The sequence below is a fragment of the Azoarcus indigens genome, from assembly GCF_004361735.1.
Taxonomy (GTDB): Bacteria; Pseudomonadota; Gammaproteobacteria; order Burkholderiales; family Rhodocyclaceae; genus Azoarcus; species Azoarcus indigens.
The window spans coordinates 109066-164979 of sequence record NZ_SNVV01000012.1 but is presented as its reverse complement, the minus strand read 5'-3'; the positions used below and the strand labels follow the sequence as shown (position 1 = coordinate 164979).

Here is a 55914-nt window from a genome sequence, read left to right as displayed (position 1 = left end):
CGGCGGTGAGGAACTGGGTGGTCTGCGCGCACTTGCCGCCTATCACCGTCGTTATGTGGTGCAGGGTGGCCCGGCGCTGCTGGAAGCCCTGGCGCGCGACGCGGCGGATGCGGCGCTGCTGGGTGGCTGAGCCGGCGGCAAGGGTTTGGCATCACCGCTCCGGTCGGCAGCCGGGGTGAGGGCAGGGCGCAAGCGGCATTGCATCCCCTGCGCCCGCGAATAAAAGAAAGACGAGGATCGCCCCCGATCCCGACAGGAGAGACAAAGGATGTCGCCAGACAAAGTCACGCCCGAGCGCTTCCAGGCGCTGATCTCGCGAGTCACCGACGTCATCGCCGGCCTGCCGGTGGACAAGGAACTCGAGGCCCTGCTGAACCAGCGCTTTCCCGCCGATGGCGACGATTTCCGCGCCATCGCCGAGGCCTGTAAGGAGGCGGTCGCCGCCGGCTGGATGTGCGACCGCGAACATGGCGGCATCAAGTACGGCCGCGTCATCAAGCCGGGGCCGGCGCTGAAGGGCTTCAGCGTGGACGTGGTGGAGATGAACGACGTCGCCGGCCCGCACCACGTTCATCCGAACGGCGAAATCGACCTCATCATGCCGCTGGAAGGCGACGCCCGCTTCGACGGCCACGGCGCCGGCTGGTTCGTCTACGGTCCCGGCAGCGGCCACCGGCCGACGGTGTCCGGCGGCCGCGCCTACGTGCTCTACCTGCTGCCGGAAGGCGCCATCGAATTCACGCGTCAGTAAGACCCGCCCGCCGCGGCGGGCATCCGCAAAGCCGGCAACCATAGACCGGCTGCGGTCCGCAGTGGCGGTACCCAGTACCACGGAGGAGACACCATGCCTACCCTGAGCGAGGCGGACCACGCCACCAGTCCGCCCAAAATCAGCATCCCGCGCCTGTACAACGCCGCCGACGATCTCATCGGCCGCAACCTCGCCGCCGGCCGCGGCGGCAAGCTGGCCTACATCGACGACAAGGGCCGCTACACCTACGACGAGCTGGCCGCCCGCGCCAACCGCTTCGCCAACCTGCTGGGCACGCTGGGCGTGATGCGCGAGCAGCGGGTGCTGCTGTGCGTGCACGACACCATCGATTTCCCCGCCACCTTCCTCGGCGCCATCAAGGCCGGCGTGGTGCCCATCGCGGTCAACACCCTGCTCACCGCCGCCGACTACGAATACATGCTGGGCGACAGCCGCGCCCGCGTCGCGGTGGTGTCCGAGCCGCTGCTGCCGCTGTTTCAGCCGCTGCTGGAGAAGATCCCGACGCTGGAGCGCCTCCTCGTCGCCGGTGCCGACGGCGCCCAGGGCGAACGGGTGCAGGCGCTGGCACCGCTGCTGGCCGAGAGCGGCGAACACTTCGAGGCCGTCGCCACCACCCGCGACGACGCCTGTTTCTGGCTCTATTCCTCCGGTTCCACCGGCGCGCCCAAGGGCACGGTGCACGTGCATTCCAGCCTGATGGAAACCGCCGAGCTGTACGCCCGGCCCATCCTCGGCATCCGCGAGGACGACGTTGTCTTCTCCGCCGCCAAGCTGTTCTTCGCCTACGGCCTGGGCAACGGCCTTACCTTCCCGCTGGCGGTGGGCGCCACCACCGTGCTGATGGCCGAGCGGCCGACGCCGGCGGCGGTGTTCCAGCGCCTGCGCGAGCACAAGCCCACCATCTTCTACGGCGTGCCCACGCTGTACGCCTCCATGCTGGCAGCGGCAGACTGCCCGCAGCGCGAGGAAATGCGCCTGCGCGCCTGCACCTCCGCCGGCGAGGCGCTGCCGGAGGAGATCGCCAGGCGCTGGGCGCAGCGCTTCGGCGTGGACATCCTGGACGGCATCGGCTCCACCGAGATGCTGCACATCTTCATCTCCAACCGCCCGGGCGACGTCCGCTACGGCACCACCGGCAAGCCGGTGCCAGGCTACGAAGTGCGGCTGGTGGACGACGAAGGCAACATCATCGACGGCGCCAACCAGCCGGGCGAGCTGCAGATCTCCGGCAGCACCAGCGCGATGGCCTACTGGAACAACCGCGACAAGAGCCGCGCCACCTTCCAGGGCAGCTGGACGCGCAGCGGCGACAAGTATTCGCGCACCGCCGACGGCTACTACGTCTATGCCGGCCGCAGCGACGACATGCTGAAGGTGAGCGGCATCTACGTTTCGCCGATCGAGGTCGAATCCTGCCTGATCCAGCACGAGGCGGTGCTGGAGGCGGCGGTGGTCGGCCATGAGGACGACGACAAGCTGATCAAGCCCAAGGCCTATGTGGTGCTCAAGCCCGGCATCAGCGCCAGCCCGGTGCTGGCGGAGGCGATCAAGCAGCACGTCAAGGCCGGCCTCGCTCCCTACAAGTACCCGCGCTGGATGGAGTTCGTCGAAGAACTGCCCAAGACCGCCACCGGCAAGATCCAGCGTTTCAAATTGCGCGCCGCCGGCTCCCGCTGACGGCGAAGCAAACCCGGCGGCGGCATGATCCGCCGTACGACAACAATAGGAGGAGACCATGATGCAGGATCAACAACGACGTAATGTCATGCGGGTGGCGGTCGGTCTGGCGCTGGCCGCCCTGGCGCCCATCGGCGCGGTGCAGGCGGCGGAGAAGGTGAAGGTCGGGCTGATGCTGCCCTACACCGGCACCTACGCCTCGCTGGGCAATGCCATCACCAACGGCTTCAAGCAGTACGTGGCGGAGCAGGGCGGCACCCTGGCCGGCCGCGAGGTGGAGTATTTCGTGGTGGATGACGAGTCCGACCCGGCGAAGGCGACGGAGAACGCCAACAAGCTGACCAAGCGCGACCAGGTGGATGTGCTGGTCGGCACGGTGCACTCCGGCGTCGCCCTGGCCATGGCCAAGGTCGCCCGCGACACCAAGACGCTGATGATCATCCCCAACGCCGGGGCCGACGAACTCACCGGTCCGCTGTGCTCGCCCAACGTCTTCCGCAGCTCTTTCAGCAACTGGCAGCCGGGCTACGCCATGGGCAAGGTCGCCGCCGAGCGCGGCCACAAGACCGCGGTGACGCTGACCTGGAAGTACGCCGCGGGCGACGAGGCCACCAGCGGCTTCGCCAAGGGCTTCGAATCCGGCGGCGGCAAGGTGGTGAAGCAGCTCACGCTGCCCTTCCCCAACGTCGAGTTCCAGGCGCTGCTGACCGAGATCGCGTCGCTCAAGCCGGACGCGGTGTACGTGTTCTTCGCCGGCGGCGGCGCGGTCAAGTTCGTCAAGGACTATGAAGCGGCCGGGCTGAAGAACAGCATCCCGCTGTACTCCAGCGGCTTCCTCACCGACGGCACACTGGAGGCCATGGGCACTTCCGGCGAGGGCCTGGTCACCGCGCTGCACTACGCCGACGGCCTGGACAACGCCAAGGACAAGGCCTTCCGCAGTGGCTACGTGACCGCGTACAAGGCGCAGCCGGACGTCTATGCGGTGCAGGGCTACGACGCCGCCCAGCTGCTGAAGGCCGGCCTGGACGCGGTGAAGGGCAGCGACAAGCTGGACAAGGACGCCATGATCAAGGCCATGGGCGCCGCCACCATCGACAGTCCGCGCGGCAGCTTCACCCTGTCGCCCGCCCACAACCCGGTGCAGGACATCTACCTGCGCAAGGTCGAAGGCAAGGAGAACAAGGTGATCGGCATCGCCGCCAAGAAGCTCGCTGACCCGGCGCGCGGCTGCAAGATGATGTAAGGCGCGGGTATTCCCCGACCCGTCCAGTAAACCCAAGCACATCCGGGCGCTGCCGCAGGGCGGCGCCCGGAGGGGAAGGCTCATGGATCTCGTCACATTCCTGATTCAGATTCTGAACGCGCTGCAGTACGGCCTGCTGCTGTTCCTGGTGGCCAGCGGGCTGACGCTGGTGTTCGGCATCATGGGCATCATCAATCTCGCCCACGGCAGCTTCTACATGGTGGGGGCCTACATGGCCTTCGTCCTCACCGGCATGACCGGCAACCTGATGCTGACCATCGCCCTCGGCATCCCGCTGGCCTTCGCCTTCGGCGCGCTGCTGGAGTGGCTGCTGTTCGCCCACCTCTACAAGCGCGATCACCTGGAGCAGGTGCTGCTCACCTACGGCCTCATCCTCATCTTCGAGGAACTGCGCAGCCTGGCGGTGGGCGACGATGTGCACGGCGTGGCGGTGCCGGCGCTGTTCTCCGCCTCCATTCCGCTGTCGGACACGCTGAGCTACCCGGTGTACCGCATCGTCATCTCGGTGGTCTGTCTGCTGCTGGCCGGCGGCCTGTGGTGGCTGATGAAGCGCACCCGGCTGGGCATGATGATCCGCGCCGGCAGTCACGACCGCGACATGGTCCAGTCGCTCGGCATCGACATCAACCTGCTCTACCGCACGGTGTTCGCCCTCGGCGTGGCGCTGGCCGCACTGGCCGGCATGCTGGCGGCGCCCATCTCCTCGGTGTATCCGGGCATGGGCGGCAGCGTGCTGATCATTTCCTTCGTCATCGTCGTCATCGGCGGCATCGGGTCGGTGTGGGGCGCGCTGGTGGCGGCCCTGCTGATCGGCTTCGCCGACACCTTCGGCAAGGTGCTGCTGCCCGAATTCGCCGGGCTGGCGGTGTATCTGGTCATGGCGGCGGTGCTGCTGTGGCGGCCCGAAGGCATCTTCAAGAAGGGGTAAGGGCGCATGGACTCCCGTATCGCACTCGTTCTCAAGCTGGTTGCGCTGGCCGGCCTGCTCGCCTTCCCGGCCTTCGGTTCGCCGTTCTACGTCGAGATGCTGGCCAAGATCCTGGTGCTGGCGATCTTCGCCATGAGCCTGGACCTGCTGGTGGGCTTCACCGGATTGGTCAGCCTGGGCCATGCCGCCTTCTTCGGCGTCGCCGCCTACGCGGTGGCGCTGCTCACGCCCAAGTACGACCCGGCCAGCCTGTGGCTGGCGCTGCCGCTGTCGGTGCTGGGGGCGGCGGCGGCGGCCTTCGTCATCGGCCTGTTCGTGCTTCGCACCAAGGGCATCTACTTCATCATGGTGACGCTGGCCTTCGCCCAGATGGCTTATTACGTGTTCCACGACACCGCGCTGGGCGGCGGGTCGGACGGCATCTACCTCAACTTCAAGCCGGATGCGAGCATCGCCGGCTGGGCGCCGTTCAGCCTGGACGAACCGATGCACCTGTACTACTTCATCGTGTTCGCGATGGTGGCGGTGTTCGTGTTCCTCACCCTGGTGCTGCGCTCGCCCTTCGGCAAGGTGCTGGTGGGCATACGCAGCAACGAGCACCGCATGCAGTCGCTGGGCTACGCCACCTTCCGCTACAAGCTGGCGGCCTTCACCCTGGCCGGCGCGCTGGCCGGGGTGGCGGGCTTCCTCTATGCGGTGCTGTTCGGCTTCGTCACCCCGGAGTACCTGTCCTGGCACCAGTCCGGCAATGTGCTGATGATGGTGATCCTGGGCGGCATGGGGAACCTGGCCGGGGCGGTGATAGGCGCGTTCGCCTTCGTCGGCCTGCAGGAGTTCTTCGCCGGCATGACCAAGCACTGGCAGCTGCTGATGGGTGGCGTGATCGTGCTGGCGGTGCTGTTCCTGCCGGGCGGCATCGCCGCGCTGCCGCGCCGCCTCGCCGCGGCCCGCGAGGCCCGGCGCGCCGCGCTGCCGCCTGATGCGCCGCCGCCGGCGGCAAGAAAGGCGGCCGCGCCCGCCACGCCGCCGGCCCCGCCGATGATAGGCAAGATGAAGCAGGGGGTGAATCATGTCTGAGGCCATGCTCGTTGCTGACAAGCTCACCCGCCGCTTCGGCGGCCTGGCGGCCAACCAGGATGTCTGCCTGGAACTGCACCGTGGCGCGCTGCATGCGCTGCTGGGGCCCAACGGCGCGGGCAAGTCCACCTGCATCAACATGCTCTCCGGCGATCTGCCGCCTTCGTCCGGCCGCATCGTCTTCGGCGGCCGCGACATCAGCACGCTGACCGCCGCGCAGCGCTCGCGCATCGGCATCGGCCGCAGCTACCAGCGCACCAACATCTTTCCCGGCTTCACCGTGCTGGAGAACTGCCGGCTGGCGGCGCAGTCGCGCAACCCGCGGCCGTGGAAGATCTTCACCGACGCGCTGCGCCTGTCGGACACGGTGACGCGGGCGGAGGCAGCCATCGCCGAGGCCGGCCTGGCCGGGCGCGAGGGCCGCGTCGCCGGCACGCTCTCCCACGGCGAGCAGCGCCAGCTGGAGATCGCCATGGTGCTGGCCACCGACGCCCAGGTGCTGCTGCTGGACGAACCGCTGGCCGGCATGGGCTCGGAGGAGTCCGCCCAGATGGTGGAGCTGCTGAAAGGCCTCAAGGCCAGGCGCGCCATCCTGCTGGTGGAGCACGACATGGATGCGGTGTTCGCGGTGGCGGACACCATCACCGTGATGGTCAACGGCCTGGTGCTGGCCTCGGGCGCGCCGGAAGCGATCCGCGCCAACCCGGACGTGCAGCAGGCCTACCTGGGAGAGGGCGCCCATGTCTGAAACCGTCAGCCACAATGCCGCCAGTTCCAACGCGGCTTCCAACGCCGCGGAGACCCTGCTGGAAGCCCGCGGCCTGCACACCTACTACGGCTCCAGCCACATCCTGCACGGGGTGGATTTCCGCATCGGCAAGGGCGAAACCCTGGGCTTGATGGGGCGCAACGGCATGGGCAAGACCACGCTGATCCGCAGCATGCTCGGGCTGGTGAAGCCGCGCGGCGGCGAGGTGAGGGTGCGCGGCCACGCGATGACCGGCGGCCCCACCCACCGCATTGCCCGCCGCGGCGTCGCCTACGTGCCCGAAGGCCGCGGCATCTTCCCCAACCTGTCGGTGCGGGAGAACCTGCTGATGGCGGCCCGCCCCGGCGTGGATGGCCAGTGCAACTGGGACTACGACCGGGTGATGCACACCTTTCCGCGCCTGGCCGAGCGCATCGGCCACGGCGGCGGCCAGCTCTCAGGTGGCGAGCAACAGATGCTCACCATAGGCCGGGCGCTGATGACCAACCCGGACCTGCTGATCCTGGACGAAGCCACCGAGGGCCTGGCGCCGCTGATCGTGCGCGAGATCTGGCGGGTGATCCGCGAGATCCGCGACAGCGGCATCGCCACCGTGATCGTGGACAAGAACCACGCCGCGGTGACCTCGGTGACCGACCGTTCGATGATCCTGGTCAAGGGGCAGGTGGTGTTCGACGGCGCGAGCGAAGCGGTGCGGAATAATCCCGAGCTGATCCAGCGACATCTTGGAGTGTGAAGTGAAGAGCATCCGCATCAACGGCACCCCGATCGAGTACGTCCGCCTGCCCTCGGCCCACCCGCGCGAGGGGGCGCCCGCCATCGTCTTCCTGCACGAGGGCCTGGGCTCGGTGGCAATGTGGCGCGACTTCCCGCAGAAGGTGGCCGACGCCACCGGCTGCGAAGCGGTGGTCTATTCCCGCGCCGGCTACGGCGGCTCCGGCCCGGCGGCGCTGCCGCGGGCGGTGAGCTACATGCATGACGAAGGGCTGGCGGTGCTGCCGGCCTTTCTTTCCGCGCTGGAGCTGGAGCGGCCGCTGCTGTTCGGCCATTCAGACGGCGGCTCCATCGCCCTGATCTGCGCCGGCGGCACCGACACGCCGCTGGCCGGGGTGATCGCGATGGCGCCGCATGTGATGGTGGAGGACATCTCGGTGAGCAGCATCGCCCTGGCGAAGATCGCCTACACCAGCACCGATCTGCCGGCGCGGCTGGGCAAGTACCACGCCGACGTGGACGCTGCCTTCTGGGGCTGGAACGACATCTGGCTGCACCCGGATTTCCGCGCCTGGAACATCGAGGAATACCTGCCGCGCATCGAATGCCCGGTGCTGGCGCTGCAGGGCGAGGACGACGAGTACGGCACCATGGCGCAGATCGAACGCATCGCCGCCGGCGCCCGCGACGTCGAGCTGGTGAAGCTGGCCGACTGCCGCCACTCGCCGCACAAGGACCAGCCGGAGGCGGTGATCGCCGCCGTCTCCGCCTTCCTCGAACGCACGGTGGAGGCCTGAGCCATGGCGAGGATCTTCGAGCGCAACAAGCGTGTTCGCTTCGCCCACTGCGATCCGGCCGGCATCGTCTTCTATCCGCGCTACGTGGAGCTGTTCAACGAGGTGGTGGAAGACTGGTTCGCCGACGGCCTGGGGGTCGGCTTCCAGGACCTGCACGAGGTGCGCCGCCTCGGCATCCCCACGGTGAAGCTGGACGTGGAATACCTCACGCCCTCGCGCTACGGCGACGTGCTCACCTTCCGCCTGCAGGTGGCGCGCATCGGCAACGCCTCGGTGGAAGTGGAGATCGCCGCCGGCGTCGGCGACAAGGACAGGGTGCGCGCCCGCCTCAAGTTCGTGCTCGCCGACATGGACAAGTTGAAGGGCGTGCCGATCGACGAATTCTGGCGGCCGAAATTCGCCGCTTACCTGAAGCCGGGCGGGGAAGACCTGGCGGCGCGCTGAGCGCGGCCGCCGTTTTCCGCCGGCGCGCCCCGGCGCATCGCAAAAGGAAACGCAGCATGGATTACAGCCGCTACACCGGCCTGCAGGTGGTGAAGCACGACAAAGGCATCGCCGAGGTCATCATGGGCCGCGACGGCAAACTGCCGGCCGCCGACCACGCCGGCCACGGCGAACTGGCCGACATCTGGCGCGACATCGACCGCGATCCAGACATCTCGGTGGCCATTGTCCGCGGCCAGGCCAAGGGCTTCTCCGCCGGCGGCACGCTGGAGCTGGTGGCCGACATGGTGGACAGCTTCGAGCACCGCGCCCGGGTGTGGAAGGAGGCGCGGGAGATCGTGTACAACATGATCAACTGCTCCAAGATCATCGTCTCCGCCATCAACGGCCCGGCGGTCGGCGGCGGCCTGGCGGTGGCGCTGCTGGCGGACATTTCCATCGCGGCGAAGAACGCCCGCCTGATCGACGGCCACACCCGGCTGGGCGTGGCCGCCGGCGACCACGCCGCCATCATCTGGCCGCTGCTGTGCGGCATGGCCCGCGCCAAGCTGCACCTGCTGCTGTCGGACGAAGTCAGCGGCGAAGAGGCGGAGCGCATCGGCCTGGTGTCCATGGCGGTGGAGGCGGATGCGCTGATGGACAGCGCCTTCGACATCGCCGCAAAACTCGCCGCCGGGCCGCAGAGCGCGCTGCGCTGGACCAAGCACAGCCTGAACAACTGGCTGCGCCAGGCCGGCCCCCTCTTCGACAACTCGGTGGCGCTGGAAATGCTCGGCTTCACCGGCCCGGAAGTGCGTGAAGGGCTGGCGGCGGTGCGCGAGCGGCGCACGCCCGCCTTCCCGCCCGGCGCGCCGTTCTGAGGATGCAGCGGCCATGCGCGCGTTGATCTGCGACCGCAACGAGGGCATCGCCGGCCTGCGGCTGGGCGAGCTGCCCGATCCGCAGCCGGCCGCTGGCGAGCTGGTGCTGCGGGTGGCCGCCGCCGGCGTGAATTTCTACGACACCCTGATCGTGCAGGGTAAGTACCAGATCAAGCCGCCGCTGCCCTTCGCTCCCGGCGGCGAGGTGGCCGGCACGGTGGCGGCGGTGGGCGAGGGCGTGGCCGGCTTCCGGATCGGCGACCGCGTATGCGCCTTCACCTCCTACGGCGGCGACGCCGAGCTGTGCCGGGCCCGTGTCAGCCAGACCTGGCGGCTGCCGCAGGCTGTGGATTTCGATAGCGCCGCCGCCGGGCTGGTGGCCTACGGCACCGCCTGGTTCGCCTTACATGACCGCGGCCGCCTGGCCGCCGGCGAAACCGTGCTGGTGCTGGGCGCGGCCGGCGGCGTCGGCCTGGCGGCGGTGCAGATCGCCCATGCCGCCGGCGCCCGGGTGATCGCCGCCGCCAGTTCACCGGAGCGCCTGGCCTTGTGCCGCGAGGCCGGCGCCGACCTCGGCATCGAATACAGCCGGCAGGAACTGAAGGACGCAGTGAAGGAACTCACCGCCGGCCGCGGCGCGGATGTGGTGATCGACGTCGTCGGCGGCGCCTTCACCGAGAGCGCCTTGCGCGCCACCGCCTGGCGCGGCCGCCTGCTGGTGATCGGCTTCGCCGCCGGCGAGATTCCGCGCCTGCCGGCCAACCTGCTGCTGCTCAAGGGCTGCGAGGCCAGCGGCGTGTTCTGGGATGAATTGCTGCGGCGCGAGCCGGCGCGGGCGGCGGAGCAGGTCGGCCAGGTGCTGGCGGGCTTCGCCGACGGCAGCCTGCGGCCGCGGATCAGCGCCCGCTACCCCTTGTCGCGTGGCGCCGAAGCGCTGCAGATGCTGGCCGGGCGCAAGGCGCCGGGCAAGCTGTTGATCACGCCCGCAGAGGCGTGACCGGGGCGGAGCGGACCCGGTTTTTTCACCCGCTCGCCTGTTTTTCCAACCCCGAATCGAGACAAAAGGATAACGATCATGGCCAAATACCAATGTGGCGCCTGCTTCTTCCCCTACGACGAGGAGCAGGGACTGCCCGAAGACGGCATCCCGGCGGGTACGCCCTGGGAAGCCGTGCCTGAGGATTGGGTGTGCCCGGATTGCGGCAACCCCAAGAGCAGCTTCATCGGTCTGGACGACTGACCCGAAGCGCCCCACGTCACTGCGTGCGCTGCCCTGGAAGGGCGGTGTGCCGGCGGCGGTGCGGCGCGTACTAGTGGAGAAGAAATACAAATGGCAGCACTGAATCCCCAAACGAGCGTTCTGGTGATCGGTGCCGGTGCGATGGGCGCGGGTATCGCGCACGTTGCAGCGGCCGCCGGCCACCCGGTGTACCTCTACGACACCCGGGCGGAGGCGATAGAGCGCGGCATTGCCGGCATCGGCAAGGACCTCGCCTTCCTCGTTTCCAAGGGCAGGATGGAAGAGGCCGAACGCGCGGCGGTGCTGGGCCGGGTGAGCGCGGTGACCGACCTCGCCCAGGCGGCGGACGCCGGCCTTGCCATCGAGGCCATCGTCGAGAACCTCGAGGTGAAGCAGTCGCTGTTCAAGCAGCTGGAAGCCCTGCTGCCGACCGACGCCATCCTGGCGAGCAACACTTCCTCCCTGTCCATCACCGCCATGGCCGCCGCGCTGGCTCGGCCGGAACGGCTGGGCGGCCTGCACTTCTTCAACCCGGCGCCGCGCATGAAGCTGGTGGAGATCGTCTCCGGCCTCGCCACCGATCCCGCCATCGCCGAAACCCTGTACGCCACTGCCAAGGCCTGGGGCAAGGTGCCGGTGCATGCGAAGTCCACCCCGGGCTTCATCGTGAACCGCGTTGCCCGGCCGTTCTACGCCGAGGCGCTGCGGGTGCTGGCCGAGCGCGCCGCCGAGCCGGCGACGGTGGATGCCGCGCTGCGCGAGGGCTGCAATTTCCCGATGGGCCCCTTCGAGCTGATGGATCTGATCGGCCACGATGTGAACTTCGCAGTCACCAACTCGGTGTTCGACGCCTACTTCGGCGACCGCCGCTTCGCCCCCAGCCTGATCCAGCAGGAACTGGTGGCCGCCGGCCGCCTGGGGCGCAAGAGCGGCCACGGTTTCTATAACTACGCCGAAGGCGCCGCCAAGCCGCAGGCGCAGGAGGAGGAACTGCACACCGCCGACCTGCCGGTGACCGCGGTAGGCGACCTCGGCGCTGCCGCCGCCCTGATCGGCCGTCTGGAAAGCGCTGGCGTGGAAGTGCGCCGCGAATCCGGCGACGCCGGCGTGCAGGGCTGGCTGGAAATCGGCTCTGCCCGGTTGACGCTGTCCGACGGCCGCAGCGCCTCTCGCCGTGCCGCCGAGGAAGGCATCGCCAACCTGGTGCTGTTCGACCTCTGCCTGGACTACGCCACCACGCCGCGCCTGCTGCTGAGCCGCTCCGATGACTGCGGCCACGGTGCCTGGGGCGCGGTGGTGGGCACGCTGCAGCGCGCCGGCATCGTGGTGAGCCGCATCGACGACATCGCCGGCATGGTGGCGCTGCGCACGGTGGCCATGCTCGCCAACGAGGGTTCGGACGCGGTGCTGCAGGGCATAGGCAACGCCGCCGATATCGACACTGCGATGCGCTTCGGCACCAATTACCCGAGGGGCCCGCTCTCCTGGGCCGACCAGCTGGGCCTGGGCTTCGTCGCCAAGGTGCTGCTGAACCTGCGCGAGCACTACGGCGAAGAGCGCTACCGGGTGTCGCCGCTGCTGCAGCGCTTGGCGCTGCGCAGCCAGGGCCAGTTCCACGAGGGCTGAGCCGGGTTGAACCTTGCTCCGCTCTACGGTTGGCGGCGGGGCGGCGAGGTGAGATGAAACGGGCCGCAGCGCGTTCCCTTCTTCCGACGGGACGCGCGGTGCGGCCCGTTTCCAATGGCACTCTGGCTTGCGAGTGGCGGCTGTCGGGCTTGGGGGTTTGGAGCGCCAGGGCCTGGCCCGCAACGGGCCGCAGCCTCTATGAGCCGGCCCCGCAACGGGCCGATCCCGCAACGGGCCCAGCCTTTCGCGTATGCTGATGCCCTTGGCCGGCGTGCTGCCGGCGCTGGCCCAACTCTCAGCGAATCCCCATATGAAGCTCCAACCCGTCATCCTTTCCGGTGGCTCCGGCACCCGCCTGTGGCCCTTGTCCCGCGAACGCTATCCCAAGCAGCTGCTGGCCCTGTCCGGCGACGACACCATGCTGCAGGCCACCGCGCGGCGGCTGGAAGGCTTCGAGGGCCGTGCGCCGGTGGCCGCGGCGCCTATCGTCGTCTGCAACGAGGAGTACCGCTTCATCACTGCGGAGCAGTTGCAGCTGTGTGGCCATGCGACCGACCGGGTGGTGCTCGAGCCGGCCGGCCGTAACACCGCGCCGGCGCTGACGCTGGCTGCGCTGGTGGCCGAAGGCGCGGGCGAGGATGCGCTGCTGCTGGTGATGCCCGCGGACCATGTGATCCGCGACCGCGTGGCCTTCCACCAGGCCATCGATATCGGCCTGGCGGCTGCGCTGGAGGGCGCCATGGTTACCTTCGGCATCGTGCCCGACCGGCCGGAAACCGGTTACGGCTACATTCGCCCCGGCGCCGCGGCGGGCGAGGGGGTACTGGCGGTGGAGGCCTTCGTCGAGAAGCCGGATATGGATACCGCCGCCCGCTACATCGCCGAAGGTTATCTGTGGAACAGCGGCCTCTTCCTGCTGCGTGCTAGCGTCTGGCTGAAGGCCATCGCCCATTTCGCGCCGGAGATGGCGGCCGCCTGCCGCAGTGCCTATGAGGCGGCGAAGCAGGATAGCGACTTCGTGCGCGTCGGCCGCGAGGCCTTCGAGGTCTGCCCCTCGGACTCGATCGACTACGCGGTAATGGAGAAGCTCGCCGCCGCGCCGGAGCTGGGCATTCCGCCGCGGGTCGTGCCGCTGGAGGCCGGCTGGTCGGACGTCGGCGCCTGGGACGCGCTGTGGACCCTGGCCGAACGCGACGGCGACGGCAATGCGGTGCGCGGCGACGTGCTGCTGGAAGATACCCGTGACAGCCTGGTCCACGCTTCCGACCGCATGGTCACCTGCCTGGGCGTGGATGGCCTGGTGGTGGTGGAGACGCCGGACGCGGTGCTGGTCGCCCGCCGCGACCGCACCCAGGACGTGAAGAAGCTGGTGGCGCGCCTGAAGGCCGGCTCCCGGACGCAGGCGGACACGCATCGCAAGGTCCATCGCCCCTGGGGCTTCTACGATTCCATCGACGCCGGCGACCGCTTCCAGGTGAAGCGCATCGTGGTGAAGCCAGGCGCCCAGCTGAGTCTGCAGATGCATCATCATCGCGCCGAGCACTGGATCGTGGTGCGCGGCACTGCCCGCGTTACCCGTGGCGAGGAGAGTTTCCTGCTGGCGGAGAACCAGTCCACCTACATCCCGCTGGGCACCACCCACCGTCTGGAGAACCCGGGCAAGGTGCCGCTGGAGATGATAGAGGTGCAGTCCGGCTCCTATCTTGGGGAGGACGACATCGTGCGCTTCGAGGACACCTACGGGCGGGGCTGAGACCAGCGCGGGGAAAGAAATGAAAAAACGCCGCGAAGCGGCGTTTTTTCATTGGGCGGATAAAGCGCTTACCAGAGCTGCCACCACGGCCGGCTGTCCGCCGGGCCGCCGCTGTAATAGACGCTGTTGGGGAAGTTCTTGCGCAGCACGCGGTCGGCGTCATCGCGCAGGTCGTTCATGCCCAGCGCTTCGTAACTCTTCACCAGCAGATACAGCGCTTCCTCGTTGGCCGGCGCGTTCGGGTAAGAGGTGATTGCCGCCTGGGCGCGATTGATTGCAGCCACGTAGGCGCCGCGACGGTAGTAATAACGCGATACATGCACTTCATGCGCGGCCAGGGAGTTCACCAGGTAACGCATGCGCTGGCGGGCGTCCTCGGAATAGCGGCTCTCCGGGAAGCGGGTGACGAGGTCGCGGAAGGTGTCGAAGGCTTCGTGGGCACCCTTGGGGTCGCGCTCCGACAAATCCTGGTTGGACAGGCCGGCGAGCAGGCCGAGATCCTCGTTGAAATTCACCAGCCCTTTCAGGTAATAGACGTAATCCACATTGGGATGGTTGGGGTGCAGTTTGATGAAGCGGTCGGCGGCGGCGATGGAAAGCGCTGCCTCGCCCTGCTTGTAATAGGCGTAGGCGACTTCAATCTGCGCCTGCTGGGCGTAGCGGCCGTAGGGGTAGCGGGCTTCCAGCTTCTCGAACAGCTGGATGGCGCGGTCGTACCCGCCCTCGTTCATCGACGATTTCGCCTCGGAATAGAGCTTCTGGGCATTCCAGCCCGCAGTTTCGTCGTTGAGGTCCGGCACGCCGCTGCAGCCGCCAATGAGCAGGGCGCCGATAACCGCTAAACTTCCGAGGGTGAACCTAGCCATCGATAACACTCGCGTGAATGAACTTGAGGATTATAGCCCGGCGGACGAGGCGGGGTCTTGTCGTGAACTGAGCATTCCGGCGGACTTCGCCGGACTCAGGCTGGACCAGGCGCTGGCCCGACTCTTCCCCGAACATTCCCGCAGCCGCCTGCAATCCTGGCTCAAGGAAGGGCGCATCCGGGTGAACGGTGTTTCGCCGGACGCCAAGCACAAGATCTGGGGCGGCGAAGCACTGGAGATTGACGAGGCGCCACTGCCGGCGGCCACCGCTGCGCTGCCGGAGGACATTCCGCTGAGCGTTGTGTTCGAGGATGCACATATCCTGGTGATCGACAAGCCGGCCGGGCTGGTGGTCCATCCCGGCAGTGGTAACTGGAGCGGCACGCTGCTCAACGCCTTGCTCCACCACGCCCCTGAGGTTGCTGCCATACCCCGCGCCGGCATCGTCCACCGGCTGGACAAGGACACCAGCGGCCTGCTGGTGGTGGCCAAGACCCTGGCGGCGCAGACGGATCTCATCCGCCAGTTGCAGGCGCGCACGGTGAAGCGCCACTACCTGGCGCTGGTGCAGGGTGAGCCCGGCATCATGGGCACCGTGGATGCGCCCATAGGCCGCCACCCCAGCCAGCGCATCAAGATGGCGGTGGTGCAGAGCGGCCGGCCGGCGCTCACCCGCTATTCCCTGCGCGAGCGATTGGGCCGCGCGGCACTGGTCGAGTGCCGGCTGGAGACCGGCCGCACCCACCAGATCCGGGTGCACATGGCGCATATCGGCCATCCATTGATCGGCGATCCGGTCTATGGCCAGCGGCGCACCGGCGTCGCAGCGATGGACGCATTTCCGCGGCAGGCGCTGCACGCCTTCCGGCTGGGGCTGGTGCATCCGGCCAGCGGTGAGGAACTGGCCTGGAGCGCGCCGCTGGCGAGCGACTTCGCGGACTTGCTGCGGCTGTTGGGAAGCAAGGAGGTGGAATGTCCGATGTCCTGATTCCCGACTGGCCGGCGCCGGCAAATGTGCGCGCGCTGGTCACCACGCGCGCCGGCGGTGTCAGCCAGGTGCCCTACGGCAGCCTGAACCTGGGCGGTCATGTGGGCGATCTGGCGGAGGCCGTTGCCGAGAACCGCGGTCGCCTGCGGCGCCTGCTACCAGCCGAGCCGGTCTGGCTGGAGCAAGTGCATGGGGTGGCGGTGGCGGAGGCGGACTCCGCCAGCGGCCTGCCGCGGGCGGATGCCTCGGTGGCGCGCGGCGCGGGCGTGGTCTGTGCGGTGATGACGGCGGATTGCCTGCCGGTGTTGTTCTGCGATGACGAAGGCGAGGTGGTAGCCGCCGCCCATGCCGGATGGCGCGGACTGGCCGCGGGCGTGCTGGAGGCGACGGTTGCACGCATGGGCGTGGCGCCTTCGAACGTGCTCGCCTGGCTGGGGCCAGCGATCGGCCCCGCCGCCTTCGAGGTCGGCGGCGAGGTCAGGGTGGCATTTCTGGAGAGCGACCCGGCCGCGGCAGACGCCTTCGTTTCCTCGGCGCAGCCCGGGAAATGGCTGGCGGACCTATATGCCCTTGCCCGTCTGCGCCTCATCCGCGCGGGGGTGTCGCGGATCTACGGCGGGGGCGAATGCACTTATTCGGATAGCCTGCGCTTCTATTCCTATCGGCGTGACGGTGCGACCGGCCGCTTTGCCTCCCTGGTATGGCGGGAGCCATCGGTCACCGCTGCGCCTTAAGCGCTAGGCATTCGCCTGCCGCTATTGCTTGGCATTCGAATCGGCTCTATCGTGGAGGCTCTCGTCCGCCTGTCGCTGACGCAGTTTGCGCCGCCGGGCGGGCGTGCCGAATATCCACAGGAAAAGCGCAAGAGGCGCAGCGCCGTAGAAGATGAATGTGAGCACCCCGCCGACCACGGTGTCATCCGACACCGCTGCGAGCAGGGCGACGTACAGCCAGGCGATTGCGATCACGTACATGAACCGATTCTACCCGTCGAGGCGGCCCCGGAGCGTCCGGAGTCGATGTGTGCAGGCGGAGCTGTGCGCACTCGCGGGCGGCGTCTCAGGAGAGACTGATGTCCGAATCGAATGACAAGCAGGGAACTGCCGCCATGCAGGCCATGTTCGTCGCCGGCCAGGAAATGGCGCGTAATTTCTTCGACCTCGTGGCCAAGCAGCAGAGTGCGGTGCAGGGGGCCGGGCAGGTGCCGCCCTTGCCGATGCCGGAGGCGGAAACGTTGATGCGGCTGCAGAAGGAATTCGCCGAGAAACACACCGCCTTGTGGTCCACCATGCTGTCCCGCAAGGCCGGTGAGGAACAGGCGCAGGTTGCTGCTCCTGAGCCGGGCGACCGCCGTTTCAACGCGCCGGAGTGGTCCACCAGCCCGGTCTTCGACTACGTGCGGCAGGCCTATCTGCTCAACGCCGGCTTTCTGCGCAATGTGGCGGACGAGCTGCCCATCGCCGACGGCCGGGCCAAGTCCCGTATCCAGTACCTGACCCGCCAGTACATCGACGCCTTCGCGCCGACCAACTTCGCCGCCACCAACCCCGAGTTCATCCGCACCGCGATCGAGACCAAGGGCGAGAGCATCACCCGCGGCATCCAGAACCTGCTGTCCGACCTGGAGAAGGGCAGGATCTCGATGACCGATGAAGAGGCCTTCGAGATCGGCCGCAATATCGCCATCAGTCCAGGCTCGGTCATCTTCGAGAACGAGCTCATCCAGCTGATCCAGTACGCGCCCCTGACGCCCAAGGTTGCCCAGGTGCCGCTGTTGATCGTGCCGCCCTGCATCAACAAGTTCTACATCATGGATCTCCAGCCGGAGAACTCCCTGGTGCGCTTCATCGTCGAGCAGGGCTACACCGTGTTCCTGGTGTCATGGAAGAACCCTGGTCCGGAGGAAGCGCATTTCGGTTGGGACGATTACCTCGAGAAAGGCGTGCTGACGGCGCTGGATGTGGTGCGTGCCGTTACCAAGGTGAAAAAGCCGAATGCACTGGGCTTCTGCGTAGGCGGGACCTTGCTGGCCTCTGCCCTGGCGGTGGCGCGTGCCCGCGGCGAAGAGCCGGTGGCCAGCCTGACGCTGATGACCACGCTGCTGGATTTCGCCGATGCCGGCGAGATCGGTTGCCTGGTGGACGAGGCCAGTGTGGCGGCGCGTGAGGCAGCCATCGGCAAGGGCGGGCTGCTCAAGGGCCAGGAACTGGCGAATGTGTTTTCTTCGCTGCGTGCGAATGACCTGATCTGGCAATACGTGGTCGGCAACTACCTGAAGGGCCAGAAGCCGCAGGCCTTCGATCTGCTGTACTGGAACTCGGACGCCACCAATCTGCCCGGCCCTTTCCTTACCTGGTACCTGCGCAATATGTACCTGGAGAACAATCTGCGTGTGCCGGGCCGCTTGAAGATGCTGGGCCAGAAGGTGGATCTGGGGCGGGTGGATGCGCCGGCCTACCTGGTCGCCACCCGGGAGGATCACATCGTTCCTTGGAAGAGCGCCTACCTCGGCCGCAACCTGCTGGGCGGCGAGGTGACCTTCGTGCTTGGCGCGAGCGGCCATATCGCTGGGGCGATCAACCCCGCCTCCAAGAACAAGCGCAGTTACTGGACCAGTGACGCGGCCGTGGCGGATCCGGATGCCTGGCTGGAAGGTGCAGCCGAGCAGAGGGGCAGCTGGTGGCTGCACTGGATACAGTGGCTGAAACCCTATGGCGGCAAGCAGGTCGCGGCCCGGCAGAGGCTGGGCAGCCCGCGCTTCGAGCCCATAGAACCGGCGCCCGGGCGCTACGTCAGAACCAAGGCCTGAGCGCTGCGGCGCCCAGGTCAGCGCGGCAGCGGAGGGGAGGGCGCTGCCGGATGGTCGATACCCTCCCCGAACAGAAGACAACGGGAGAGGAGGAAGGAATATGTCCAGAGTCGCACTCGTTACCGGTGGCATGGGGGGGTTGGGCGAAGCGGTGTGCATCAAGCTCGCAGCCTTGGGCTACCGGGTGGTGACCACGCATTCGCCGGGCAACAGCAAGGCGGCCGAGTGGTTGCAGGGCATGAACAACATGGGCTATGGCTTCAAAGGCTATCCCTGCGATGTAGCCGACTTCGATTCGGCGCAGGCCTGCGTCGCGCAGGTGACTGAAGATGTCGGGCCGGTGGAAGTACTCGTCAACAACGCCGGCATCACGCGCGACATGACTTTCCGCAAGATGACCAAGGCGGATTGGGATGCGGTGATGCGCACCAATCTGGATTCGGTGTTCAACATGACCAAGCAGGTCATGGACGGCATGGTCGAGCGCAAGTGGGGGCGGGTGATCAACGTCTCTTCGGTGAATGGCCAAAAAGGTGCTTTCGGTCAGACCAACTATTCCGCCGCCAAGGCCGGCATGCATGGTTTCACCAAGGCGCTGGCGCTGGAAGTGGCACGTAGCGGGGTGACGGTGAACACCATCTCGCCGGGCTACATCGGCACCAAGATGGTGACGGCGATTCCGCAGGAGATCCTTGACTCGAAGATCCTGCCGCAGATCCCGGTGGGGCGTCTCGGCAAGCCGGAGGAAATCGCCGGCCTGGTGGCCTACTTGTCCTCCGAAGAGGCGGCATTCGTGACGGGCGCGAACATCTCCATCAACGGCGGCCAGCACATGTTCTAACGTCACCTTTGCTTCCGCCTGCGGCGGGAGATCAAGGCACAAAAACGGCGGCGCCTCGCACCTGCGGGCGCCGTTCCAATTTAGTGTATTGCGTCGCAACATCGCACCAATATTGTGACTATAATGCCAGCGCCAAGCGGCTGACGCGTTGCCGCATGCACGCAGGGATGTTGGCGGGAAAGCCATTCCGCATGCTCCCGGTTCCGAAAACCGTTGCAGAAGGATTCGACATGACTCAGAAAGTCGCACTCGTTACCGGCGCCATGGGCGGCCTGGGCACCGCGATTTGTCAGGCCCTGGCCAAGGATGGCATGAAGGTCGTTGCCAACTGTTTGCCCGGCTTCCCCGAGAAGGACGCCTGGCTGGAAAAGCAGAAGGCGCTCGGGTTCGACTTTGCTGCGGCCGAAGGTGACGTGTCCGACTACGAGTCCTGCAAGGCGATGGTCGAGAAGATCGAAGCCGATATCGGCCCGGTGGATGTGCTGGTCAACAACGCCGGCATCACTCGTGACAAATTCTTCCCGAAGATGGAGAAGGGTCAGTGGGATGCGGTGATCAACACCAACCTGAACAGTCTCTTCAATGTGACCCACCATATCTCGCCCAAGATGGCGGAGCGTGGCTGGGGGCGCATCATCAACATTTCCTCGGTCAATGGTGTGAAGGGCCAGGCAGGTCAGGCCAATTACTCAACCGCCAAGGCGGGCGTGCTGGGCTTCACCAAGGCGCTGGCGCAGGAACTTGCGACCAAGGGCGTCACGGTCAATGCCATCGCTCCCGGCTATATCGGCACTGACATGGTCATGGCCATCCGTGATGACATCCGCCAGTCCATCATTGATTCCGTGCCGATGAAGCGCCTCGGCAAGCCGGAAGAAATCGGGGGACTGTGCGCCTATCTTTCGTCTGATATGGCGGGCTACATCACCGGTAGCACGATCAACATCAACGGTGGCTTGCACATGTGTTGATCGTGGTCCGCCTGTCTGCGGATACGCGTAACCCCGTCTATTGGCGGGGTTTTTGTTTTCGCCGCGCGGTATAATTGACCCACATTCAAGAGCGGGACGACCGCCGCCGAGGAGATAAGCGATATGGCCGATCAAGCGCGCCTGATCAAGAAGTACCCGAACCGCCGCCTCTACGATACCCGCACCAGTTCCTACATCACCTTGGCTGACGTCAAGGAACTCGTACTCAACCACGAAGAGTTCCAGGTGGTGGATGCCAAGACCAACGAGGATCTCACCCGCAGCATCCTGCTGCAGATCATCCTGGAGGAGGAGGCCGGCGGCGCCCCGATGTTTACCAGCGATCTGCTGGCTCACATGATCCGGTTCTATGGGAACGCCATGCAGGGCATGATGGGCAAGTACCTCGAGAACAACATCAAGGCCTTCACCGACATGCAGGGCAAGCTGCAGGAGCAGGCCCGCAGCATTTACGGCGACAACAGCCCAGTGAGCCAGGATCTATGGGCTCAGTTCATGAATTTCCAGGGGCCGGCGCTGCAGAGCATGATGGGGACCTATGTGGAACAATCCAAGCGGATGTTCCAGCAGATGCAGGAACAGGTCGAGAACCAGACACGGAACATGTTCTCGGGCTTCCAATTCCCAACCTACAACAAGACTGCCGGCAAGGATGACAAGGAGGCGCCAGCCCCGGGCCCCGCTGGCAAGAGTGGCGCCGAAAAGTAAAGGCGCCCGGCGGCTCCCCGATGGTCTTGTAGGGGAGTCGCGCCATCCCCGACGAGCCGGAGCTGTATGAGTACCCTGAAAGTCCCCGACGCCCCCCGCGTCGGTTTTGTTTCCCTGGGCTGTCCGAAGGCGACAGTCGATTCAGAGCATATCCTGACCCGACTGCGCGCCGAAGGGTACGCCATCTCGGGTTCGTACGACGAAGCCGACATCGTCGTGGTCAACACCTGTGGATTCATCGATGCGGCCGTCGAGGAATCGCTGGATGCCATCGGCGAGGCACTGGCCGAAAACGGCAAGGTCATCGTCACCGGTTGTCTGGGTGCCAAGGACAATGTCGTTCTCGCGGCCCACCCGCAAGTACTTGCCGTGACTGGCCCGCACGCGACCGACGAGGTGATGCAGGCAGTCCATCAGCACCTGCCTAAGCCGCATGACCCCTTTACCGACCTGGTGCCGCCGCAGGGCATTCGGTTGACACCGCAGCATTACGCCTATCTCAAGATTTCCGAAGGCTGTAATCACCGTTGCACCTTCTGCATCATTCCGTCGATGCGAGGCGACCTCGTCAGCCGGCCCATCCATGAAGTGCTGCGCGAGGCCGAGGCGCTGGCGGACTCAGGCGTCAAGGAGATCCTGGTGATTTCCCAGGACACCTCGGCCTACGGCGTGGACATGAAGTACCGCACCGGTTTCTGGAACGGGAAGCCGGTCAAGACTCGTTTGCTGGATTTGGCGAAGGCGCTTGGTGAACTGGGTATCTGGATACGGATGCACTACGTCTATCCCTATCCCAGTGTTGATGACTTGATCCCATTGATGGCGGAAGGGCACATCCTTCCCTACCTCGATGTGCCCTTTCAGCATGCCAGCCCGCGCGTACTCAAGGCCATGAAACGGCCTGCTAATGCGGAGAACGTGCTGGAGCGGGTGCGCAAGTGGCGTAGCATCTGCCCAGATCTGACCATCCGCTCTACCTTCATCACCGGTTTCCCGGGCGAAACGGAGGAGGATTTCGAGATGCTGCTGAGCTTCCTGGAAGAAGCGCAGCTGGATCGAGTAGGCGCCTTCGCTTATTCACCGGTAGAGGGGGCGACGGCCAATGAACTGGCAGACCCTGTGCCGGATGAGATCCGCGAGGAGCGGCGGGCTCGTCTGATGGACTTCCAGGAGGATATCTCTACCCAGCGCCTTGAAGCCAAGATCGGTCGCGAGATGACGGTCCTTGTGGATGATGTCGATGAGGACGGTGCGCTGGCGCGCACTCCCGGCGATGCACCGGAAATCGACGGCCTGGTTGTAATTCCCGACGGCGAAGGCCTGGCTGCTGGCGACTTCGTCCGTGTCCGTATTACCGACTGTGACGTGCACGACCTGTACGCCGAGCGGATCCCCGACTGACATGGTGCCTGGCGGTGGCGTGCTGGAACTCGCGCTTGCCGCCCCGCCGGCTTCCTCCGACGGGCCGGTGATTGGTCTGGCGTTGGGAAGCGGTGCTGCCCGCGGCTGGGCCCATCTCGGCGTGCTGAAGGCCTTGGCGGTGGAGGGCATCTTCCCGCAAGTTGTCTGCGGTTGCTCCATTGGCGCTTTCGTCGGGGCGGCCGCGGCCTCGGGTGACTTGCAGAAGCTGACGGAGTGGGCTGAAGCGCTCAAGTGGCAGGATGTGGTTTCCCTGCTGGACGTCAGCCTGCGTGGTGGCTTGATCAAAGGCGCCAAGCTCATCCAGTTTTTCGAGCGGAACTTTGTCGACCGCGAATTCTCCGAACTGCAGACCCGCTTCGCTTGCGTGGCGACCGAGCTTGCGACCGGCCGGGAGGTATGGCTCCATCGCGGCAGCGTTGCACGAGCGGTGAGAGCCTCGATTGCACTACCTGGGCTCATGACTCCGGTAATGCATGAAGGGAGCCTGCTGGTAGATGGGGGGCTGGTCAATCCAGTTCCGGTGTCCCTGTGCCGGGCAATGGGAGCAGAGGTCGTAATCGCGGTTGATTTGGGCTCCGACATGGTTGGGCGTGCTTGGCGGCGTGCCGAAATGGAGCCGGTGCCTGAGGAAGAGACCGAGGCTGCATGGAGTGACCGTTTGCTGGCGCGGCTCGGCTTCAGCGCGAACGGTGTTCAAGCCAAGGCGATTGAGAACCTGCCCTCGCTGATCACGGTGCTGGGTGCGAGCATCAACATCATGCAGGTCCGCATTGCCCGCAGTCGGCTGGCCGGGGAGCCGGCAGATGTGCTGATCTCGCCGCGGGTAGGCCAATTGGGCCTGATGGATTACCACCGGGCGGCGGAGGCGATTGCCGAGGGCGAGGCGGCGGTGGCCCGTATCAAGCCTCTGCTGCGTTACGCTTTGGGGCACCCAGAACCGAGGCTGTGAATCGAGGCTCGGGTGTCCTGCTGGAGTGATGCCATGGATGCACTGCTGCAAAGTCTGGCTGACATCGTCGGCTGGGAACATGTGCTTACCCGACCGGACGAAATCGAGCCCTATGTCGTCGACTGGCGCGGACGCTACCGGGGGGCTGCCCGGGCTGTCGTGAGGCCGGGCGATGCTTCGGCGGTTGCGGCGGTCGTTCGAGCCTGCGCCCGTGCGGGCGTACCTATGGTCCCTCAAGGCGGCAATACCGGTTTGTGCGGCGGGGCGACCCCTTTGGACGATGGTCGTGCGGTGGTGATCAACCTGTCGCGACTGAACCGTATCCGCCAGATCGATACTGCCAATAACACCTTGTGCGCGGAGGCGGGTTGCACTCTCGCTGCGATACAGGCCGCTGCGGAGGAGGCTGGGCGTCTGTTTCCCCTCTCCCTCGCGTCGGAAGGTAGTTGCGAGATCGGTGGCAACCTGTCCACCAACGCAGGAGGCGTGCAAGTCCTGCGCTACGGCAACACCAGGGAGCTCACACTTGGGCTGGAAGTGGTAATGCCGGATGGTGAACTCTGGAATGGCTTGCGGGGCTTGCGCAAGGACAACACTGGCTACGACCTCAAGCAACTCTTCATTGGTGCTGAGGGTACCTTGGGCATCATTACTGCTGCCGTGCTCAAGCTTTTCCCTGCGGTAAGGCAACGCACGACTGCCTGGGTGTCGGTTCCCGATCCTGCTGCGGCCGTTTCACTGCTTTCAAGGCTGCGAGGGGCTTGTGGAGATAGGGTTACCGCCTTTGAAATCGTCGGCCGAAGTGCCTTGGAACTGGTGCTCCACCACATGCCCGGCGCCAGAGATCCGTTTCCCGGAGACGGTGCCTGGGCAGTACTTGTCGAGTTATCCGACACGGTCGCTGATGGAGGCCTCGCAGAGCTACTGGAAAATGAGTTGGGGCTTGCGGTGGAGGCGGGCTTGATCGAAGACGCGGTGGTCGCGCGCAGCCTTACCCAAATGAAGGCCCTGTGGGGGCTCAGGGAGAATATCTCGGAGGCTCAACGCATAGAGGGGATCAGCATCAAGCATGATGTCTCTGTGCCAGTAAGCGCAATCCCCCATTTTCTCGCAGAGGCGGACCGGCGGTTGAAAGAAGTGTGGCCTGATGTCCGGATCGTAGCTTTTGGTCATATCGGCGATGGAAATCTGCACTACAACTTGTCGAAGCCGAACACGTTAGACAACAACGGATTCATCGCCAAGACCGGCGAAGTGAATCGCATTGTTCACGATCTGGTTGTCGATCTGGGTGGCTCTATTTCGGCCGAGCATGGGCTGGGGCAACTGAAGCGAGAGGAAGTGCTGCGTTATAAAGCCCCTTTGGAGATGCATCTGATGCGCGCTGTGAAACGAGCCCTGGATCCCGCTGGGCTTATGAATCCTAGAAAAGTTCTTTAAAAAATACTGAGGCGAAATATGAAAGGAAGGGCTTTACACTCGGAAATACGCCCCCTATAATGCGCGCTCTTTCGGATCGGGGGTATAGCTCAGCTGGGAGAGCGCTTGCATGGCATGCAAGAGGTCAGCGGTTCGATCCCGCTTACCTCCACCAGCCGAAAGAAATAGGTCCCCATCGTCTAGAGGCCTAGGACACCGCCCTTTCACGGCGATAACCGGGGTTCGAATCCCCGTGGGGACGCCAGGATTATTAGTGCTCTGGCATGAGCGAGAGCCAAGCCGGCAAGATCGGCGTAGGTTGAAGTTGGAGTGGTAGTTCAGTTGGTTAGAATACCGGCCTGTCACGCCGGGGGTCGCGGGTTCGAGCCCCGTCCACTCCGCCAGTAATACCGCAGGGCATCTTGCCCTGCAAGCCTCAGGCAGTTTATGAGGCGCTTGCGGTAAGCTTTAACAGAGGCTATAATCGCCGGCTCGTTGTGGGGGTATAGCTCAGCTGGGAGAGCGCTTGCATGGCATGCAAGAGGTCAGCGGTTCGATCCCGCTTACCTCCACCAAAAGGTTTTAAAAGTTTGTCCCCATCGTCTAGAGGCCTAGGACACCGCCCTTTCACGGCGATAACCGGGGTTCGAATCCCCGTGGGGACGCAAATAAAAAGGCGCTTTGGCGTCAAGCCCGGAGTTTGATTGCGGGCAAGGTTAGTGCGGAGTGGTAGTTCAGTCGGTTAGAATACCGGCCTGTCACGCCGGGGGTCGCGGGTTCGAGTCCCGTCCACTCCGCCAATTTTTAAGAAAGGGAGCCTAAAGGCTCCCTTTTTTTCTGCGCTCTCTCCTTATTGCCAAGTTCTCTTTTCGCCTAGTGCCAAAAAGGGAAGAGGTGCTGGCGCCGAGGGGTGTCTTGATATAGATTTCCACCATACGCCATGGTATGGGTCTTATTCCTGTCTGGCTCCTTCGGCGTTGATAATTTGTGGAGACCTTATTGCAATGAGCATCAAGAAGATCGGTGTGGTTGGCGCAGGCACGATGGGGAACGGGATTGCGCAGGCGTTTGCTGTCTCGGGCATAGATGTCCTGATGACCGATATCAGTGAGGCCCAAGTTCAAAAGGGGCTTGCTACGGTCAGTGGCAGTCTCGACAGACTCATCAAGAAAGATAAGCTGAGTGAGGTGCAGAAGGCCGATGCTATGGCTCGGATCTCCATTGCGACCGATCTTGGTAGGATTGCCGAGTGTGACCTGGTAATCGAGGCTGCGACAGAAAATCTGGATCTTAAGCTGAAGATTTTCTCGCAGTTGGATGCGGTTGCTAAGCCAGGCGCAATCCTCGCCACGAATACCTCCTCGATTTCCGTTACCAAGATTGCTGCGGCGACGAAGCGCGCCGATAGCGTTATCGGTATGCACTTCTTCAACCCGGTGCCAATGATGGCGCTGGTGGAGCTCATTCGCGGACTGCAGACTTCCGACGCTACTTACGCGGCGGTTGAGACGGTCTCTAAGGCTATTGGCAAGACGCCAGTACAGGTGCGCAATAGTCCGGGCTTCGTGGTGAACCGCCTGCTGTGCCCGATGATCAATGAGGCAATTTTCACTTTGGGTGAGGGTTTGGCCACAGCTGCGGAAATCGACGAAGCGATGAAGTTGGGCTGCAATCATCCGATCGGGCCGCTTGCGCTTTGTGATTTGATTGGACTGGATGTTGAGTTGGCGGTAATGCAGGTGCTTTTTGAAGGCTTCAAGGATCCCAAGTACCGCCCGGCGCCGCTGCTCGTGGAGATGGTCGAGGCCGGTTATCTGGGGCGTAAGGCAGGAAAAGGCTTTTTCGATTACAGCTAAGTGCGGAGTTCGGTTTCGCCAAGTTCCGCCAAATAAAAACGCCACCCATGGGTGGCATTTTTATTTACGCTGCTATCAGCCTCTACGCATTGCGTCGAAGAACTCCGCGTTTCCTTTGGTTGCCTTGATCTTGTCGAGCAGGAATTCCATCGCGTCGATATCGTCCATACCGTATAGGAGCTTTCGGAGTATCCAGACTTTTTGCAGGATGTCCGGCTTCATCAGCAGTTCTTCGCGTCGTGTGCCGGAGCGATTCACGTTGATTGCGGGATAGACCCGCTTTTCCGCCATGCGTCTATCGAGATGGAGCTCCATGTTGCCGGTGCCCTTGAATTCCTCGTAGATGACGTCATCCATCCGGCTGCCGGTATCAATCAGCGCAGTGGCGATGATGGTCAGCGAGCCGCCTTCCTCGATATTCCGCGCCGCGCCGAAGAATCGTTTGGGCTTCTGCAGGGCATTGGCGTCTACGCCGCCGGTAAGCACCTTGCCGGAGGCCGGAACCACGGTGTTGTAGGCGCGGGCCAGCCGGGTGAGGGAGTCGAGCAGAATGACGACATCCTTCTTGTGCTCGGTCAGACGCTTGGCCTTCTCGATCACCATCTCGGCAACCTGGACGTGGCGTGATGCGGGCTCGTCGAAGGTGGAGGCAACGACCTCACCCTTCACCGAACGCTGCATCTCGGTTACTTCCTCTGGGCGCTCGTCGATCAGCAGCACGATCACCACCACATCGGGATGGTTGGCCGTGATGGAGTGCGCGATGTGCTGCAGCATCACCGTTTTGCCGCTCTTGGGTGGGGCAACAAGCAGGCCGCGCTGCCCTTTGCCGATAGGCGCGATCATGTCGATGATCCGGCTGGTGACGTTCTCTTCACCACGGATGTCGCGCTCCAGCTTCAGACATTCCTGAGGATGCAGCGGTGTGAGGTTCTCAAACAGGATCTTGTGCTTGCACTCTTCAGGAGGGCGGCCATTGATCTTGTCGAGTTTCACGAGGGCGAAATAGCGCTCCCCATCCTTGGGGGTGCGGATCTCGCCTTCAATCGTATCGCCGGTGTGCAGATTGAAGCGCCGGATCTGCGACGGCGAGACGTAAATGTCGTCGGTGCCGGCAAGATAGGAAGTGTCTGGGGAGCGCAGGAAGCCGAAGCCATCCGGCAGCACTTCCAGGGCACCGTCTCCATAAATCGGCTCGCCCTTCTTGGCCCGATTCTTCAGTAGGGCGAAAACCAACTCCTGCTTGCGCAAACGGTTCGCACCCTCGACTTCGTTGGCGATGGCCATTTCCAAGAGCTGGCTGACGTGCAGCGACTTCAGCTCGGAAAGGTGCATCGCCGCGGCGGCAGTCGATTCGGCGGACGTGGATGAGCCTTCCTCAAGCGCCATGTCCGCATCGAACAGGTCGTTTTCGGAAGCGTTGCCTTGGGGGGGATTACCGTCGCGGTGCTGCCGGGTGCCCCGGCGGCGAGTGCGCGATGCACCGCGAGAACGGGCCGGAGTCGATTCCGGCTTAGATGTTGCTGTCAATGAAGGCGGTCAGTTGAGATTTGGACAGGGCTCCCACCTTGGTTGCCTCGACGTTGCCACCCTTGAAAAGCATTAGGGTTGGAATGCCGCGGATACCATACTTGGAGGGGGTTTCTTGGTTTTCGTCGATGTTGAGCTTGGCGACCTTCAGCTTGCCGGCGTAATCCTTGGCAATGTCGTCCAGAATGGGGGCGATCATCTTGCAGGGACCGCACCATTCGGCCCAATAATCGACAAGGACGGGCGTTTGCGACTGCAGCACTTCGGATTCGAAGCTGCCATCAGTCACGTAATGGATATGCTCGCTCATGGTTCCTCACATCAGGGTGAAGGTTTTTCGTCTTTGATTCGGGGGGTGGGCCAGAGGTGGCCCGGCGGGGGCTGGATGAAGCTGCCCCGAGGGAAGTTTTTGGGACGTTATGCTATGGCGGCCCGCGCGTCAAGAAAATCTCTGGCGGATGCGTGGCGAAAATGCAAATCACTGGACTATATTGTCGGCAATCTCGCTTGTGCACAAGTTTCCGTGCGCGGTTCGTTTCTCCTGGAGTATGACTAGATGGCCTATGTAGTGACCGAATCCTGTATCCGTTGCAAGTACACCGACTGCGTGGATGTATGCCCGGTGGACTGTTTTCGCGAGGGGGAGAATTTCCTCGTGATTGACCCGGAGGAGTGCATTGACTGCACGCTTTGTGTCGCGGAGTGCCCGGTCGAAGCGATCTACGCGGAGGATGATGTTCCTCCCGGGCAGGAGGAGTACATCGCGCTGAATGCGGAGTTGGCGCGGCAGTGGAAGCCTATCGTCGAGCGCAAGGAGCCGCTGCCAGATGCGGAGGAGTGGGCCAAGATCAAAGGCAAGCTGGATCAACTGAAGCGCTGAGCGGGTAAGCCCTTACTTTGCGCCTCAAGTACCTTGCACTAACATGGCGCATCACCTCCAGACATATCGGTAAACAAGGGGATAGACATGCTCGTGAGCGAGATCCTCGCGATCAAGGGCAAGGTGCTCTACACGATTGCACCCAACAGAACGCTCACCGAAGCGGTCGCGATCATGACTGAGCAGGACGTTGGCTCGCTGGTCGTCTTCGATCATGGTCAGATGGTCGGCATGCTCACATTCCGCGAGGTGCTAAAAGCGGTCCATGACAACGGGTCCGCTTGGGGGGACGCGGAGATTGCCAGTGCAATGCTCAAGGCTCCGCTGAGCGCAGCTCCCAATATGGAGATGGATGAGTTGCGTCGTCTCATGGTCGATAAGCGTCAGCGCTATCTTCCGGTGATGGACGGTCACACCCTGCTTGGCGTAGTTAGCTTCCACGACGTGGCCAAGGCGGTTCTGGAAGAGCAGAGTTTCGAGAACCGGATGTTGAAGAACTACATACGCAACTGGCCCGAAGAGGAAAGCGAACGGGCCTGAGCAACGGGGGAGGAGACCCCACGCACGGCCTGCCGGGGCCGCTGCGGAGATGCAGTTGAACGCCCACGGCAGATGGGTGGCAGCTACGGTTGGAACCGGGCGGTGCAAATCGCCCCGACGCCTCGGGAGGGCGGAGCCAGGACAGCGCTAGCTGTCCTGGCAGGTTTCCAACCCATGGAGGAGGCACGATGGAAAAGATCTGGCTGCAAAGCTATCCGGCAGGCATTCCAGCAGAAATCGACCTCAACGAGTTCCGTTCCATCGGTGACTTGTTTGAGCGCAGCGTACGCAGCTTTGGCGGGCGTACCGCATACATCTGCATGGACAAGGGGATCAGCTATTCGGAGCTGGATTCCTTGTCAGCCCGGTTCGCTGCCTTCCTGCAGAGCGAGCTGAGACTGCCTAAAGGCACGCGGGTGGCGTTGATGATGCCCAACGTGCTGCAGTATCCGATTGCCATGTTCGGCGCATTGCGGGCGGGCTACACCGTCGTCAATGTCAATCCCCTTTACACGGCGAGAGAGCTGGAGCACCAGTTGCGGGACTCGGGGGCCGAGGTCATCGTGATCCTCGAGAACTTCGCTCATACTCTCCAGATCGTGCTCCCAAACTTGCCGCTGAAGCATGTGGTGGTCACCAGCCTGGGTGAGATGCTCGGGACGGTTAAGGGTGCGTTGGTGAACCTCGTCGTCCGCCGGGTAAAGAAACTGGTTCCCGCCTGGGAATTGGCGGGCGCGATTAGTTTCTCGAATGCATTGAAGCGCGGAAGCAGGCATGCCCTTCAGGCGGTTGAAATAGACCACGACGATATCGCCTACCTGCAATACACCGGCGGCACGACGGGCGTGGCCAAGGGGGCAATCCTCAGTCATGGCAACATCATCGCCAACCTGCAGCAGGCGCATGCCTGGATACGCCCTTTTCTACGAGATGGTGAGGAGGTGATCATCACCGCGCTGCCGCTCTATCACATCTTCTCGCTGACGGCTAATTGCCTCACCTTCTTCAAGATCGGTGCCAGCAATGTACTCATCACCAATCCGCGTGATATTCCTGGCTTCATCAAGGAGTTGGGCAAGTATCGGTTTACCGCGATTACGGGGGTGAATACTCTGTTCAATGCTCTGCTGAACAATCCCGAGTTTGCAAAACTGGATTTTTCTGCGCTGCAGATCTCCCTGGGAGGTGGTATGGCGGTACAGCAGGCGGTGGCGGAGAAATGGCGCAAGGCGACCGGCAAGCCCTTGGTCGAGGCATACGGACTGACAGAGACCTCGCCGGCGGTGACGATAAACCCGCTGGATCTGCCGGAGTTCAACCATGCGATCGGTTTGCCGGTGTCTTCCACGGAGATCAGCATCCGGGATGACGATGGCGTCGAGCAACCCGTAGGTTCGCGCGGAGAGTTGTGCGTGCGGGGGCCGCAGGTGACGCGCGGCTACTGGAACCGCCCGGAGGACACCAAGCGAGCCTTCACCCACGACGGCTATCTGCGCACCGGCGACATCGCCGTCATCGACGAGCGCGGATTTATCCGTCTCGTTGATCGCAAGAAAGACATGATTCTGGTCTCCGGCTTCAACGTGTATCCCAATGAGGTCGAGGATGTTATCGCCAGCCATCCCGGAGTGATGGAGGTGGCGGCGGTCGGAGTGCCGGACGAACGCAGCGGTGAGGCGGTGAAGGCTTTCGTCGTAAGGAAAGATCCTGGCCTGACCGAGGAGGCGCTGATCGCATACTGCCGGAAGAATCTGACTGGCTACAAGGTGCCGCACAAGGTGGAGTTTCGCGATGCATTGCCAAAGACCAATGTTGGCAAGATTCTCCGGCGGGCGCTCAGGGACGAGGAGCAGAGCGCGGTCGCACTAGAGTAAACCCTGACCCAGAAAGTGCTTGTGTGCCATGGGCGCTTCATGTTCTCATTCCGGACGCTAATCGCATTTTCCGCAATATGACCCGTTTCGCTTCCACCCTCGCTGTAGTCCTGTCCGTACGCGTAGTAGTAGGCGTAGGCGGTCGCGCGTCGTAGCAGGGTCAGGAAAAAAGCGGTTTCACCGAATCCAAACCCCCGCCGGCGCGCAAGGCCGGCGGGGGTTTCGTCTTTTAAGCCCCCCGGTCTGGTTAGTCGGACATGCTTGCCAGGAGAAAACAATGGAAAAAATGACCGGTGCGCAATTGATTGTGCGCCTCCTCGAGCGCCAGGGCGTGCGCACGATTGCCGGAATACCGGGAGGCGCGATCTTGCCTCTTTACGATGCGCTGTCCGGCAGCACCATCATCCGTCACGTTCTGGCTCGCCATGAGCAGGGTGCCGGTTTCATGGCGCAGGGGATGGCGCGGGTCTCCGGGCGTCCGGAGGTGTGCTTCGCGTCCAGCGGGCCGGGGGCGACCAATCTGGTGACGGCTATTGCCGACGCCCGGCTGGATTCCATCCCGCTCGTGGCCATCACCGGTCAGGTGCCGCTATCCATGATAGGAACGGACGCTTTCCAGGAAGTGGACATCTACGGTATGACGGTGCCGATCACCAAGCACAACTTCCTCGTCCGCTCCGCCCAGGAACTGCTGGAGGTGATTCCGGCAGCCTTCCGCATCGCGATGTCCGGCCGGCCCGGCCCGGTGCTGGTGGATGTGCCCAAGGACGTCCAGAGCCAGCTGATCGAGGTGGCCGAGCTGCCGCCGCCCGCTGAGCCGGAGGCGTTGCCGCCGCTGGACCAGGGACTGCTGGCGCAGGCGGCGCAGATGATCAACGAGGCCGAGCAACCGGTGCTCTATCTCGGCGGCGGCGTGGTGCATTCCGGTGCGGCGGCGCTGGCGGTGACGCTGGCCGAGCAGGCCAGCATGCCGACGACGATGACGCTGATGGCGCTGGGCACCATGCCGATGGACCATCCGCTGTCCATAGGCATGCTGGGCATGCATGGCGCGCGCTACACCAACTTCGTGCTCGAAGAGGCGGACCTGGTGGTCTGTGTCGGCGCCCGTTTCGATGACCGCGCGGTGGGCAAGGCGGCGCAGTTCTGTCCCAAGGCCAAGATCGTCCATATCGATGTGGACCGTTCCGAACTGCACAAGGTGAAGAACGCCCATGTCGCCATTCATGCGGACGTCACCGTCGCGCTGGAAGCGCTGCTGCCGCAGGTGAAGGTCACGCTGCGCAAGCGCTGGCTCTCCCACGTGGACAGCCTCAAGAGCCGCTTCCCGCTGCAGTTGCCCGGCCAGGATGATCCGCGCACCCATTACGGCCTGATCCACGCGGTGGCCGCTGCACTGGATGACGAGGCGGTGGTCACCACCGACGTTGGCCAGCACCAGATGTGGGTGGCGCAGGCCTACCCCTTCCGCCGTGCTCGCCAGTGGTTCACCTCCGGCGGCCTCGGCACCATGGGCTTCGGCATGCCGGCGGCGATGGGAGCGGCGATGGCCGAGCCGGACCGCACCGTGGTGTGCTTCTCCGGCGACGGCAGCCTGATGATGAACATCCAGGAACTGGCGACGCTGGCCGAAGAAGGCCTGAACGTGAAGATCGTGTTGATGAACAACAACTCGCTCGGCCTGGTGTACCAGCAGCAGAACCTGTTCTACGGCAAGCGGGTATTTGCCTCCAAGTACCGTGGCGCGCCGGATTTCGTGCGCATCGCGGAGGGCTTCGGAATCAAGGCGCTTGACCTCGACGGTGAGAGCGACCCGCGAGCAGCGTTGGCGCAGGCGCTCAACACGCCGGGGCCCTGCCTGATCCACGCCTCGATAGACCGCGAGCAGTTCGTCTATCCCATGGTGCCGCCGGGTGCCGCCAATACCGAAATGATCGGAGGCTGAGAACATGATCGAACAAGTTGCCGACCCGTTGCCGCAGCAGGGTTACGCCAAGGTGGTGCTGGAGTTGGAGGTGAACAACCACCCCGGCGTGATGAGCCACATCTGCAATCTTTTCGCCCGTCGAGCGTTCAACGTCGAGGGCATTCTGTGCATGCCGGTGGCCGACGGGCGCCGTAGCCGCATCTGGCTGCTGGTGTTCGAGGATCAGCGGCTGGAGCAGATGATGCGCCAGGTGGAAAAGCTGGAGGACGTGCTGGCGGTGCGCCCGCATGGTGCCGGCCACGAAGTGTTCGAGCGGCTGGAAGACTTCTTCCACTGACCGCCCTAGCCCGGCGCTCGAGGCGGGAAAGGCGGGTAGGGCGCTGTGCTAGACTCCGGCGCCTTGCCCGCCTGGTTTTCCCGCCGGGCGCCACCGTTTCCTGTGCTTTTCGACGAGCTTTCCTATGTCCGGCAATACCCTAGGCACCTTGTTCCGCGTCACCTCCTTCGGCGAGTCCCATGGCCCGGCCATCGGCTGCGTCGTGGATGGTTGCCCGCCGGGGTTGGCGTTGACTGCGGCGGACATCCAGGCCGAGCTGGACAGGCGCAAGCCGGGCACTTCGCGGCACGTCACCCAGCGCCGCGAGCCGGACGAGGTGGAGATCCTCTCCGGCGTGTTCGAAGGCGTGACCACCGGCACCCCGATCGCGCTGCTCATCCGTAACCAGGACCAGCGCTCCAAGGACTACGGCAACATCGCCGACACCTTCCGCCCCGGCCATGCCGACTACCCGTACTGGCAGAAGTACGGCGTACGCGATTACCGCGGCGGCGGCCGTTCCTCCGCGCGAGAGACCGCTGTGCGGGTGGCTGCCGGCGCCATCGCAAAGAAGTGGTTGGCGGAGCGCTACGGCGTGGTGGTGCGCGGCTACATGGCGCAGCTCGGCCCGCTGCCGATCCCCTTCCAGTCCTGGGACGAAGTCGGCAACAACCCCTTCTTTGCGCCGAACGCCGGCATGGTGGATGAGCTGGAACGGTACATGGATGAATTGCGCAAGTCCGGCGATTCGGTCGGTGCGCGCATCAACGTCGTCGCCAGCGGCGTGCCGGTCGGCTGGGGCGAGCCGGTTTTCGACCGTCTGGATGCGGACATCGCCTACGCGATGATGAGCATCAATGCGGTGAAGGGCGTTGAAATCGGCGCCGGCTTCGAGTCGGTGGCGCAGCTTGGTACCCAGCATGGTGATGAAATGACGCCCGAGGGCTTCCTGTCCAACAACGCTGGCGGCGTGCTGGGCGGCATTTCGTCCGGCCAGGACATCCTCGTCAGCATGGCGATCAAGCCCACCTCCAGCATCCGCCTGGATCGCCGCTCCATAGACCGCAGCGGCGCGGCCACCATCGTCAATACTCACGGTCGCCACGACCCCTGCGTCGGCATCCGCGCGACGCCGATTGCCGAGGCCATGCTGGCGCTGGTGCTGATCGACCATGCGCTGCGCCATCGCGCCCAGTGCGGCGACGTGCAGACTGCGACGCCTCGCATCCCCGGGCTGGCGCCGGGTGGCGTGCAGCCGGTGCCGGCGCCGCGCGGCAGTTGATCCGGGACGGAGTGCGGGCGGGGCCCTCGCGCCCCAGCTGAGCGATGCTTCCGTACTGGCGCCTGTCGGCTTATTACTTCTTCTATTTCGCCTTCATCGGCGCCTTTTCGCCGTACTTCACGCTTTACCTGAAGTCGCTGAGCTTCTCGGCCGCCGAGATCGGGCTATTGATGTCGCTGATGCAGGTGATGCGGGTGCTGGCGCCCAATATGCGGGGCTGGCTGGCCGAGCATCTGGGCGTGAGGGTGCAGATCGTGCGCCTGTCCGCGCTGATGAGCCTGATCGGCTTCTCCATCTTCTTCTTCACCGTCCGCTTCGATGGCATCTTCGCCGGCATGGCCTTGATGGCCTTCTTCTGGAGTGCGGCGTTGCCGCTGATCGAGGGCGTCACCTTCGCCCACCTTGGCGGGCACGGACACCAATATGGCCGCATCCGCGCCTGGGGCTCGGTGGGCTTCATCGCCGCAGTGATCGGCCTGGGCTGGCTGCTGGATTTCTTGCCCATCTCCGCAGTGCTGTGGGGGATTGCGGCAGTGCTCGTCGGCATCCTGCTGTCCGCGCTGCTGGTGCCTGAGGCTTACCGCCCGCCGCAGGGCAGGGCGGTCTTGGGGTTCGGCGATACCCTGCGACGCGCCGAGGTGCAGGCGCTGCTGGGGGCTTGTTTTCTTATGGCGGCGGCGCATGGGGCCTTTTACGTCTTCTTCTCCATCCTGCTGGTGGAGAATGGCTACGACAAGCGGGTAGTTGGGGCGCTGTGGGCGCTGGGCGTGGTGGCGGAAATCCTGGTGTTCCTGCGCATGCCGCGGCTGCTGAAGCGCTTCGCGCTGCGCGACATCCTGATTGTGGCGTTCGCCTGCGCCACCCTGCGTTTCGCGCTCACCGGCTGGGGCGTCGCCAGTCTGGCGCTGCTGGCCTTCGCGCAGCTGCTGCACGGCGTCACCTTCGGCGCCCACCATGCGGCCTCGATTGCCGCGGTGAACCGCTGGTTTCCCGGCCGCCTGCAGGCGCGCGGGCAGGCGCTGTACGGCAGCTTGTCCTTCGGCGCTGGCGGCATGTTGGGCGGGTTGATCAGCGGCTACACCTGGGACACCATCGGTTCCGCCTGGACTTTTACCCTGGGTTCGGCGTTCGCGGCGGCCGGCCTGGCCTGGCTCCTGATCGGCTGGCGAGCAGCCGCGAACGGAGAAGAAGCATCCCTGAACGAGGAGAGAACGGTATGAGAAGAATCGGCAAGGCCCTGGTGCCTGGTGCCCTGGCCCTGATCCTGGCGGTCGCCTGCCAGACGGTGCAGACCACCCATGGCGGTGCGGTGGGCATAGAGCGCAGCCAGATGATGATGGTTTCCTCGCAGGAGGTTGAGCAGGCCTCCAGCAAGCAATATCAGGAGGTGCTGGCCGAGGCCCGCAAGAAAAATGCGCTGAACCGGGATGCGGCCCAGGTGCAGCGGGTGCGCCGCATCGCCGACCGGCTGATCCCGCAGACCACGGTGTTCCGCCCGGATGCGGCCTCGTGGAAGTGGGAGGTCAATGTGCTGAGCTCGGACGAGCTTAACGCCTGGTGCATGGCTGGCGGCAAGATCGCCTTCTACTCCGGCCTGATCGACAAGCTGAAGCTGAGCGACGACGAGATCGCTGCGGTGATGGGCCACGAAATCGCCCACGCCCTGCGCGAGCATGCCCGCGAGCGCATCTCCAAGTCGGTGGCCACCGGGTTGGGCATTTCGGTTGCCGGCGCGTTGTTGGGGGTCGGCCAGGGTGGGCAGGACCTGATGGGGCAGGTGGCCAAGGTGACCTTCGAACTGCCCAACTCCCGCCTGCATGAGACCGAGGCGGACCGCATGGGCGTCGAGCTGGCGGCGCGTGCCGGCTACGATCCGCGCGCGGCGGTCACGCTGTGGAACAAGATGGCGTCGCAGTCCTCCGGCGCGCCGCCGCAGTGGCTCTCCACCCACCCGTCGCACGCCGACCGGCAGAAGGATCTGAGCGACTACGCGGCCCGGGTGATGCCGCTCTACGAACAGGCTCGGGCCAGCCGAAGCTGAGTGCCGGCGCGGGAATGGCGGGCGGGCGGCGTCTATCCGCTAGCTCGGTCCTGTGAAATAATCAACGACTTTTCTTTGCGCGGAATGCAGAGCATGGAAGCCCAAACGCTGTACGAGAAGCTGTGGTCGAGTCATGTGGTCCACCAGGAGGCGGACGGCACGGCGCTGATCTACATCGATCGTCACCTCGTGCACGAGGTTACCAGCCCGCAGGCCTTCGAGGGCCTGAAGCTGGCCGGCCGCAAGCCGTGGCGCGTGTCGTCCATCGTCGCCACCGCCGACCACAATACGCCGACCGACCACTGGGAGCAGGGCATCCAGGATCCGGTATCGCGCCAGCAGGTCGAGACCCTGGACAACAACATCCGTGAAGTGGGGGCGCTGGCCTATTTCCCGTTCAAGAACGAGCGCCAGGGCATCGTCCACGTGATCGGGCCGGAAAACGGCGCCACGCTGCCAGGCATGACCGTGGTCTGTGGCGACTCCCACACCTCCACCCATGGCGCTTTCGCCTGTCTGGCGCACGGCATCGGCACCTCCGAGGTGGAGCATGTGATGGCCACCCAGTGCCTGATCCAGAAGCGCTCCAAGACCATGCTGGTGCGAGTGGATGGCAAGCTGGGCAAGGGCGTGACCGCCAAGGACGTGGCGCTGGCCATCATCGGCCGCATCGGCACCGCTGGCGGTACCGGCTACGCCATCGAATTCGGCGGCGAAGTGATGCGCAGCCTATCCATGGAAGGCCGCATGACCGTCTGCAACATGGCAATCGAAGCCGGCGCGCGCATGGGTTTCGTCGCGGTGGACCAGGTCACCATCGATTACCTCAAGGGCCGACCCTTCTCGCCGCGCGGCGATGACTGGGAGCGGGCGGTGGCCTACTGGCGCACCCTGCATTCGGACGAAGGCGCGCGTTTTGACCAGGTCGTCGTCCTGCGCGGCGAGGACATCCAACCGCAGGTCACCTGGGGCACCTCGCCCGAAATGGTGGTGCCGGTGGGCGCCACCGTGCCGGACCCGGCCAAGGAAAGCGATCCGGTGCGCCGCGAGGGCATGGAGCGGGCGCTGCACTACATGGGTCTCACGCCCAACTTGCCGGTGACCAGCATCAAGATCGACAAGGTGTTCATCGGCTCCTGCACCAACTCCCGCATCGAGGATCTGCGTCAGGCGGCGGTGATCGCCCGCGGCCGGCGCAAGGCGGACAACGTGCGCCAGGTGCTGGTGGTGCCGGGTTCTGGTCTGGTGAAGCGCCAGGCGGAACAGGAAGGGCTGGACAAGATCTTTGTCGCCGCCGGTTTCGAATGGCGTGAGCCGGGCTGTTCGATGTGCCTGGCAATGAACGCCGACCGCTTGGAGCCAGGCGAGCGCTGCGCTTCCACCTCCAACCGCAACTTCGAAGGGCGCCAGGGCGCGGGTGGCCGCACCCACCTCGTCAGCCCGGCAATGGCGGCGGCGGCGGCCATCGCCGGTCATTTCGCCGACGTGCGCGACATCCTCTGAGGGAGACCGACATGCAGAAATTCATCACCCTCAACGGCCTGGTGGCGCCGCTTGACCGTAACAACGTCGATACCGACGCCATCATCCCGAAGCAGTTCCTGAAGTCCATCAAGCGTTCAGGCTTCGGCCCCAACGCCTTCGATGAGTGGCGCTACATGGACCGTGGCGAGCCAGGCATGGACAACAGCCAGCGCCCGCTGAATCCCAACTTTGTGCTGAACCAGCCGCGCTACCAGGGCGCCTCGGTGCTGCTCACCCGCGCCAACTTCGGCTGCGGCTCCAGCCGCGAGCACGCGCCCTGGGCGCTGCTGGACTACGGCTTCCGCGCCCTCATCGCGGAGTCTTTCGCCGACATCTTCTTCAACAACTGTTTCAAGAACGGCGTGGTGCCCATCGTGCTGCCCAAGGCAGAGGTCGATGCCCTGTTCGGGCTGGTCGAGCATTCGCCGGGTTACACCATCGAGATCGACCTGCCGACGCAGCTGGTGAAGCGTCCGGATGGCCACGCGGTCCATTTCGACATCGACCCTTTCCGCAAGGAATGCCTTATCAACGGCTGGGACGACATCGGTCTCACCCTGCGTCACGCGGACAAGATCAAGGCCTTTGAGGAGCGGCGCCGCGCCGAGCATCCCTATTACTTCGCCTGAGCCGCTGGGGCCGGGCCACGAGGAGAGACGACGGAATGAAGATTTGCGTGTTGCCGGGCGACGGCATCGGTCCCGAGATCACCGCGGAAGCGGTGCGGGTGTTGAAGGCGCTGGACCTGAAGCTGGAGCTGGAGGAAGCGCAGCTGGGCGGTGCGGCGGTGGACGCCACCGGCGTGCCCTACCCGGAAGCCACCCAGAAACTCGCCCGCGCGGCCGATGCGGTACTACTTGGCGCGGTCGGCGGTCCGAAGTGGGATACGCTGCCGCGTGAGCAGCGCCCGGAGCGCGGCCTGCTCGGCATCCGCAAGGACCTCAGCCTGTTCGCCAATCTGCGTCCGGCCATCCTCTACCCGGAGCTGGCCAACGCCTCCACGCTGAAAGCGGAAGTGGTGTCCGGGCTGGACATCCTGATCGTGCGCGAGCTGACCGGCGACATCTACTTCGGCCAGCCGCGCGGCATCGAAATGCGCGAGGTCGAGGGCAGACAGCAGCGGGTGGGCTGGAACACCATGATCTACGCCGAATACGAAATCCGCCGCATCCTCAAGGTGGCGTTCGAGGCGGCGATGAAGCGCGGCAGGAAGCTGTGCTCGGTGGACAAGATGAACGTGCTGGAAACCACCCAGTTGTGGCGCGACATCGCCGACGAGATGGGCAAGGACTATCCGGAGGTGGAGCTGTCGCACATGCTGGTGGACAACGCCGCGATGCAGTTGGTGCGTGCGCCCAAGCAGTTCGACGTGATGGTCACCGGCAATATGTTTGGCGACATCCTGTCGGACGAGGCCTCCATGCTTACCGGCTCCATCGGCATGCTGCCGTCGGCCTCGCTGGATGCGAACAACAAGGGCCTGTACGAGCCGTCCCATGGGTCGGCGCCGGACATCGCCGGCAAGGGCGTGGCCAACCCGCTGGCCACCATCCTGTCGGCGGCGATGATGCTGCGTTACACCTTCGATCAGGAAGAGGCTGCGGCGCGTATCGAGACGGCGGTGAAGAAGGTGCTGGCCCAGGGGCTGCGCACCGGCGACATCTACGAGCCGGGCACGACGAAGGTGGGCACGCGGGAAATGGGCGACGCGGTATTGGCGGCGCTGTAAGGGATTTTCAGTAACGGCGGAAAGGTCGGGGAAGCGAAATGATGCGAGTAGGTCTGGTCGGTTGGCGTGGCATGGTCGGTTCCGTGCTGATGCAGCGGATGGTGGAAGAGGGCGATTTCGCCTATATCGAGCCGGTTTATTTCTCCACTTCGGCGGTGGGCGGCAAGGCTCCGGTGTTCGGCGGCAAGGAGGCGGCACTGCCGCTGCAGGACGCCAGCAGCGTGGATGCCCTGAAGGCGTGCGACATCGTCATCACCTGCCAGGGCGGCGACTACACCAAGGAGGTCTATCCCAAGCTGCGCGCGACCGGCTGGAACGGCCACTGGATCGACGCCGCCAGCGCGCTGCGCATGGCGGACGATGCGGTCATCGTGCTCGACCCGGTCAACCGCAACGTCATCGACCAGGCGCTGGCCAAGGGTGGCCGCAACTGGATAGGCGGTAACTGCACCGTCTCGCTGATGCTGATGGGCCTGGGTGGCCTGTTCAAGCACGACCTCGTCGAGTGGGTGTCGGCGATGACCTACCAGGCAGCTTCCGGCGCCGGCGCGCAGAACATGCGCGAGCTGATTTCCCAGATGGGCGCGATCCATGCCTCGGTGGCCGATCTGTTGGCCGATCCGGCTTCCGCCATCCTCGACATCGACCGCAAGGTTGCCGAGACCATCCGCTCCGATTCCTTCCCGAAGAAGAACTTCCGCAACACCCCGCTGGCTGGCAGCCTGATCCCCTGGATCGACGTGCCGGTGGAGCATGGCCAGTCGAAGGAAGAGTGGAAGGGTGGCGCCGAGTGCAACAAGATCCTCGGCAAGCCGGCTTTCCGCAGCGAGGGCAGCATTCCCATCGACGGCCTGTGCGTGCGCATCGGCGCGATGCGCTGCCATTCCCAGGGCCTGACCATCAAGCTCAAGAAGGATGTGCCATTGGACGAAGTGAGCGAGATCATCGCCACCGCCAACGATTGGGTGAAGCTGGTGCCGAACGAGCGCGAGCTTTCCGAGCGCGAACTGACGCCGGCAGCGGTCACCGGTACGCTGACGGTGCCGGTCGGCCGTCTGCACAAGCTGGCGATGGGGCCAGAGTACCTCGGCGCCTTCACTGTCGGTGACCAGCTGCTGTGGGGCGCGGCCGAGCCGCTGCGCCGCATGCTGCGCATCCTGCTCGAACGTTGAGCGAAGCGCGGGGCGTCTATGCCCTGCGCCATAGGTTTGACCCGCATGTCCTGACACAGAACGGGCTGCGGGTCCAGCGCTCCGTTGAAAAAAGCCTTGTGCCTGAAAGAATTGCTGCACGAAGTTGAGCTTAATGCTAGATTGCTAGCCCAAGTCCATGATGCTATGTCTCTTGTCGGTTGAATGCCGCAGGGGGAACGGGTTTGAAGGCAATGATGAAAACGTCGCTCAAGGCTTCCCTGGTCGCAGTCGCGATCGCCTCGCTGTCATCCATCGGTCATGCGGCCGGGCTCGGGCAAATCAACGTCCTTAGCGGCCTTGGGCAGCCGTTGAGGGCCGAGATCCCGGTCAGCGGGACAGCGCAGGAGCTGCAATCGCTCTCCGCCCGCATCGCCTCGCCGGATGCCTTTCGTCAGGCCAATATTCCCTATGCAGGCGTGCTGAGCAGCCTGACTGTCACCGTCGATAATCGGGGCCAGCGCCCGGTTCTGCGCCTCAGCAGCGACCGGCCGGTCAATGATCCTTTTCTCGATCTGCTGATCGAGCTTGATTCCAGTTCCGGCCGCCTGGTCCGCGAGTACACCTTCTTGCTCGATCCTGTCGATCTGGGCAGTGCTGCGCGCAACGGAAGCACCTTTACACCAGCTGCGCGGCCTGCGCCGGCCGTAGCAAGCGCATCTGCGCCGCAGCCGATCAGCGCCGCACCCCGTTCGGCCGTGCTGGCCCAGCAACCCGCCGCCGCGGCTGCGACCAATGGCAGTAGTCAGTACACCGTACGGCGCGGTGACACCTTACGCCGCATCGCCGAGGCCAACCGCCCCGACGGTGTCACGCTGGATCAGATGCTGATTGCGCTGTATCGCGGCAACCCGCAGGCGTTTGATGGCGGCAATATCAATCGCCTGCGGGCCGGCGCCATCCTCAGTGTGCCGGGCGGAGATGCGGCCGCTGCGGTCGAGGCTGGTGAAGCCCGCCGCGAAGTGATAGCCCACTCCGCAGATTTCGAGGCATACCGCCGCCGTCTGGCGTCATCGGCCGTCAGCCGGCCTGCTGAAAGTGCTCCCGTCGAGCAGTCCTCCAGCGGACGTATCACGCCACGAGTGGAGGACGCCCGTCCTGCTGCAGAGAACGGCGACAAGGTGCAGGTGTCGCGCACCGAGCGCGCAGGGAACGCGAACGGCGGCGATGCCGCCAGCCGGGTGCAATCCCTGGAGGAAGAGCTGGTTTCGCGCGAGAAGGCGCTGGAAGAGGCGAATGCCCGCTTGGCCGAGCTGGAGCGCAATATCCGGGATCTGCAGAAGCTGGTCGAGCTCAAGAGCGAGAGCCTGGGGCAGCTTCAGCAGCAGATCCAGGGCGGTGCAGCCGAGCCCCCGGCGGCTCCCGCTGCCCCGCCCCCCGCGGCCCCCTTTGCAGAAGTGACACCTCCCCCGGCGGCCGAAGCAGCGCCTGCGGTTGAGGTGCCGGCCCAGCCTGCGCCGCCTCCTGCGTCGCAGGCCGCGCCGCGCCCGCCGGCGCCGCCCAAGCCGCCGGTACCCGCTCCGGCCCCTGAACCGGAAGAGGGCTTCATCCAGAATCTGCTGAAGGATCCGATGTTGCTCGCCGCGGGCGGGGGCATTTTGATTCTGCTCCTTGTTTACGCTGCTTATCGCATGCGTCAGAAGCACAAGGAGGGCGAGCAGGGTGATACCGAGGCGCTGATGAGCGAATTCCCGCCGGAGAGTAGCGGGGTATTCGGCGGCACTGGCGGACAGAGTGTGGATACCGGCAACAGCAGCGTCATCCATACCGATTTCAGCCAGTCCGGGCTGTCGTCGATCGATGCGGATGAAGGCGTGGATCCGGTCGCCGAGGCGGACGTCTATATGGCCTATGGCCGCGACGCCCAGGCCGAGGAAATCCTGCAGGATGCGCTCAAGGCAGATCCGGCGCGGGCTGCCATCTATCTCAAGTTGCTGGAGATCTATGCCCAGCGCAAGAGCCTGAAGCCCTTCGAGACGACTGCCACCGAGTTGTATGGTCGAACCAATGGCCAAGGGCTGGATTGGGAAAAAGCTGCCCAGATGGGGCGCAAACTGGATCCGGAGAACCCGCTCTACAACGGCGGTGGGGTCGATGCGGCGGCGAATGCACCGCAGACCGAACAGCCGCTCGGGCCCTCCGCCGCTGCGGCAGCTGCGGGCTTGGGAACCGTCGCGGGCGCCATGGCGGTTGCAGCGGCTCAGGAGAGAGCGGATGAGAAAGTGGACAGGCAGGTCGAGTCTCCTGAGACTTCGGAGGAGCCGACGGGTCCTTCACTTGCCAGCCTGGACTTCACGACTTCCTCGCCGGTGGATCCCAGTCCCTCTCAGTTGAAGGACACCTGGGCAATGCCCGGAGAGCTGGGGCAACTGGCGGAGTCGGAGAATGAGCCGCTTCCGGCACCTGAGCCCCTGTCGCCGGCGGAGGACATGTCGCTGGACTTCGATCTTGATCTGGGCGAACCGGAAGCTGGACCTGTGCCTCCGGCCTCGCTCTCCGAAACGGGCGGAATCGATGGGTCTTTCCAGACCCGCTCCTCCGACCTTGTCCTGGATCTTGACGTCAGTGGAGATGAGGCACCGACCGAGCCGCCTTCCCTGGGTTCCGGCGAAATGGTGGACTCCTCCCGCCACCAGGATTCCACCGTGACTGTGTTGGGCAACGAGATGGATCTGGCCAGTGCGGAGGAGCCGGGGTTGGCCTTCGATCTGCCTGAGCTGGATGTTCCCAAGCCGTCGGCCCCGGCCTTCGACATGAGCGCGACGGTGATCCAGAGCGACGAACCCAAGCAGGAGGACGATGCTGCGGCCGTGGTCGACCTGGAGAAGACCAGCTTCGACAGCAGCCTGCTCGACTTTGATCTGGACATCGATGCGCCGACCGCCACCTCGGTAACGGAACCACCGGCGCTGGATCTCACCAGCATCGACCTGGATCTCGAGCCCGCTGTGGAGGAAGGCACGACTGGAACTGCAACTGCCTTGCCTGAAGCGGGTGGCGAGGTTGATACCAAGCTTGAGCTTGCCCGGGCGTATGACGAGATGGGCGACAAGGAAGGTGCGCGCGAGTTGCTGGAAGAGGTGCTGAAGGAAGGTAGCGCCGCCCAGCAGTTGACGGCCCGTGAGTTGATGGAAAAGCTTGGCTGAATCTTCTTGGATACGCCGCCGCAGCGCTAAGGTGCCGCGGCGGCTTCGTCGTTTACTGCGATGCATTCCGGCTCCATCCTGCTGATCTGGCTTGCCGGCGTTACGTTGGTGCAACTGCTGTCGCCTGTGACGCTGACGCTGGCGTTGGGTGGGGCGCTTTTGTTCGCCCTCGCGTTGGCGCCACAACGTATGCGCAGGCTCGTGCGCCGGATTCGCCTTTTCTTGCTCGTCATCGGGGTGCTGTTCGCCTGGTTTACCCCGGGGGAAGCGCTCATCCCGGCCTGGCCCTCGCTAAGTCCCAGCAAGGAGGGGGTGGAGATGGCTTATCTGCATGGCGCCAGACTTTTGGTTGTAGTGTGTGCCGTTGCGCTCTTGCTGGAGCGTCTTCCTGCGGATCGGCTGGTAAGCGGCTTGTACGCGCTGTGCCGGCCTTTCGCGCGTGCAGGGCTTTCCGCCGAGCGCCTTGCCCTGCGTCTGATGCTGGTGTTCCGCTATGTGGAAGGCGGAGGGGGGCGCGGGTGGAAGGATTGGCTGGGTGAGCAGGGGGAGGGCGACGAAGCGCCGGTGCTGTTGCAGCGTGAGCGCCTAGGCTGGCTGGAGGCCGTGATGCTCGGTGGGCTGGTGGTTGTCTGGGCCGGATGGCTGTTATGGTGAGGATCGCGCTCGGCGTTGAATACGCTGGCGACCGTTTCGAGGGCTGGCAAAGCCAGCGTCACGGACGGACGGTTCAGGATGTACTTGAGGCCGCTCTAGGGGGGGTGGCCGGCGAGCCAGTCCGGACTCACTGTGCCGGCAGAACGGATACCGGGGTCCATGCGACCGCTCAGGTCGTCCATTTTGATGTCGCCGCCCGGCGGCCGTTGTCGGCTTGGGTTCGCGGCGTCAATGGCGCTTTGCCAGCGGCGGTGGCAGTACGCTGGGCAGTGGCGGTGCCCGAACAGTTTCACGCCCGCTTCTGTGCCGTGGAGCGGCGATATCGTTACGTCCTGTTCAATTCTCCAACCAGGCCAGCTCTGCTAGCGGGACGGGTCGGCTGGTTCCACCTGCCATTGGATGAGGCAAAGATGGTTGAAGCGGCTGCTTGCCTCGTAGGCCGCCAGGATTTTTCCTCCTTCCGTGCGGCCGGTTGTCAGGCGAAATCTCCGATCCGAGATCTGCGCGAGGTGGTAGTCCAGCGCCAAGGCGACTATCTGCTGTTCGACTTTCGTGCCGACGGTTTCCTGCACCACATGATCCGCAACCTTGTCGGTGCCTTGGTCTACGTTGGCAAAGGGCGTTATCCGCCAAGCTGGTTGCAGGAAGCATTGGCACTGCGGGACAGGAGCCAGGCGGCGCCCACGTTTGTGCCGGATGGCTTGTACTTGTGCGGAGTGGGGTATGAGCCGCACTGGTCGCTGCCGGACGAAGGGCGTATCATCGCGGCGCCCCAGCTTCCCCTCACCTGAATGTCCCGAACCCGGATCAAGATCTGCGGCCTCACGCGCCCTGAAGACGTGCGCGCTGCCGTGAACGCTGGCGCCGATGCGGTGGGTTTCGTGTTTTACCCGCCCAGTCCGCGCAATCTGTCGGTAAAGCGGGCGGCGGAGCTTGCGGCGCAACTGCCGCCCTTCGTCAGTGCCGTCGGCCTATTTGTTAACCCGGTTCCCACCTTCATTAACGAGGTGCTGTCAGCGGTGCCGCTGCAGTTGCTGCAGTTCCATGGCGAAGAAACCAATGCGGAGTGCGACCGTTATCGCATGCCCTGGATCAAGGCGGCGAGGATGCGCCCCGGAGTCGATCTGCTAGAATTCGCCCTTTCCTATCCCGGCGCCAGCGGCATCCTGCTCGACGCCTTTGTCGACGGCTATGGCGGCGGTGGGAAAACTTTCGATTGGTCCCTGATTCCTGCTGGCCTAGATCGGCCGATCATCCTGTCCGGTGGGCTGGCGCCCGAAAACGTACAGGAGGCGGTACGGTGCGTGCGCCCTTGGGCAGTGGACGTCTCCAGCGGCGTGGAAGCCGCGAAGGGGATCAAGGACGCGGACAAGATCGCCGCCTTCGTTGCTGGAGTTCGAGATGCAGATGGCTGATACGCCTTATTCGTTTCCCGATGCCCATGGGCATTTCGGCCCCTATGGTGGCATCTTCGTCGCCGAAACGCTGATCCCGGCGCTGGAAGAGTTGCGCCTTGCTTATGAGGCGTGCGTCGCCGATCCCGAGTTCATCGCCGAGTACGAATACGAACTCAAGCATTACGTGGGCAGGCCTAGCCCCATTTATCACGCCCGTCGTCTGTCGGAGAAGTTCGGCGGTGCCCAGATCTACCTGAAGCGCGAAGATCTGAATCACACCGGCGCGCACAAGGTAAACAACTGCATCGGCCAGGCGCTGCTGGCGAAGCGCATGGGCAAGCCCCGCGTCATCGCCGAGACCGGTGCCGGTCAGCATGGGGTTGCCAGCGCCACCGTGGCGGCGCGCTACGGCATGGAGTGCGTGGTCTACATGGGCTCGGAGGACGTCAAGCGCCAGGCGGCCAATGTCTACCGGATGAAACTGCTGGGCGCCAAGGTGGTGCCGGTGGAGTCCGGCTCCAAGACCTTGAAGGATGCGCTCAACGAAGCGATGCGCGACTGGGTCACCAACATCGCGGATACCTTCTACATCATCGGTACGGTGGCCGGTCCCCATCCCTACCCGCAGATGGTGCGCGATTTCCAGACTGTGATTGGCAAGGAATGCAAGGTGCAGATGCCGGAACTGGCCGGTCGCCAGCCCGACTACGTGATTGCATGCGTGGGCGGCGGCTCGAACGCCATCGGCATTTTTCACCCTTACATCGGCGAGCCGGGCGTCAAACTGGTGGGGGTCGAAGCAGCGGGGGACGGACTGGAAACCGGGCGCCATGCCGCACCGCTGACTGCCAATGCGAAGGTGGGCGTGCTGCATGGCAATCGCACCTATCTAATGCAGGACGAAGACGGCCAGATCATCGAAACCCACTCGATTTCCGCCGGCCTGGACTATCCCGGTGTCGGCCCCGAGCACGCCTGGCTGAAGGATACCGACCGTGCCGAGTATGTCGCCGTCACCGATGGCGAGGCGCTGCAGGCCTTCCACGACCTGTGCCGCTACGAGGGCATCATCCCGGCGCTGGAGTCTTCCCATGCGCTGGCCTATGCGGCCAAGCTCGCGCCCACGCTGCCGCGCGACCGCATCCTGCTCGTGAACCTTTCCGGCCGTGGCGACAAGGATATGCATACCGTCGCCGAGCGTTCCGGCATCCAGTTCTGAACCTTCCGGCGGGCCGCTTTCGCCGGCCCTGCTGCCAGAAAGCACCTATGTCCAAAATCCAGACCACTTTCCAGCGCCTGCAGGCCAGCGGGCGCCGGGCCTTGATTCCCTTCATTACCGCGGGCGATCCTGCGCCGGAGCTAACTGTTCCGCTGATGCACGGGCTGGTGGCGGGCGGCGCCGACGTAATCGAGTTGGGCGTGCCCTTCTCCGACCCGATGGCTGATGGCCCCACCATACAGCGCGCCTCCGAGCGGGCGCTGGCGCAGGGCACGAGCTTGCGCAAGGTGCTCGAACTCGTGCGTGCATTTCGCCGGGATGATGCGACTACGCCGGTGGTCCTGATGGGGTATGCCAATCCCATCGAAGCCATGGGTGCCGAAACCTTCGTCGATGCCGCTGTGGCGGCCGGGGTGGATGGGGTGCTGGTGGTCGATTATCCGCCTGAGGAGTGCTTTCCCTTTGCCGAACGCTGCCGCAATGCTGGCCTGGATCCCATCTTCCTGTTGGCGCCCACTTCCACCGAGCAGCGTTTCGCCGACGTGGCCAAGGCGGGCAGCGGCTACATCTACTACGTGTCGTTGAAAGGTGTGACCGGTGCCGGCAACCTGGACTTCGACGAAGTCGCCCGCCGCATTCCGCGGATCCGTGCGGCAGTTGGTTTGCCGGTCGGCGTTGGCTTCGGCATCCGTGACGCAGAGAGCGCCCGGCGCATCGGCGCGGTGGCAGATGCAGTGGTGATCGGCAGCCGCATCATCGAAGAGCTGGAGCGCAGCCCGCGCGACCAGGCCGTCGCCAACGTCACCGCATTCATTGCAGGCATCCGGAGCGCCCTGGACAGCCTGGACACTACCCTCGCAGGAGCGACCCGATGAGCTGGCTCCAGAAGCTGCTGCCCCCCAAGATCAAACGCAGCGAAACCGCTGCGCGCAACAAATCCATTCCGGAAGGCCTGTGGAGCAAGTGCCCTTCCTGCGAGGCGGTGCTGTACCGCTCCGACCTGGAAAGCAACCAGAGCGTCTGCCCCAAGTGTGGTCACCATCAGCGCCTGCGGGCGCGCACCCGGCTGGACCTGCTGCTCGACGCTGAAGGCCGCTTCGAGATCGGCGCCGAGGTGATGCCGGTGGATCCGCTCAAGTTCAAGGATTCCCGCCGCTACACCGAGCGTCTTTCCAGCGCGGTCGCCGACACTGGCGAGGCGGATGCGATGGTTGTGATGCAGGGCGCGATCCAGACCGTGCCGGTGGTCGTGGCTTGCTTCGAGTTCGAGTTCCTCGGTGGCTCCATGGGTTCGGTTGTCGGCGAGCGCTTTGTGCGCGGCGCGCGTGCCGCGCTGGAGCAGCGTCTGCCTTTCATCTGCATTACCGCGACCGGCGGTGCCCGCATGCAGGAGGGGCTGTTCTCCCTGATGCAGATGGCCAAGACCACCGCCGTCATCACCCAGTTGGCGCAACGCAAGCTGCCCTTCATCACGCTGCTTACCGACCCCACCATGGGCGGCGTATCTGCCAGCTTCGCCTTCATGGGCGACGTGGTGATCGCCGAGCCGGGCGCGCTGATCGGCTTCGCCGGTCCGCGGGTGATCGAGCAGACCGTGCGCGAGAAGCTGCCGGAAGGTTTCCAGCGATCCGAGTTCCTACTGGAGAAGGGCGCGATCGACATGATCGTGGATCGCCGCGAGTTGCGCGAGCGCCTTGCCGATCTGCTGACCCTTATGTGCCGTCAGCCTTCGGTCAAGGCCTGATTCGCCGGGACTGCACACGATGTCGCTGCCGAAGACGCTGGCCGCCTGGCTCGATCTACTGGAGAGCCGACACGGGCAAGTGATCCAGTTGGGGCTGGAGCGGGTGCAGGCTGTCCGCTCCAGGATGGGGGGGGCTCCGGATACAGTGACCATCACCGTCGGGGGTACCAACGGCAAGGGTTCCACCTGCGCCATGCTGGAGGCCATCCTGCTGGCCGAGGGTTACAGGGTGGGCTGTTACACCTCGCCGCATCTGCAGCATTACAACGAGCGGGTGCGCCTGAATGGCCAGGATGCGAGCGACGAGGCGCTGATCTCTGCTTTCGAGGCTGTGGAGCACGCCCGCGGCGATACGCCGCTCACCTATTTCGAGCACGGCACGCTGGCGGCCTGGGAGATTTTCCGTAGCGCCGCGCTGGACGTAATCATCCTGGAGGTTGGCCTGGGCGGAAGGTTGGACGCGGTGAACGTGTTCGACGCCGATTGCGCCATCATTACCGGCGTCGCCCTGGACCACATGGAGTTCCTAGGCGATGACAGGGAGGCGATCGGCTTCGAGAAAGCCGGCATCTTCCGCGCGGGGCGTCCGGCTGTTTGCGGCGATCCGCAGCCGCCGGCATCGGTGCTGGAGCATGCCGAACGCATCGGCGCCAGGCTGTGGGTCAGCGGTCGGGATTTCGGTTTCGGAGGTGACCGGCAGCAGTGGGGTTACTGGCGCTACGAGGCTCCCCATGCCGGCGGCCGGCTGATCAAGCGCGGTGGTCTTGCCTACCCGGCCTTGCGTGGCGCCAACCAACTGCTCAACGCGGCCGCAGCGCTGACCGCTCTGGAAACCTTGCGTGATCGCGTCCCGGTTTCCATGCAGGCGGTGCGCCAAGGGCTGATGCTGGTGGAGGTGCCGGGCCGCTTCCAGATCCTGCCAGGCAAGCCCGCGGTGGTACTGGATGTGGCACATAATCCGCAGGCCGCCGGTGTACTCGCCGAGAATCTCTCCGGCATGGGGTTTTACCCGGAAACCTGGGCGGTGTTCGGCATGCTGGCAGACAAGGACGTGGAAGGCGTGGTTGCGCTGCTCAAGGACAGGGTGGACCATTGGCTGGTCGCTGGCCTGCCCGGGCCGCGTGGCGTGGATGCGGAAGCGCTTGCGGTCCGCCTGCACGCAGCCGAGGCAAAGGGAGGCGTGCGGACTTTCCGCAGCCCTGCCGAGGCCTATGATGCGGCGCGGAAAAGCGCTGCCGAGGGTGATAGAATCGTTGTCTTTGGCTCCTTCCTGACCGTGGCGGATGTGCTCACGGCCATCCAGGACCAGAGGCGGGCCGAACGGCACTGAGGGTTTCCGGGTGAGCGACGCAGACAACCTCGAGATCAAGAAGCGCGCCCGCCGGCGCCTCGTCGGCGCAGCCGCGCTGGCCTTGCTCGCCGCCATCCTGCTACCGGTAATGATGGATCAGGAACCCCGGCCTACCGGGCAGGACATCCAGGTGTCGATTCCCGATCGCGGCAATGTGCCGCCTCCCCGTGCTGCGCTGTCCCGTGAGCCCCAGCCGGAACCCGAAATTCCTCCCGTGCCGGAAGAGGCACCTGCGTTGCCGCCGGTCCCACAGGTAGAGCCGCCTGCCGGGCCCGCAAGCCAGACTGTGCCTCCTCCATCGCAGGTTCAGCCCAAGCCACCAGCGCAGACGCCGCCTGCTGCGACCCGGGATGACGAGGCTGCCCGCGTCCAGGCCATTCTGAGCGGTAGTCAGGCCCCTGCGGCGCAGCAAGCCGCCGCCGAGTCCTACGTGCTGCAGATTGGCGCCTTCGGTGATGCGACCAAGGCGGGCGGACTCAGCGCCGACTTGAAGAAGCAGGGTTACGCGGCCTACACAGAGCGCGCGGGCAATGTCACCCGTGTTCGCGTCGGCCCGTTCTCCAAGCGGGACGAAGCCGAGAAAGTGGCGGCAAAACTGAAGGCGCAGGGCCATAACGCGGTGCTGGCGCCGCGGTGACATCGTTCAGATGACGGTATTCGATTATGTGTTTCTCGCCGTGCTGGCGCTGTCGGCTGCGGTGGGAATGTGGCGTGGCCTCGTGAGCGAAGTGATGGCCCTCGTGGCCTGGGTCATGGCACTGCTTGCGGCCTGGCGTTACGGTAGCGTGGTGGCGGGCGTGCTCGAAGGGCTGATAACCGAGCCGGGCTGGCGTCAGCTTGCTGGTTTCATCCTGGTGTTCGTGGCAGTGCTGTTGCTGGCAGCCTTCATCCGTTTCCTGCTCCGCGAATTGTTGCGCGCCGCGGGGCTGGGAGCAACGGACAGGTTTTTCGGGGCACTTTTCGGCCTCGCGCGCGGTCTCTGCATCGCGTTCGTAGTCGTTTTGCTGGGTGGGTTGGTTGGCGTGGCGCGGGAGCCTTGGTGGGCGAACGCGATGTTCTCGCCGCCGCTCGAGACGGCGGTCGTGGCCGCCAAACCGTGGCTACCGAGTGTGGTGGCCGACAGGATTCGTTTCAGATAGGCAGGTCTTCCAAATGTGCGGAATTCTTGGGGTCGTCGCGACTTCCCCGGTTAATCAGTTGCTCTACGACGGACTGCAGGTCCTTCAACATCGCGGGCAGGATGCCGCTGGCATCGTCACGGCGGAGGGCGGCCGGTTCCACATGCACAAGGGTTCTGGCCTGGTGCGCGACGTGTTCCGCACCCGCAATATGCGCAACCTCGATGGCAACTGGGGTATCGCCCATGTGCGCTATCCCACCGCCGGTTCTGCTTACAACGCGGCGGAAGCGCAGCCCTTCTACGTCAATTCGCCCTTCGGCCTGCTGCTGGCCCACAACGGCAACCTGACGAATTCGGAAGAACTCAAGCGCGAGATGTTCCTCGCCGACCTGCGCCACATCAACACCAATTCCGATTCCGAGGTGCTGCTCAACGTCCTCGCCCATGAGCTGCAGGCGGCCTGCAATGGCTTGAAGCTGGATGAAGAGGCGGTGTTCCGCGCGGTGGCCGGTGTGCATCGGCGCTGCCGTGGCGCCTACGCCGCGGTGGTCATGATTGCCGGCTACGGCCTGCTCGCCTTCCGCGATCCCTACGGTATCCGCCCGCTCGTCATCGGCCGCAACGATGTGGGCGAGGGTACCGAGTGGCTGGTGGCTTCCGAGTCGGTGGCGGTGGACGTGCTTGGCTTCAAGTTGCTGCGCGACGTCGCGCCAGGCGAAGCCATCCTGATCGATACCGAGGGCAATTTCCGCAGCCGCCAGTGCGCCGAGCGCACGGTGGAGGCACCCTGCATGTTCGAGTTCGTCTACCTGGCCCGTCCGGACTCCATCATCGACGGCGTCTCGGTGTACGAGTCCCGTGTCAAGATGGGTGAGTTCCTGGCGGAGAAGATGAAGCGCACCATGCCGCATGTGAACATCGATGTGGTAATCCCGATTCCCGACTCCAGCCGTCCGGCAGCGATGGAGATGGCGCATCGCCTTGGACTGCCGTACCGCGAGGGTTTCGTCAAGAACCGCTACATCGGCCGCACCTTCATCATGCCCGGCCAGGCGACCCGCAAGAAGTCGGTGCGCCAGAAGCTGAACACCATTCACCAGGAATTCCAGGGCAAGAGCGTGCTGCTGGTGGACGACTCCATCGTCCGCGGCACCACCAGCAAGGAAATCGTCAATATGGCCCGCGAAGCGGGGGCGACCAAGGTCTATCTGGCCTCGGCGGCACCACCGGTGCGTTACGCCAATGTATATGGCATCGACATGCCGACCCGTGGCGAACTGATCGCTTCCGACCGCAACGAGGAAGAAATCCGCAAGGAGATCGGTGCCGATGGTCTCTTGTACCAGGATCTGGACGATCTGAAGGCGGCGGTACGGGCGGTGAACCCCGCGATCAATTTCTTCGAAACCTCCTGTTTCGATGGTTGCTATGTGACCGGCGACATCACCGCCGAGTACCTGAGCGGCGTCGAGAACCAGCGCAACGAGGGCGGCAAGCCCGGTGAAGAGAACGAGGCCGGCCAGCTCGACCTCAACCTGGCCACCTCCAGCCAGGACCACTGAGCGCATGGACGATTTCGACTTCGATACCCTGGCGGTGCGTGCCGGTACGGCCCGGAGCCAGTTCAACGAGCACTCCGAGGCGCTGTATCTCACCTCCAGCTTTGTTTTCGAAAGCGCCGCCCAGGCCGCCGCCCGCTTCTCCGGTGAGGAGGAGGGCAATGTATACGCCCGCTTCTCCAACCCGACGGTGAGCGCCATGCAGAGCCGGCTGGCTGCGCTGGAGGGCGCGGAAGGCTGCGTCGCTACCGCGTCTGGCATGTCGGCGGTGTTGTCGCTGGTGATGGCGACGCTGCAGGCTGGCGATCACATCGTCGCGTCGCGTGGCCTCTTCGGTGCCACCCAGCAGTTGCTGGGCACCATCATGGCCAAGTTCGGCATCGAGACCAGCTTTGTGCCGGCGACCGATCTGAACGCTTACCGCGAAGCGGTCAAGTCGCGCACCAAGCTGTTCTTCATCGAAACGCCCTCGAATCCGCTGACCGAAGTGGTGGACATCGCTGCGGTGGCTGCGATTGCCCACGAGGCGGGTGCGGTTCTGGCGGTGGACAACTGCTTCTGCACGCCAGCCCTGCAGCAGCCGTTGGCGCTGGGGGCGGACGTCGTTGTGCATTCCGCGACCAAGTATCTGGATGGTCAGGGGCGGGTGCTGGGCGGCGCGGTGGCGGGCGCGAAGGCGATCACCGAGGAGGTGTTCAAGTTCCTGCGTACGGCCGGTCCGACGCTGTCGCCTTTCAACGCCTGGGTAATCCTGAAGGGTCTGGAAACCTTGCGCATCCGCATGGAGGCGCAGTCAGCCAATGCGCTCGCGCTGGCTGGCTGGCTGGAGGCCCAGCCGGGCGTGGCACGGGTGTTCTATCCTGGCCTGGCTTCGCATCCGCAGCATGAACTGGCGATGCGCCAGCAGAAGTCGGGCGGCGCCATCGTCAGCTTCGAGGTCGAGGGGGGCCGTGAGGCCGCCTGGCGGGTGGTGGATGCCTGCAAGACCTTGTCCATCACCGCCAATCTCGGCGATACCAAGAGCACGATCACCCATCCCGCCTCGACGACGCATGGCCGGATTTCGGCCGAGGCGCGCGCAGCAGCCGGTATCAGCGATGGTCTGCTGCGCATTGCTGTGGGGCTGGAGTCGGTCGGGGATCTGCAGGCGGATCTGAGCAGCGGGCTGCGCGGCCGCTGATTCTCATTCAGCTGCGCTTGGCAAGCGACGGTCTAATGCCGTCGCGGCTCAGACCGGCTTCCACTCCCGGCGGTGCAGACCGCCATTCGAGTATTCCAGATAGCGGGCGCTGTCATGCCAGTCAGGCAGAACCCAGCGCTCGCAATCCTTTCCATCCACCAGGTGATGATGCCGCGCCGGCCGATGGGTATGGCCGTGGATCAGCAGCGGCTCATCATGGGCGCGTAGCAAGTCGACGACTGCGTCCGGATTGACATCCATGATCGCCATCGCCTTTTCCCGCTTGGCCTCTTCGCTGCGCTGACGCAGGCTTTCGATGAAGGCCTTGCGCTCCGCCAGTGGTCGGGCGAGGAATGCACGCTGCCAGTCGGTGTCCTGGACCTGCCGGCGGTAGGCCTGATAGGCGAGGTCGTCCGTGCATAGCGCGTCGCCGTGGCTCAACAGCAGCCGGCGGCCGTCGATGCGGATCTCACAGGGGTCGGGCAGCAGGCGCAGGCCAGCGGCCTGGGCAAAGGCATGGCCTATCAGCACGTCGCGGTTGCCGCGCATGAAGGCGACTTGCGTGCCGGCGTCCGAAAGCGCGCGCAGGGCCACGCAGACGGTGGCGTTCAGCGGTGCAGCGAGGTCGTCGTCGCCGGCCCAGTATTCGAAGAGGTCGCCCAGTATCCAGACGCTGGCCGCCTGGCGCGCAGGCCCGGCCAGGAAGCCGAGGAAGGCGGCGATGGTCCCTGGGTGCTCTTCGGAGAGGTGGAGGTCGGACAGGAAGAGGGCGGGGGCGGCGGCGGGCGCCGCTCCCATGTTGCTTGCGGCCTGTTGCGACGCCTTTTGCACCGTCAGACGATCTCGGCGCGCTCGATGATCACGTCTTCCTTCGGAACGTCCTGATGGAAGCCGCTGGAGCCGGTCTTGACCGCACGGATCTTGTCTACCACGTCCA

At 64.7% G+C, this 55914-nt stretch carries 55 protein-coding genes and 6 tRNA genes (2 of these 61 cut by a window edge); 55 read left to right on the top strand and 6 right to left on the bottom strand.

The window, feature by feature from the left end; all coding sequences use genetic code 11:
* The 15 genes from C7389_RS15050 to C7389_RS14980 all read left to right on the top strand — a co-directional run.
* Nucleotides 1-130 carry the final stretch of a 3,4-dehydroadipyl-CoA semialdehyde dehydrogenase gene (locus tag C7389_RS15050; protein ID WP_133592894.1) on the top strand. The gene continues 1448 nt to the left of window position 1, outside the view, so only the last 130 of its 1578 coding nucleotides appear in the window; its start codon lies beyond the left edge, outside the window; the stop codon is at nt 128-130.
* Nucleotides 131-268: 138 nt separating this feature from the next.
* The gene (locus tag C7389_RS15045) at nt 269-751 is read left to right on the top strand and encodes a DUF4863 family protein (RefSeq protein ID WP_133592892.1); all 483 of its coding nucleotides are present in this window, start codon (nt 269-271) and stop codon (nt 749-751) included.
* 93 nt (nt 752-844) lie between these two features.
* Nucleotides 845-2449 (top strand): benzoate-CoA ligase family protein, encoded by a 1605-nt coding sequence (locus C7389_RS15040; RefSeq protein WP_133592890.1) that lies wholly within the window; start codon nt 845-847, stop codon nt 2447-2449.
* Between the two features lie 58 nt (nt 2450-2507).
* Nucleotides 2508-3695, top strand: a complete 1188-nt coding sequence (locus tag C7389_RS15035; protein ID WP_425455579.1) for an ABC transporter substrate-binding protein — start codon at nt 2508-2510, stop codon at nt 3693-3695.
* 82 nt (nt 3696-3777) lie between these two features.
* Nucleotides 3778-4644: a branched-chain amino acid ABC transporter permease gene (locus C7389_RS15030; RefSeq protein WP_133592888.1), complete on the top strand. Its 867-nt coding sequence runs from the start codon at nt 3778-3780 to the stop codon at nt 4642-4644.
* 6 nt (nt 4645-4650) lie between these two features.
* Nucleotides 4651-5721 (top strand): branched-chain amino acid ABC transporter permease, encoded by a 1071-nt coding sequence (locus tag C7389_RS15025; RefSeq protein ID WP_133592886.1) that lies wholly within the window; start codon nt 4651-4653, stop codon nt 5719-5721.
* Nucleotides 5714-6469, top strand: coding sequence for an ABC transporter ATP-binding protein (locus C7389_RS15020; RefSeq protein ID WP_133592884.1), 756 nt, complete (start codon nt 5714-5716; stop codon nt 6467-6469). The genes C7389_RS15025 and C7389_RS15020 overlap by 8 nt, the downstream gene beginning before the upstream one ends.
* On the top strand, nt 6462-7226 hold the full coding sequence (locus C7389_RS15015) for an ABC transporter ATP-binding protein (protein WP_133592882.1): 765 nt from the start codon (nt 6462-6464) through the stop codon (nt 7224-7226). Before C7389_RS15020 ends, C7389_RS15015 begins: the two co-directional genes overlap by 8 nt.
* 1 nt (nt 7227) lies before the next feature.
* Complete coding sequence (locus C7389_RS15010) at nt 7228-8001, top strand: alpha/beta fold hydrolase (RefSeq protein ID WP_133592880.1); 774 nt, start codon at nt 7228-7230, stop codon at nt 7999-8001.
* 3 nt (nt 8002-8004) lie between these two features.
* On the top strand, nt 8005-8445 hold the full coding sequence (locus C7389_RS15005; protein ID WP_133592878.1) for an acyl-CoA thioesterase: 441 nt from the start codon (nt 8005-8007) through the stop codon (nt 8443-8445).
* Nucleotides 8446-8501: 56 nt separating this feature from the next.
* Nucleotides 8502-9305, top strand: coding sequence for an enoyl-CoA hydratase/isomerase family protein (locus tag C7389_RS15000; protein ID WP_133592876.1), 804 nt, complete (start codon nt 8502-8504; stop codon nt 9303-9305).
* 13 nt (nt 9306-9318) lie between these two features.
* Nucleotides 9319-10302 (top strand): NADPH:quinone oxidoreductase family protein, encoded by a 984-nt coding sequence (locus tag C7389_RS14995; RefSeq protein ID WP_133592874.1) that lies wholly within the window; start codon nt 9319-9321, stop codon nt 10300-10302.
* A 78-nt stretch (nt 10303-10380) separates the two neighbouring features.
* Entirely contained in the window at nt 10381-10545 is a 165-nt protein-coding gene (locus C7389_RS14990; RefSeq protein WP_133592872.1) for a rubredoxin, read from the top strand.
* Between the two features lie 90 nt (nt 10546-10635).
* Complete coding sequence (gene paaH / locus C7389_RS14985) at nt 10636-12171, top strand: 3-hydroxyacyl-CoA dehydrogenase PaaH (RefSeq protein WP_133592870.1); 1536 nt, start codon at nt 10636-10638, stop codon at nt 12169-12171.
* A gap of 310 nt (nt 12172-12481) precedes the next feature.
* Complete coding sequence (locus C7389_RS14980) at nt 12482-13924, top strand: mannose-1-phosphate guanylyltransferase/mannose-6-phosphate isomerase (protein WP_133592914.1); 1443 nt, start codon at nt 12482-12484, stop codon at nt 13922-13924.
* A 68-nt stretch (nt 13925-13992) separates the two neighbouring features.
* Here C7389_RS14980 and C7389_RS14975 read toward each other — a convergent pair whose 3' ends face one another.
* A complete protein-coding gene (locus C7389_RS14975) occupies nt 13993-14790 on the bottom strand; it encodes an outer membrane protein assembly factor BamD (RefSeq protein WP_133592868.1) in 798 nt (265 codons plus the stop codon).
* A gap of 13 nt (nt 14791-14803) precedes the next feature.
* On the opposite strand from C7389_RS14975, the gene rluD reads away from it, so the two are divergent.
* Nucleotides 14804-15778, top strand: coding sequence for a 23S rRNA pseudouridine(1911/1915/1917) synthase RluD (rluD, locus tag C7389_RS14970; protein WP_425455578.1), 975 nt, complete (start codon nt 14804-14806; stop codon nt 15776-15778).
* Nucleotides 15763-16512, top strand: coding sequence for a peptidoglycan editing factor PgeF (gene pgeF, locus C7389_RS14965; protein ID WP_133592864.1), 750 nt, complete (start codon nt 15763-15765; stop codon nt 16510-16512). The genes rluD and pgeF overlap by 16 nt, the downstream gene beginning before the upstream one ends.
* Before the next feature lie 21 nt (nt 16513-16533).
* Here pgeF and C7389_RS14960 read toward each other — a convergent pair whose 3' ends face one another.
* Nucleotides 16534-16752, bottom strand: coding sequence for a hypothetical protein (locus tag C7389_RS14960; RefSeq protein WP_133592862.1), 219 nt, complete (start codon nt 16750-16752; stop codon nt 16534-16536).
* 98 nt (nt 16753-16850) lie between these two features.
* Between C7389_RS14960 and C7389_RS14955 the strand changes: the two genes are divergently transcribed.
* The 14 genes from C7389_RS14955 (at nt 16851) to C7389_RS14890 (ending at nt 26774) form a co-directional block, all read left to right on the top strand.
* The gene (locus C7389_RS14955) at nt 16851-18587 is read left to right on the top strand and encodes a PHA/PHB synthase family protein (RefSeq protein WP_133592860.1); all 1737 of its coding nucleotides are present in this window, start codon (nt 16851-16853) and stop codon (nt 18585-18587) included.
* Nucleotides 18588-18687: 100 nt separating this feature from the next.
* Nucleotides 18688-19428, top strand: a complete 741-nt coding sequence (phbB, locus tag C7389_RS14950) for an acetoacetyl-CoA reductase (protein WP_133592858.1) — start codon at nt 18688-18690, stop codon at nt 19426-19428.
* A gap of 230 nt (nt 19429-19658) precedes the next feature.
* Nucleotides 19659-20399 (top strand): beta-ketoacyl-ACP reductase, encoded by a 741-nt coding sequence (phbB, locus tag C7389_RS14945; protein ID WP_133592856.1) that lies wholly within the window; start codon nt 19659-19661, stop codon nt 20397-20399.
* 123 nt (nt 20400-20522) lie between these two features.
* On the top strand, nt 20523-21128 hold the full coding sequence (gene phaR / locus C7389_RS14940; protein ID WP_133592854.1) for a polyhydroxyalkanoate synthesis repressor PhaR: 606 nt from the start codon (nt 20523-20525) through the stop codon (nt 21126-21128).
* Nucleotides 21129-21194: 66 nt separating this feature from the next.
* The gene (rimO, locus tag C7389_RS14935) at nt 21195-22529 is read left to right on the top strand and encodes a 30S ribosomal protein S12 methylthiotransferase RimO (protein ID WP_133592851.1); all 1335 of its coding nucleotides are present in this window, start codon (nt 21195-21197) and stop codon (nt 22527-22529) included.
* A gap of 1 nt (nt 22530) precedes the next feature.
* Entirely contained in the window at nt 22531-23499 is a 969-nt protein-coding gene (gene rssA / locus C7389_RS14930; RefSeq protein ID WP_133592849.1) for a patatin-like phospholipase RssA, read from the top strand.
* Nucleotides 23500-23532: 33 nt separating this feature from the next.
* Nucleotides 23533-24939: an FAD-binding oxidoreductase gene (locus C7389_RS14925; RefSeq protein WP_133592847.1), complete on the top strand. Its 1407-nt coding sequence runs from the start codon at nt 23533-23535 to the stop codon at nt 24937-24939.
* Nucleotides 24940-25017: 78 nt separating this feature from the next.
* A tRNA-Ala gene (locus tag C7389_RS14920) sits at nt 25018-25093 on the top strand.
* A gap of 14 nt (nt 25094-25107) precedes the next feature.
* Nucleotides 25108-25183 (top strand) — tRNA-Glu (locus tag C7389_RS14915).
* Nucleotides 25184-25245: 62 nt separating this feature from the next.
* A tRNA-Asp gene (locus C7389_RS14910) sits at nt 25246-25322 on the top strand.
* A 95-nt stretch (nt 25323-25417) separates the two neighbouring features.
* Nucleotides 25418-25493: transfer RNA gene (locus C7389_RS14905), tRNA-Ala, on the top strand.
* 17 nt (nt 25494-25510) lie between these two features.
* Nucleotides 25511-25583, top strand: a tRNA-Glu gene (locus C7389_RS14900).
* 58 nt (nt 25584-25641) lie between these two features.
* Nucleotides 25642-25718, top strand: a tRNA-Asp gene (locus tag C7389_RS14895).
* 204 nt (nt 25719-25922) lie between these two features.
* Entirely contained in the window at nt 25923-26774 is an 852-nt protein-coding gene (locus tag C7389_RS14890) for a 3-hydroxybutyryl-CoA dehydrogenase (RefSeq protein WP_133592845.1), read from the top strand.
* A 75-nt stretch (nt 26775-26849) separates the two neighbouring features.
* Here the strand turns inward: C7389_RS14890 and rho are convergent, their stop codons facing one another.
* Both rho and trxA read right to left on the bottom strand, forming a co-directional pair.
* Nucleotides 26850-28109 (bottom strand): transcription termination factor Rho, encoded by a 1260-nt coding sequence (rho, locus tag C7389_RS14885; protein ID WP_133592912.1) that lies wholly within the window; start codon nt 28107-28109, stop codon nt 26850-26852.
* Nucleotides 28110-28287: 178 nt separating this feature from the next.
* Nucleotides 28288-28614 (bottom strand): thioredoxin TrxA, encoded by a 327-nt coding sequence (gene trxA / locus C7389_RS14880; protein ID WP_133592843.1) that lies wholly within the window; start codon nt 28612-28614, stop codon nt 28288-28290.
* 246 nt (nt 28615-28860) lie between these two features.
* On the opposite strand from trxA, the gene fdxA reads away from it, so the two are divergent.
* From fdxA to C7389_RS14760, 24 genes are all read left to right on the top strand, one after another.
* Entirely contained in the window at nt 28861-29184 is a 324-nt protein-coding gene (gene fdxA, locus C7389_RS14875) for a ferredoxin FdxA (protein ID WP_133592841.1), read from the top strand.
* 87 nt (nt 29185-29271) lie between these two features.
* Nucleotides 29272-29724: a CBS domain-containing protein gene (locus C7389_RS14870; RefSeq protein ID WP_133592839.1), complete on the top strand. Its 453-nt coding sequence runs from the start codon at nt 29272-29274 to the stop codon at nt 29722-29724.
* A 188-nt stretch (nt 29725-29912) separates the two neighbouring features.
* Nucleotides 29913-31598, top strand: coding sequence for a long-chain-fatty-acid--CoA ligase (locus tag C7389_RS14865; RefSeq protein WP_133592837.1), 1686 nt, complete (start codon nt 29913-29915; stop codon nt 31596-31598).
* 277 nt (nt 31599-31875) lie between these two features.
* Nucleotides 31876-33543: an acetolactate synthase large subunit gene (gene ilvB / locus C7389_RS14860; protein WP_133592835.1), complete on the top strand. Its 1668-nt coding sequence runs from the start codon at nt 31876-31878 to the stop codon at nt 33541-33543.
* Nucleotides 33544-33547: 4 nt separating this feature from the next.
* On the top strand, nt 33548-33862 hold the full coding sequence (gene ilvN, locus C7389_RS14855) for an acetolactate synthase small subunit (protein ID WP_133592833.1): 315 nt from the start codon (nt 33548-33550) through the stop codon (nt 33860-33862).
* A gap of 124 nt (nt 33863-33986) precedes the next feature.
* Complete coding sequence (gene aroC, locus C7389_RS14850; RefSeq protein ID WP_133592831.1) at nt 33987-35123, top strand: chorismate synthase; 1137 nt, start codon at nt 33987-33989, stop codon at nt 35121-35123.
* Nucleotides 35124-35167: 44 nt separating this feature from the next.
* Nucleotides 35168-36343 carry an MFS transporter gene (locus C7389_RS14845; protein ID WP_133592829.1) on the top strand — a complete coding sequence of 392 codons (1176 nt, stop codon included), beginning with the start codon at nt 35168-35170 and terminating at the stop codon, nt 36341-36343.
* The gene (locus C7389_RS14840; RefSeq protein ID WP_133592827.1) at nt 36340-37164 is read left to right on the top strand and encodes a M48 family metallopeptidase; all 825 of its coding nucleotides are present in this window, start codon (nt 36340-36342) and stop codon (nt 37162-37164) included. Before C7389_RS14845 ends, C7389_RS14840 begins: the two co-directional genes overlap by 4 nt.
* Before the next feature lie 93 nt (nt 37165-37257).
* Nucleotides 37258-38667 carry a 3-isopropylmalate dehydratase large subunit gene (gene leuC, locus C7389_RS14835; RefSeq protein ID WP_133592825.1) on the top strand — a complete coding sequence of 470 codons (1410 nt, stop codon included), beginning with the start codon at nt 37258-37260 and terminating at the stop codon, nt 38665-38667.
* 11 nt (nt 38668-38678) lie between these two features.
* Nucleotides 38679-39317 carry a 3-isopropylmalate dehydratase small subunit gene (gene leuD / locus C7389_RS14830; protein WP_133592823.1) on the top strand — a complete coding sequence of 213 codons (639 nt, stop codon included), beginning with the start codon at nt 38679-38681 and terminating at the stop codon, nt 39315-39317.
* A gap of 35 nt (nt 39318-39352) precedes the next feature.
* Entirely contained in the window at nt 39353-40417 is a 1065-nt protein-coding gene (gene leuB, locus C7389_RS14825) for a 3-isopropylmalate dehydrogenase (protein ID WP_133592821.1), read from the top strand.
* A 38-nt stretch (nt 40418-40455) separates the two neighbouring features.
* Nucleotides 40456-41589, top strand: coding sequence for an aspartate-semialdehyde dehydrogenase (gene asd / locus C7389_RS14820; RefSeq protein ID WP_133592819.1), 1134 nt, complete (start codon nt 40456-40458; stop codon nt 41587-41589).
* A gap of 212 nt (nt 41590-41801) precedes the next feature.
* Complete coding sequence (locus tag C7389_RS14815; RefSeq protein ID WP_246034779.1) at nt 41802-44753, top strand: motility hub landmark protein FimV; 2952 nt, start codon at nt 41802-41804, stop codon at nt 44751-44753.
* A 60-nt stretch (nt 44754-44813) separates the two neighbouring features.
* A complete protein-coding gene (locus C7389_RS14810; RefSeq protein WP_133592817.1) occupies nt 44814-45407 on the top strand; it encodes a CbiQ family ECF transporter T component in 594 nt (197 codons plus the stop codon).
* Nucleotides 45401-46198 carry a tRNA pseudouridine(38-40) synthase TruA gene (gene truA, locus C7389_RS14805; RefSeq protein ID WP_133592814.1) on the top strand — a complete coding sequence of 266 codons (798 nt, stop codon included), beginning with the start codon at nt 45401-45403 and terminating at the stop codon, nt 46196-46198. Before C7389_RS14810 ends, truA begins: the two co-directional genes overlap by 7 nt.
* A complete protein-coding gene (locus tag C7389_RS14800) occupies nt 46199-46822 on the top strand; it encodes a phosphoribosylanthranilate isomerase (RefSeq protein ID WP_133592812.1) in 624 nt (207 codons plus the stop codon).
* Nucleotides 46809-48023: a tryptophan synthase subunit beta gene (gene trpB, locus C7389_RS14795; protein ID WP_133592810.1), complete on the top strand. Its 1215-nt coding sequence runs from the start codon at nt 46809-46811 to the stop codon at nt 48021-48023. The genes C7389_RS14800 and trpB overlap by 14 nt, the downstream gene beginning before the upstream one ends.
* A 47-nt stretch (nt 48024-48070) precedes the next feature.
* A complete protein-coding gene (gene trpA, locus C7389_RS14790) occupies nt 48071-48898 on the top strand; it encodes a tryptophan synthase subunit alpha (RefSeq protein ID WP_133592808.1) in 828 nt (275 codons plus the stop codon).
* The gene (accD, locus tag C7389_RS14785) at nt 48895-49767 is read left to right on the top strand and encodes an acetyl-CoA carboxylase, carboxyltransferase subunit beta (protein ID WP_133592806.1); all 873 of its coding nucleotides are present in this window, start codon (nt 48895-48897) and stop codon (nt 49765-49767) included. Before trpA ends, accD begins: the two co-directional genes overlap by 4 nt.
* Before the next feature lie 19 nt (nt 49768-49786).
* A complete protein-coding gene (folC, locus tag C7389_RS14780) occupies nt 49787-51097 on the top strand; it encodes a bifunctional tetrahydrofolate synthase/dihydrofolate synthase (RefSeq protein WP_133592804.1) in 1311 nt (436 codons plus the stop codon).
* 10 nt (nt 51098-51107) lie between these two features.
* On the top strand, nt 51108-51755 hold the full coding sequence (locus C7389_RS14775; RefSeq protein ID WP_133592802.1) for an SPOR domain-containing protein: 648 nt from the start codon (nt 51108-51110) through the stop codon (nt 51753-51755).
* A 10-nt stretch (nt 51756-51765) separates the two neighbouring features.
* Nucleotides 51766-52257 carry a CvpA family protein gene (locus C7389_RS14770; protein ID WP_133592801.1) on the top strand — a complete coding sequence of 164 codons (492 nt, stop codon included), beginning with the start codon at nt 51766-51768 and terminating at the stop codon, nt 52255-52257.
* A 13-nt stretch (nt 52258-52270) separates the two neighbouring features.
* Complete coding sequence (gene purF / locus C7389_RS14765) at nt 52271-53800, top strand: amidophosphoribosyltransferase (protein ID WP_133592798.1); 1530 nt, start codon at nt 52271-52273, stop codon at nt 53798-53800.
* Between the two features lie 4 nt (nt 53801-53804).
* Nucleotides 53805-54977: an O-succinylhomoserine sulfhydrylase gene (locus C7389_RS14760; protein ID WP_133592796.1), complete on the top strand. Its 1173-nt coding sequence runs from the start codon at nt 53805-53807 to the stop codon at nt 54975-54977.
* A 48-nt stretch (nt 54978-55025) separates the two neighbouring features.
* On the opposite strand, the gene C7389_RS14755 is transcribed toward C7389_RS14760, so the two are convergent.
* Both C7389_RS14755 and C7389_RS14750 read right to left on the bottom strand, forming a co-directional pair.
* Nucleotides 55026-55775 (bottom strand): UDP-2,3-diacylglucosamine diphosphatase, encoded by a 750-nt coding sequence (locus C7389_RS14755; RefSeq protein WP_133592794.1) that lies wholly within the window; start codon nt 55773-55775, stop codon nt 55026-55028.
* 35 nt (nt 55776-55810) lie between these two features.
* Nucleotides 55811-55914, bottom strand: the 3' portion of a protein-coding gene (locus C7389_RS14750; protein ID WP_133592792.1) for a peptidylprolyl isomerase. The gene runs 391 nt beyond the window's last position; the window shows 104 of its 495 coding nt (coding positions 392-495); the start codon falls outside the window, past its right edge; the stop codon is at nt 55811-55813.

Excerpts from the sequence above, each read along its gene's own strand:
- C7389_RS15045 (WP_133592892.1), top strand. The coding sequence starts at position 269 with ATGTCGCCAGACAAAGTCACGCCCGAGCGCTTCCAGGCGCTGATCTCG.
- C7389_RS15040 (WP_133592890.1), top strand. The coding sequence starts at position 845 with ATGCCTACCCTGAGCGAGGCGGACCACGCCACCAGTCCGCCCAAAATC.
- C7389_RS15035 (WP_425455579.1), top strand. The coding sequence starts at position 2,508 with ATGATGCAGGATCAACAACGACGTAATGTCATGCGGGTGGCGGTCGGT.
- C7389_RS15030 (WP_133592888.1), top strand. The coding sequence starts at position 3,778 with ATGGATCTCGTCACATTCCTGATTCAGATTCTGAACGCGCTGCAGTAC.
- C7389_RS15025 (WP_133592886.1), top strand. The coding sequence starts at position 4,651 with ATGGACTCCCGTATCGCACTCGTTCTCAAGCTGGTTGCGCTGGCCGGC.
- C7389_RS15020 (WP_133592884.1), top strand. The coding sequence starts at position 5,714 with ATGTCTGAGGCCATGCTCGTTGCTGACAAGCTCACCCGCCGCTTCGGC.
- C7389_RS15015 (WP_133592882.1), top strand. The coding sequence starts at position 6,462 with ATGTCTGAAACCGTCAGCCACAATGCCGCCAGTTCCAACGCGGCTTCC.
- C7389_RS15005 (WP_133592878.1), top strand. The coding sequence starts at position 8,005 with ATGGCGAGGATCTTCGAGCGCAACAAGCGTGTTCGCTTCGCCCACTGC.
- C7389_RS15000 (WP_133592876.1), top strand. The coding sequence starts at position 8,502 with ATGGATTACAGCCGCTACACCGGCCTGCAGGTGGTGAAGCACGACAAA.
- C7389_RS14995 (WP_133592874.1), top strand. The coding sequence starts at position 9,319 with ATGCGCGCGTTGATCTGCGACCGCAACGAGGGCATCGCCGGCCTGCGG.
- C7389_RS14990 (WP_133592872.1), top strand. The coding sequence starts at position 10,381 with ATGGCCAAATACCAATGTGGCGCCTGCTTCTTCCCCTACGACGAGGAG.
- paaH (WP_133592870.1), top strand. The coding sequence starts at position 10,636 with ATGGCAGCACTGAATCCCCAAACGAGCGTTCTGGTGATCGGTGCCGGT.
- C7389_RS14980 (WP_133592914.1), top strand. The coding sequence starts at position 12,482 with ATGAAGCTCCAACCCGTCATCCTTTCCGGTGGCTCCGGCACCCGCCTG.
- C7389_RS14975 (WP_133592868.1), bottom strand. The coding sequence starts at position 14,790 with ATGGCTAGGTTCACCCTCGGAAGTTTAGCGGTTATCGGCGCCCTGCTC.
- pgeF (WP_133592864.1), top strand. The coding sequence starts at position 15,763 with ATGTCCGATGTCCTGATTCCCGACTGGCCGGCGCCGGCAAATGTGCGC.
- C7389_RS14960 (WP_133592862.1), bottom strand. The coding sequence starts at position 16,752 with ATGTACGTGATCGCAATCGCCTGGCTGTACGTCGCCCTGCTCGCAGCG.
- C7389_RS14955 (WP_133592860.1), top strand. The coding sequence starts at position 16,851 with ATGTCCGAATCGAATGACAAGCAGGGAACTGCCGCCATGCAGGCCATG.
- phbB (WP_133592858.1), top strand. The coding sequence starts at position 18,688 with ATGTCCAGAGTCGCACTCGTTACCGGTGGCATGGGGGGGTTGGGCGAA.
- phbB (WP_133592856.1), top strand. The coding sequence starts at position 19,659 with ATGACTCAGAAAGTCGCACTCGTTACCGGCGCCATGGGCGGCCTGGGC.
- phaR (WP_133592854.1), top strand. The coding sequence starts at position 20,523 with ATGGCCGATCAAGCGCGCCTGATCAAGAAGTACCCGAACCGCCGCCTC.
- rimO (WP_133592851.1), top strand. The coding sequence starts at position 21,195 with ATGAGTACCCTGAAAGTCCCCGACGCCCCCCGCGTCGGTTTTGTTTCC.
- rssA (WP_133592849.1), top strand. The coding sequence starts at position 22,531 with ATGGTGCCTGGCGGTGGCGTGCTGGAACTCGCGCTTGCCGCCCCGCCG.
- C7389_RS14925 (WP_133592847.1), top strand. The coding sequence starts at position 23,533 with ATGGATGCACTGCTGCAAAGTCTGGCTGACATCGTCGGCTGGGAACAT.
- C7389_RS14890 (WP_133592845.1), top strand. The coding sequence starts at position 25,923 with ATGAGCATCAAGAAGATCGGTGTGGTTGGCGCAGGCACGATGGGGAAC.
- rho (WP_133592912.1), bottom strand. The coding sequence starts at position 28,109 with ATGCACCTTTCCGAGCTGAAGTCGCTGCACGTCAGCCAGCTCTTGGAA.
- trxA (WP_133592843.1), bottom strand. The coding sequence starts at position 28,614 with ATGAGCGAGCATATCCATTACGTGACTGATGGCAGCTTCGAATCCGAA.
- fdxA (WP_133592841.1), top strand. The coding sequence starts at position 28,861 with ATGGCCTATGTAGTGACCGAATCCTGTATCCGTTGCAAGTACACCGAC.
- C7389_RS14870 (WP_133592839.1), top strand. The coding sequence starts at position 29,272 with ATGCTCGTGAGCGAGATCCTCGCGATCAAGGGCAAGGTGCTCTACACG.
- C7389_RS14865 (WP_133592837.1), top strand. The coding sequence starts at position 29,913 with ATGGAAAAGATCTGGCTGCAAAGCTATCCGGCAGGCATTCCAGCAGAA.
- ilvB (WP_133592835.1), top strand. The coding sequence starts at position 31,876 with ATGGAAAAAATGACCGGTGCGCAATTGATTGTGCGCCTCCTCGAGCGC.
- ilvN (WP_133592833.1), top strand. The coding sequence starts at position 33,548 with ATGATCGAACAAGTTGCCGACCCGTTGCCGCAGCAGGGTTACGCCAAG.
- aroC (WP_133592831.1), top strand. The coding sequence starts at position 33,987 with ATGTCCGGCAATACCCTAGGCACCTTGTTCCGCGTCACCTCCTTCGGC.
- C7389_RS14845 (WP_133592829.1), top strand. The coding sequence starts at position 35,168 with ATGCTTCCGTACTGGCGCCTGTCGGCTTATTACTTCTTCTATTTCGCC.
- C7389_RS14840 (WP_133592827.1), top strand. The coding sequence starts at position 36,340 with ATGAGAAGAATCGGCAAGGCCCTGGTGCCTGGTGCCCTGGCCCTGATC.
- leuC (WP_133592825.1), top strand. The coding sequence starts at position 37,258 with ATGGAAGCCCAAACGCTGTACGAGAAGCTGTGGTCGAGTCATGTGGTC.
- leuD (WP_133592823.1), top strand. The coding sequence starts at position 38,679 with ATGCAGAAATTCATCACCCTCAACGGCCTGGTGGCGCCGCTTGACCGT.
- leuB (WP_133592821.1), top strand. The coding sequence starts at position 39,353 with ATGAAGATTTGCGTGTTGCCGGGCGACGGCATCGGTCCCGAGATCACC.
- asd (WP_133592819.1), top strand. The coding sequence starts at position 40,456 with ATGATGCGAGTAGGTCTGGTCGGTTGGCGTGGCATGGTCGGTTCCGTG.
- C7389_RS14815 (WP_246034779.1), top strand. The coding sequence starts at position 41,802 with ATGATGAAAACGTCGCTCAAGGCTTCCCTGGTCGCAGTCGCGATCGCC.
- C7389_RS14810 (WP_133592817.1), top strand. The coding sequence starts at position 44,814 with ATGCATTCCGGCTCCATCCTGCTGATCTGGCTTGCCGGCGTTACGTTG.
- truA (WP_133592814.1), top strand. The coding sequence starts at position 45,401 with ATGGTGAGGATCGCGCTCGGCGTTGAATACGCTGGCGACCGTTTCGAG.
- C7389_RS14800 (WP_133592812.1), top strand. The coding sequence starts at position 46,199 with ATGTCCCGAACCCGGATCAAGATCTGCGGCCTCACGCGCCCTGAAGAC.
- trpB (WP_133592810.1), top strand. The coding sequence starts at position 46,809 with ATGCAGATGGCTGATACGCCTTATTCGTTTCCCGATGCCCATGGGCAT.
- trpA (WP_133592808.1), top strand. The coding sequence starts at position 48,071 with ATGTCCAAAATCCAGACCACTTTCCAGCGCCTGCAGGCCAGCGGGCGC.
- accD (WP_133592806.1), top strand. The coding sequence starts at position 48,895 with ATGAGCTGGCTCCAGAAGCTGCTGCCCCCCAAGATCAAACGCAGCGAA.
- folC (WP_133592804.1), top strand. The coding sequence starts at position 49,787 with ATGTCGCTGCCGAAGACGCTGGCCGCCTGGCTCGATCTACTGGAGAGC.
- C7389_RS14770 (WP_133592801.1), top strand. The coding sequence starts at position 51,766 with ATGACGGTATTCGATTATGTGTTTCTCGCCGTGCTGGCGCTGTCGGCT.
- purF (WP_133592798.1), top strand. The coding sequence starts at position 52,271 with ATGTGCGGAATTCTTGGGGTCGTCGCGACTTCCCCGGTTAATCAGTTG.
- C7389_RS14760 (WP_133592796.1), top strand. The coding sequence starts at position 53,805 with ATGGACGATTTCGACTTCGATACCCTGGCGGTGCGTGCCGGTACGGCC.
- C7389_RS14755 (WP_133592794.1), bottom strand. The coding sequence starts at position 55,775 with ATGGGAGCGGCGCCCGCCGCCGCCCCCGCCCTCTTCCTGTCCGACCTC.